This is a genomic window from Stenotrophomonas sp. LST15-1-1.1, from assembly GCF_040815575.1.
Lineage (GTDB): Bacteria > Pseudomonadota > Gammaproteobacteria > Xanthomonadales > Xanthomonadaceae > Stenotrophomonas > Stenotrophomonas lactitubi_B.
This window is the reverse complement of sequence record NZ_JBFPNJ010000023.1, coordinates 334,258-391,128: the sequence shown is the minus strand read 5'-3', so window position 1 is coordinate 391,128 and position 56,871 is coordinate 334,258. Positions and strand designations below refer to the sequence as shown.

Below are 56,871 nucleotides of genomic sequence, written 5' to 3'. Positions count from 1 at the left end.
TGGACGGGCCATCGACGGTCTTCTGGGTGGCGGTGGCCGCATGCACGGTGGTCATCAGGCCGCGCTTGATGCCCCACTTGTCATTGATGACCTTGGCCAGCGGCGCCAGGCAGTTGGTGGTGCACGAGGCGTTGGAGATGATCGCCTGGCCAGCGTAGGTCTTGTCGTTCACGCCGAACACGAACATCGGCGTGTCGTCCTTGGACGGTGCCGACAGGATGACCTTCTTGGCGCCGGCATCGATGTGCTTCTGCGCGCTGACCTTGTCCAGGAACAGGCCGGTGGCTTCGAGCACGACGTCAACGCCGACTTCGTCCCACTTCAGGTTGGACGGATCGCGTTCCTGGGTCAGGCGGATCTTCTTGCCGTTGACCAGCAGATCCTTGCCATCGACGGCTACGTCGGCCTTGAAACGGCCGTGCACGGAGTCGTACTTGAGCATGTAGGCCAGGTAATCCGGCTCCAGCAGATCGTTGATGGCCACGATTTCGATGTCGTCGCCGAAGTTCAGCACCGCCGAGCGCAGGACGTTACGCCCGATGCGACCGAAACCGTTGATACCAACCTTGATTGCCATGTTCTCAAGCTCCTGCAGCCGCGACAGGTGCGGCGGGGTGGATAGGGCCCACAAGTCTAGCAGGCCGGCCTTGACCACCGCCGGCCAAGGCCGCCGCCCGGACGGGGGCCGGACAGGATTTGATCCGGATCAAAGCGTTAGCGCGGCGTGAGGCCGAGACTGGCCACATCCACCCAGCAACGAGATCCCCCCCATGCGCAAGACCTCCCCCCTGATCGTGGCCAGCCTGGCCGCCGCCCTGTCGCTGGCCGCTGCCCCGGCCATGGCCCAGTCCAAGGGCGACTGGACCATTTCCGCCGGCGTGCACCAGGTCGCCCCGAAGTCGAACAACGGCTGGCTGGCCGGTGGCACCCTGAAGGTCGACGTCGACAACGACGTCAAGCCGACCATCACCGGTGAGTATTTCATCGCCGACAACCTCGGCATCGAAGTGCTGGCGGCGCTGCCGTTCAAGCACGACATCAACATCAACGGCCTGGGCCGCGTGGGCAGCACCAAGCAGCTGCCGCCGGTGGTCACCCTGCAGTACCACTTCAACAGCAAGGGCAAGGTGTCGCCGTTCGTCGGCGCCGGCCTGAACTACACCACCTTCTTCAGCGAAGACACCACCGGTGCGCTGGCAGGCAGCAAGCTGAAGCTGCAGGATTCGTGGGGCCTGGCCGCCCATGCGGGCATCGACTTCGCGATTGGCGAGAAGGGCGCCCTGCGCGTGGACATGCGCTGGATCGACATCGACAGCAAGGTGAAGCTGGACGGCGAGAAGATCGGCACGGTCAACATCGATCCGCTGGTCTACGGCGCGTCCTACGTCTTCAAGTTCTAAGGGGTTGTTTGGCGGGGGCTTCGCCCCCGCTCCCCCGCTACAGGCAAAACCCTCGCAGCATGTTGCCCCGGTATGTGTGTGCCGGGGCTTTTTTTGTTGCAGAGCGTGGAGCTGCGTTTGGGCGGGGCAGGTGAATTGCTCAGGACACGCCGTAAATACGTCCCTGTAGGCTCGATCGCCGCATCCATGCGGCGAACGGTCCTGAGCAATTCACCTGCCCCGCCCCACTCATTTCCGCGCGCGCGCCAGCGCAAGCAGAAGCCGGCATCCGCATTGCACAGTTGCCATTGGCTGGACGCGATTGCAGGCAGGAGGATGTACTGCATCTGATTCTGTTCTTGACGTTTGCATCCGCCAACGCGGCCATGTTGGATGGTGGCTGCAGGGGCAGGCGCTGCGGGACCGTCCGCGGCATGGATGCCGCGGCCGAGCCTACAGGGACGTACTTGCGGCGTGTCCCGCAGCGCCTGTCCCTGCAGCCATCCGCCCAGAGAACAGGAACGCGCCGCTTTCCATCAACCACCCATCTCCCCCGCTGGCTAGAATGAGCGGATGAAAGCACTGCACTCCCTGTTCCTCGCCGCCGCCCTCGCGCCGGCCCTGCTGACCCTGTCCGCACCCGCCCATGCCTGGGGCGCGCAAGGCCACCGCCTGGTCGCCGAAGTGGCCGACAGCCGCCTCAACCCGACCGCGCGCGCCGAAGTCGACCGCCTGCTGGCCACCGAACCCGGTGCCACGCTGGCCAGCATCGCGCCCTGGGCCGACCAGCTGCGCGCCAAGGACGCCGGCCTGGGCCGTCGCTCGGCCGGCTGGCACTACGTCAACATCGCCGAAGATGGCTGCCATTACGAGGCGCCGAAGCACTGCAAGGGCGGCAACTGCATCGTCGAAGCGCTGAAGGCGCAGAGCGCGATCCTCGGCGACCGCAGCCTGACCGATGGCGAGCGCCTGCAGGCGCTGAAGTTCGTCGTGCACCTGGTCGGCGACATCCATCAGCCGATGCACGCCGGCTACGGCCACGACAAGGGCGGCAACGATTTCCAGCTGCAGTTCGGCAACCGCGGTACCAACCTGCACTCGCTGTGGGACAGCGGCATGCTCAATACCCGCAAGGTCGACGATGCTGGTTACCTACCGGTGCTGCGCGCGCTGCCGGCGCCGAAGCTCGCACGCCAGTCCAGCCCGCAGCGTGATCCGGTCAGCTGGGCCGAAGCCAGCTGCCGCATTTCCGTGCAACCTGGCGTTTACCCTGCCTCGCGTAAGATCGGCGACGACTACACCACGCGCTACCGGCCGGTGGCCGAAGCGCAGCTGCGACTGGCCGGCGAAAACCTGGCGCAGTTGCTGAACCGCGTGCTCGCCACACGCTGAGGAGTATCCGATGTCGGTCCAGGTGCAATCGTTCTTCCACCGTGACAGCAATACCTTCAGCTACCTGGTCAGCGACCCGGCCAGCAGGGAGGCCGCGCTGATCGATCCGGTACTGGATTACGACCCGGACACCGACGCCAGCAGCGAATCGCCGGTGCGCGCAATGCTCGATGCCATCGCGCAGCAGCGGCTGCACGTGCGCTGGCTGCTGGAAACCCACGCCCACGCCGACCACGTGTCGGCGGGGCGCCGGCTCAAGCAGCGATTCCCGCAGGCGACGTTGGCCATCGGCGAAGGCATCCGCGCGGTGCAGGCCACGTTCGCACCGCGCTATGGCCTGCAGCTGCCCGATGAACATGCGGTCTTCGATCATCTGTTCGCCGATGGCGAGACCTTCGCACTGGGTGAGTTGCAGGGGCGCATCATCGCCGTGCCCGGCCACACCAGCGACAGCATCGCCTATCTGATCGGCGATGCTGTCTTCACCGGCGATTCGCTGTTCATGCCCGATGGCGGCACCGCGCGCTGCGATTTCCCCGGCGGCGACGCTGCGCAGCTGTACCGCTCGATCCAGCGTCTGCTTGCCCTGCCCGATGCCACCCGTGTGTTCGTCTGCCACGACTATGGCCCGGGCGGCCGCGATTTCGCCAATGAAACCACCATCGGCGAACAGCGCGCGCACAACATCCACGTGCATGACGGCGTGGCCGAAGCCGAGTTCGTCAGCGTTCGTCAGGCGCGTGATGCGACGCTGGCAGAGCCAACGCTGATGCAGCCGGCGGTGAAGGCGAACATCCAGGGCGGGGCGTAGGGCCCGATCGGTCGCTTCATCGCGCCAGCAATGGCACTCTGTCATTTGCCCTGCGTGCGCACCACATGCTGGCCCTTCACGATCTCGAAGGTGAAGGCATACAGCAGGCTCACCGGCACCGGTTCGACGCGCTCGGCGCCTTCGCAGTCGCCACGGTCATTCGGCACCTTACCCGGTGCGAAGTGGCAGACGGCGGCGGGTGAATACTTCCACATCGCCACCGCCTCCTGCGCCGCCTGCAGCAGAGGCGCATTCTCGCTTGCCGCGCCTGCAGCGCATTCGCTACGGTCGACCAGCGCCAGGCTTCGCTCGACAGCGCCTTCGGCATCGATCACCAGCTGCAGGCAGATGGTGGTCGGCGCCAGCTCGGTGCGCGGGTCACGATCACCGATCTGCGGATCCGGCGCCACATACAGCTGCGGCATCCGATAGCCTTCGGTTGCACCCAGCGTGTACGCCTGCACCTGGCCGCTGCCGCCTTTTCCTTCCGCATGCAGACGTTGATGGCCAACGCTTTCATTGCGGGTGTCGACGGTGCTCAGCCGTTCCTTGGTGGCGCAGCCCACCAGCATCCCCGCTGCCATCAGCAGTGCGAAGCGCATCACCTGGTGGTCTCCGTCACATCGTCGTTCTCATCCATGGCGAAGGTGATCGGAATGCGCACGGCGCCCGCCACCGGCTTGCCGTTCTTCAGCGCCGGGCGATAGGTCCAGCTTCGCGCTGCTGCAATCGACACCGCTTCGAACACGCCCGGATTGGTGGCGCTCACTACACGCACATCGCTGACAGCACCGTGCGCATCGACGTCGACGCGGAGCACCACCACGCCTGTCTGGCTCTGCTCAAATGCGCTTTTCGGGTAGCTCGGCGGCGGCATCTTGTCGACCCGGATCTCCCGATCCATGACGGCTACCGCTGGGCCGACCGCCATTGCGCCACTCTGGCTGGCCCACGCCACCGCCCCCATGCCCAGGCACAACCCGACCACCAGCACCTGCCCCGACATCCACGGCAATGCCTTCCGCTTGGACTGCTTCAACATGGCGATACGCTCCTTCAACACGGGTTGGCTGCGCCAGTGGCAGACCGCCGGCGCAACCGGGTGGACCAGCTGCGCCTTCAGCAGCGTGCTGGCGTACAGGCCGCGCAGCGCGGGCTGCGGGGCAATGGTGCGGGCATCGCAGGCCAGTTCCTGGTCACGCAGGAAACGACGTGCGGCCCATGGCTGCAACGGGTGGAACCAGAACATCGCGCGCATCAGCAGCAGCACGCCGTTGGCCCAGTGATCGCCGTTGCGACGATGGCTGAGCTCGTGCTGCAGGATCAGGCGCTGCTCCTGCGCGGTGAACTGCTGGTCGAAGTCGGGGCCGACCACGATGCGCGGCCGCCACAGGCCCACCAGCGCGGGTAGCCCGGGATCGCCACTGGCCTGCCAGCTGCCATCGGCGCGTGCCCGCAGGCCGCCCATGCCACGTTCGAAGCGACGCTGTGCGCGCAGGTCGCGCAGCAGGCAGAGGCCTGCACCCAGTGTCCACACCGGCAACAGCAGCCAGGGCCATTGCAGAGATGACGTAGGCAGTCCCTCCACTGCTTCGGGCACCACCTTCAGCGGCAGCGTTGGCACATGCTGCAACAGCGCGACCTGCGGCAGGGGAAGCAACAGCGCCGCGAGCAGGAGCGGCAGCAGCCACCAGCTGCGATACACCAGTCCAGCACCGCCCAGCCGCACCAGCAGCGGCCGCACGGTCGCCAGCAGGATCACGCCCCCCGCCAGCCACAGGCTGGCCTGCCACAGTCCGTCGAGCAGCTCATTCATGGTCCAGCTCCTGGATCAGCTTCTTCAGTTCGGCGATGTCCTGTGCGCTGAGCTGGCCGCGTTCGCTGAAATGCGCCACCAGCGGTGCCACCCGGCCCTCAAACACACGCCCGATGAAGTCCTGGCTCTGCGCCTGCACCCATGCCTGGCGCTGCAGCAGCGGCCGGTACAGATAGCGCCGGCCATCGCGCTCGGCGGCGATCGCGCCCTTGGTCAGCAGGCGGTTGAGCAGGGTCTTGATGGTCGGCTCGGCCCAGTTGCGGTGGGCCAGTGCCGCCACGACCTCATCGGCGGTGCGCGGTGCCTGCTGCCACAGCACCTCCATCACTACGGCCTCGGCTTCGCTGATCGGGGTCATGGTTTACATCCGTAATCGACAATTCGATTACGCGCGTAATCGATTCGACTGTCAACCCCCTCGACCGGTAATTCATCGCGCCTGCGCCAGCATGGGGGTCTCCATTGCAGGTACCGGCATGAAGCCCTTGCGCAAACGTGACTTCCCCGTCGAGCAGGCCCGACGCTTCCTCGAACCCGGCCCCATCGTGCTGGTCAGCACCGCCTGGCGTGGCCAGCGCAACCTGATGACGATGGGCTGGCACATGGTGATGGGCTTTTCGCCATCGCTGGTGGCCACCTACCTGTGGAACGAGAACCACAGCTTCGGCCTGGCCCGTGGCAGCGGCGAGTGCGTGATCAACGTGCCCGGGGTCGAACTGCTGGACACCGTGGTCGACATCGGCAACTGCAGTGGTCGCGACGTGGACAAGTTCGAACGGTTCGGCCTGGATGCGGTGCCGGCGCGGGAGGTGGGGGCACCCTTGGTGGGCCAGTGCCATTCCAGTTTCGAGTGCCGTCTGCACGACGACAGCCAGGTCGAATCGAGCAATCTCTTCATCTGGGAAATCGTGCGCGCGCACGTGGCGCCGCGCCCAAAGCTGCCGCGCACGGTGCATTACCGCGGCGACGGCCGGTTCATGGTTGCCGGCGCCGAAGTCTCGCGTCGACGGCGGTTCAAGCCCGACATGCTGTAATGCCAGCACTCCCCCAAGCAGGACCGCCCCGGATGACCGAACACCTCACCGACCTCGACGCCGCCGTTGACTGGCTGTTCGCGCGCGTGGATGGGCCGCTGCGGATCGGTGCACCGCTGGCGCTGGGCAAACCCCACCGCCTGCTCAACGCCCTGTATGCGCGTGTCGAACAGGACCCGTCGCGGCCGCTGCAGCTGTATACCGCGCTGTCACTGAACCCGCCGCGGGCAAAGGGAGACGGCCTGGAGGCGCGCTTCATGGCACCGTTCGCGGCGCGCCATTTCGGTGAAGACTTTCCGCGCCTGGCCTACGCCGATGCAATCGCGCGCGACGCATTGCCAGCGCATGTGCAGGTGGAAGAGTTCTACATGCAGTCCGGTGCCCTGCTCGGTTCGCGGCAGGCGCAGTCCAGCTACACCAGCCTCAACTACACCCACGCTGCCGACGCCGTGGCCCAGCGCGCGCCGCAGGTGATCGTGCAGAAAGTGGCGATGCGGCCGGACGACCGGCGCCTGTCGCTGTCCTGCAACAACGACATCACCCAGGACACACTGGACGCGATGACCGCGCGCGGCCTGCCGCGCCCGCTGCTGGTCGCCGAGATCGATCCGCAGCTGCCGTATCTGGGTGGCACGGCCACGGTCGACGTGTCCTTCTTCGATCTGGTCATCACCCCGCCGCCACCGTATCCGGCGTTGTTCGGGCTGCCACGGCAGCCGGTGGCCGACGCCGACTACGCCATCGGCCTGTATGCCAGCACCCTGGTGCGCGACGGCGGAACATTGCAGATCGGCATCGGCACGCTGGCCGATGCGCTCAGCCATGCACTGGTGCTGCGCCACACCGACAACGCGCGCTACCGACGCGTACTGGATGCACTGGACCCGCAACTGGCCAGCCATCCGCTGGTACAGGAGATCGGCGGACTGGATCCGTTCGAGATCGGCCTGTACGGCTGCAGCGAAATGCTCAACGAGGGCTTCCGCCGACTGGTGCAGACCGGCGTGATCAAGCGCAAGGTGCATGATGACCTGGCGTTGATGCAACGCATCGAGAACGGCAGCACGCTGTCCATCGACCACGCCACGCTGGAGGCGGAGGGCGAATACCTGCACGGCGCGTTCTACCTGGGCTCATCCGAATTCTACGAATGGCTGCGCACCCTGCCCGACGACGAATGCCGGGCGATCGGCATGCGCCGCATCAGCGAGATCAACCAGCTGTACGGCGGCAACGAGACGCTGGAACGCCTGCAGCGTCGGCACGCCCGCTTTTTCAATTCCTGCATGATGGCTACCGCACTGGGCGCAGCGGTGTCCGATGCACTGGAAGACGGCCGCGTGGTCTCCGGCGTGGGCGGCCAGTACAACTTCGTAGCGATGGCGCATGCACTGCCGGAAGCGCGCAGCGTGTTGATGTTCCGCGCCGCCCGTGATGATCGGGGCCAGCGCGAATCCAATGTGCGCTGGAATTATGGGCACACAACCATTCCGCGCCACCTGCGTGACATCTATCTCAACGAGTACGGCATCGCCGATGTGCGCGGCCTGACCGACGACGACTGCGTACACGCGATGGCGGCGATTACCGAAGCGCCGTTCCAGGACGCGCTGCTGCAGCAGGCTTTCGCGGCGCGCAAGCTGGCAGCAACGGCACAACCCGATGCGCAGCGCCAGCAGCGCAACACACCGCAGGCACTGGCGGCGGCGCTGGCGCCGTTCCGCAGCGATGGCACCCTGCCCGACTACCCGTTGGGCAGCGACTTCACCGAGATCGAACAGGTGCTGGTGAAGGCACTGGGCTGGCTGAAGGCCAACACGCAGACGCGCGGCAGCAAGCTGCGCACCGTGTGGGCCGCACTGTGGCAGCCTGCAGGTGATGGCGACGCGGTGTACCTGCAGCGGATGGAACTGCAGTCGCCCAAGGACTTCGGCGAACGGCTCAATGCACGCTTGTTGAGGCTGGCCCTGGCACGCACCGCATAATCGCGCGGATGGTAGCGCCGGGCCATGCCCGGCGGATAACGATCAGTGCCAACCAGGGTTGGCACCTACCGCAGTGGCGCGGCACGCTATCCTGTACGGATGAACAACGATTCCCGTTTCCTGCATGACCTGCAACGCCGCCAAGCCGATGGCGAGCACCTGCGTTATCTCTGCTTCTGGGGCCACCAACCGCCGCGCACCGGCGTGGCGGCGTCGTGTTTCAGCCAGTGGTACGACGCAGGCTTCAAGATCGATGGTGTGCACTACCCCACTGCCGAGCACTTCATGATGGCTGGCAAAGCGCGTCTGTTTGGTGCCACCGACATCCTCGAACAGGTTCTCGCCAGCCGCACGCCTGACAAAGTGAAAGCGCTGGGCCGGAAGATCGAGGGCTTCGACGAGGCGCTCTGGGCGCAGGCGCGCTACGCCCTGGTGGTCGAAGGCAATCGGGCCAAGTTCTCGCAGAATGCGGCGCTGGGCGATTTCCTGCGCGCTACGGCAGATCAGGTCCTGGTGGAAGCCAGTCCGGTGGATTTCGTCTGGGGGATCGGCCTGGCCAAGGATCACGCCGATGCGCACAACCCGGCGCAGTGGCGCGGATTGAATCTTTTGGGCTTTGCGTTGATGGAAGTGCGGGACGCGATGTAACGCCCATCCACGCATGGCGTGGATCCACTGCCGCGGCGGACGATTCGTTCCGTCCGACAAACGAGAAAGGCCGGCTTGCGCCGGCCTCCCCGTATTCCATTGCAGCGCGGCTTACAGCGCCTTGGCTGCTTCCACCACGTGCGCGGTGGTGATGCCGAAGTGCTGGTACAGCTTGTCGGCCGGGGCCGACGCACCGAAGGTATCGATGCCGATCACTGCGCCGTCCAGGCCGACGAACTGGCGCCAGAAGCCGGTGACGCCGGCTTCGATGGCCACGCGCTTGCGCACGGCGTTCGGCAGCACCGATTCGCGGTAGGCCGCATCCTGGCGCAGGAACACATCGGTGGACGGCATCGAGACCACGCGGGTCTTCAGGCCGGCCGCATCCAGCTGCGCCTTCGCTTCGGTCGCCAGCGAGACTTCCGAACCGGTCGCGATCAGGATCACGTCCGGGGTGCCGGCAGCATCGGCCAGCACATAGCCGCCACGCTCGATCTGTGCGATCTGCTCAGCATCGCGCGGCTGGTGCGGCAGGTTCTGGCGGCTGAACACCAGGCAGCTCGGGCCGTCCTGGCGGGTGATCGCAGCCTTCCAGCTCACGGCCGACTCGACCGCATCGCACGGGCGCCACACGTCGTTGTTCGGGATGTAGCGCAGCGAGGCCAGGTGCTCCACCGGCTGGTGGGTCGGGCCGTCTTCGCCCAGGCCGATCGAGTCGTGGGTGTAGACGTGGATGGCGTGGGCCGGGATCAGCGCGCTCATGCGCACGGCATTGCGGGCGTAATCGCTGAACACCAGGAAGGTGGCGTCGAACGGAATGAAACCGCCGTGCAGGGCCAGGCCGTTGGCGATCGCGGTCATGCCGAACTCGCGCACACCGTAGTACACGTAGTTGGCATTGGCATCGTCGGTGGCGACGGACGTGCTGCCCTTCCACAGGGTCAGGTTCGAGTGCGCCAGGTCAGCCGAACCGCCCACGATTTCCGGCAGCAGCGGTGCGAACGCCTCGATGGCCAGCTGCGATGCCTTGCGCGAAGCAATGGTCTGGCCTTCGGCGGCAACCTGGGCGATGTAGGCGTCGGCCTTGGCAACGAAGTCGGCCGGCAGATCGCCATGCGAGCGACGGGTCAGTTCAGCGGCTTCAGCCGGGTACTGCGCAGCGTACTTGTCGAACTGCTGCTCCCACTCGGCCTGGCGCAGGGTGCCGGTACCGCCGGCACGCCAGCCGGCGTAGATCTCTTCCGGAATCTCGAACGGGCCGTAATTCCAGTCCAGCGCCTTGCGGGTGGCTTCCAGTTCGTCCTTGCCCAGCGGTGCACCGTGGCTGGATTCCTTGCCGGCCTTGTTCGGCGAACCAAAACCGATCGTGGTGCGGCAGCAGATCAGGGTCGGCTTGGCGTCCTGCGACAGGGCCGCTTCGATACCGGCCTTGATGCTGTCCGGATCGTGGCCATCGACGCCGCGCACCACGTTCCAGCCATAGGCCTCGAAACGCTCCGGGGTGTTGTCGGTGAACCAGCCTTCGGTGTTGCCGTCGATGGAGATGTGGTTGTCATCCCAGAAGCAGACCAGCTTGTGCAGGCCCCAGGTGCCGGCCAGCGAGGCGGCTTCGTGGGAAATGCCTTCCATCAGGCAGCCATCGCCCATGAATACCCAGGTACGGTGGTCGACGATTTCCAGCTCCGGGCGGTTGAAGCGCTGTGCCAGCAGCTTCTCGGCCAAGGCAAAACCCACGGCATTGGCGAAACCCTGGCCCAGCGGACCGGTGGTGGTCTCCACGCCCGGAGTCTCATGACGCTCCGGATGGCCAGCGGTGTGGCTGCCCAGCTGGCGGAAGGCCTTCAACTGCTCGATCGGCAGGTCATAGCCGCTCAGGTGCAGCAGCGCGTACTGCAGCATCGAGCCGTGGCCATTGGACAGCACGAAGCGGTCGCGGTTGAACCACTGCGGGTTGTTCGGGTTGTGGCGGTGGTAGTCGTTCCAGAGGACTTCGGCGATGTCGGCCATGCCCATGGGCATGCCGGGGTGGCCGGACTTTGCGGTTTCAACCGCATCGGCGGCAAGGAAGCGGATGGCGTTGGCCAACTGGCGACGGGTAGGCTGCGTCATGGTTCTGTCGGAATCGGGAGGCGGCCGCGGAACTGCGGGCGGCCTATTGTCCCACAGACGCCGGGTGGGGTCAGGCCAACAAGGCGGTCGTGCCGGCCGCTGGCCGGCAACTTCATGATTTCCGCTGGATTCCGCCTATGAAAAGGGGTCGGAGCCCTTCCCTGCGGAAAGGGCTCCGACCCCGATCAGGTATTGCCTGAATCAGTTGTCCAGACGGGCCGCGGCGGCAGCGGCCTCGGCCGGAGTGTCCGGCGCTTCGCCCTTGGCCACTAGGGTGGTCAGGGCCAGATCGCCGGTCACGTTCAGCGCGGTGCGGCACATGTCCAGGAAGTGGTTCACGCCCAGGATCAGGCCGATGCCCAGCGGATTGACGCCGACCATCGCACAGATCATCGCCACCACCGGCAGCGAGCCGGACGGCACACCGGCCGTGCCGATGCCACCGAGGATGCAGACCGCCATCACCATGACCTGCTGGCCGATGCTCAGGTCCACACCGAAGAACTGGGCCAGGAAGATCACCGTCACGCCCTCGAACAGCGCGGTGCCGTTCTGGTTGGCGGTGGCGCCCACGGTCAGTACGAAGCGCGACACGCGCTGCGGCAGGCCCATCTGGTCGGCCACGCGCAGCGCGGTCGGCAGGGTGGCGTTGCTGGAGGCAGTGGAGAAGGCCATCACCGTGGCCTCCTGGGTCTGCCGGAAGAACGCCAGCGGCGAACGCCCCGACAGCCATACCGCGGTGCCGTAGGTCACCACCATGTGCAGGCCCAACGCCAGCACCACCACGCCCACGTAGGCACCCAGGCGGATGATCAGGTCGAAGCCGAACAGCGCGGCCAGGTTGAACATGAAGCAGGCCACGGCATACGGCGCCAGGCGGATGACCAGGTTGATCAGGGTCATCGAGATTTCGAATACGCCTTCGATGGCGCGACGCAGCGGGGCCACCTTGGCCTCGTCGGTCAGCACCATGCCGATGCCGAACATCAGCGCAAAGAACATCAGCGACAGGATCGCGCCATTGTCCGAAGCGGCCTGCAGCACGTTGCTCGGCACGATCGACAGCAGCATGTCCATGCCCTTCGGCGTGCCATGGATGCCAGCCACGATTTCCTTGCTGCGCTCGGCGTTCTCCGACAGCATCAGCGCGGCCACCTGCGGGTCGACGCCGGCACCGGGCTTGAGCAGGTTGACCAGCACCAGGCCGATGCCCACGGCGATGCCGGACAGCAGCACGGTGTAGGCCAACGTCTTCCAGCCGATGCGGCCAAGGGCGCGGATGTCGCCCATCTCCGACACGCCCATGATCAGCGCCGAGAAGATCAGCGGCACGATCAGCATGAAGATCAGGTTGAGGAACAGGCCCGAAGCCGGGGTGGTGATGTAGTCCATTACCCACTTGGCACCGGTCTGCAGGCCTTCGACGCTGCCGCCCAGGGCATGCACGATCAGTCCCAGGACCAGGCCGATCGCAAAGCCGATGCCCATCTTCCAATGCAGGGGCAACTTCTTCTTGTCGGCAGCAGCTGCTGTCATGCGCGGGATTCCTCGAAAAATGAATCTACTCTAACAAAGCGCGCAAGCCGCGCCGGTTCAGGGTTGCCGCGGTGGATACAGCGGCGGCAGCCCAGTGTCGACGGCGCTGGTGGCGGCCGACCAGTGCGGTCCGTCACGGAAGCTTTCGCGCAGGCGGGACCGCAGCGCGGTGACATCGCCCACCCCGCCCCAGCGCGCCTGCTGCAACGCCTGCAGGGTCTGCCGCTGGGCCGGGTCGGCCAGGCGCTCGATCACCTGTTCCAGGCGCTCCACGCCCGCCATCGAACACAGCAGCGCCTCCACCTGGTCGAAGCCCTCGCCATCGATGGCCCGGCGCAGCTCGGCCACACTGGCACGCGACGACGGCGCAGGTGCAGTAGCCCCAGTGCGGAGAACCGGGCGGGCATGGGCGACCGCATGGCGCCCACGGCGCCATCCCCATGCCAGGGTCAACAGCCACAGCAGGGCCAGACCCGCGGCGGCGGCCATCCACGGCCACGGCCGGGTACCTGGTGCGGTCGGTGCAAGAGAGGATGCAACGGCAGGTGGGGCGTCTTCCGGCAGCGCGGCATCGGTATCGATGGATTGCGCAACGGGCGCGCCGGCCCGGCCCGCCACCACGGCCAGCTGCAGATCCGGCAGGCCGGCCTGCTGGGCACTGCCGCTGTCCACGTTCCACCACGCCACGCGCGGCCCCGGCACACGCAGCGATCCAACCTGCCGCGGCACGATCGAATAGCGTCGGGTGATCTTCAGGCGTGGCGTACTGCCGTTGAAGGTCTCCTCGTACTGGGCCGGTTCGGCGAACACCTGAGCGGCATCGCCGAGGTCGGGCACGGGCAGATCGGTGAACTGGGCCCGGGTAGCGCCGTTGGCGATCGCTTCGACCATCACGGTGGCCGCTTCGCCCGTGCGCGCAGTGCTGGGGGCGGCGGTGTAGCGCAGCTGCAGGCTGTGCAGGGGCAGCCACGGCTGCACGGCCTGCGCCGGTTGCGCCTGCACCTGCAGCGTGCGTTCGGCACCGACGGCATTCATGCGGCCATCGCCACCGTTGCCGAAGAAGTCATCGAAGAAGCCACCTGCACTGCGGCCGGTGAAACGCGCGCCGGGCAGGCGCAACGTACCGCTGCGCTCGGGGATCAGCAGGAAGCGACGCTCGACCACGTTGTAGCGACGGCCGTTGACCTGGCGCACGTCACTGCGATCCTCGCCCACCCGTTGCAGCGACGCGCCACTGGGGGTGTCGAGCACCAGTTCGCCCGACGCCAGCTGCGAAGCGAAGTACAACCTGACCACCACGCCCACGCTTTGCTGCACGTAGGGCGTCGGGTCATCCACCTCGGTTTCGATGAAGGCGGTGGCATTGCTCTGCGGGGTCGCCACCACGGCATCACTTACCTGCAGCACCAAGGGCACCGTGCGTGCACTGCCGACCTGCAACGAGGGCACCTGCAGCGTACCGGTGCGGCGCGGCGTCAACGCAACCGTATAGAGGTTGCGCTGCTGGACGCCGCCGTTGCTCCACTGCACCTGGCGATTGCTGCTCTGCGCGCTGATCGCGAAATCGGCATTCAACGGTGCATAGTCCGGTGCACCTTCGTCGGTCTCGATGTGCAGGGTGACCGCATCACCGGCGGCGATGCTGTCCTGTTCCAGCCAGGCGCGCGTCTGCGCCATGGCCACCATCGGCAGCCACAGCAGCAGCATCGCCAGCACAGGCAGAGGCCACCGGAATTGCCTGCTTGCCATGCCTGTCATCGCCCTTCCCTCTTTCTACGTTCGTTTTCCAACTGGAACTTGGCCCGCAGCAATGCCCCCGGATCATCCGGTACGCGCCGCATCCAGGCCTCCACGGCCTGCTGTTCCTCGCGCTGTTGCGGCGTGCCGCCATCGCCGCGCACTGCCGTCTTGCCAGCCTCACCGGCGCGCGCCTGCTGCAGGGCCTGCTGCATGCGCTGACGCTGCTGGGCGTCGGCCTGCGCCTGGGCCTGCGCGTCGGACGCCTGCGGCGGCTCCTGCTTCGCACCCTGCTGGCCGGAACCTGCAGACGCCGGATTCTGCTGGCCCTTCTGTTCCTGCGGTTGCTGCTGACCTTGCTGGCCCTGTTGCGGATTCTGCTGGCCCTTCTGTTCCTGCTGACCCTGTTGCGGATTCTGCTGGCCCTGCTGGCCTTGCTGACCTTGCTGGCCCGGTTGATTCTGCGGCTGGCCCTGCTGCGGCTTCTGCCGCCCCTTGCCCTGCCCCTGGCTGTTGTTCGACGGCGGTTTGCGCTTGCGCGCAGCGTCGACCACGGCGCGGTTGGCGATGGCATCGGACATCTGCGGGTGCCGCGCCAAGGCCTTGTCGTAGGCGGCAATGGCGCCGTCGTAGTCACCCTGGCGGGCAAGCACGTTGCCGAGGTTGTACCAGCCAGCGTCGCTGTCGATGCCTTCGAACTGCTTGCGGGCAGTAGCGAAATCACCTTGGCGGTAGGCCTGGACGCCCGCAGCCAGGCGCGCATGCTCACGCTGGTCGGCACGCTCCCACAGCGTGCCCGCTGCAGGTGACGGCGCAGCTGTCGGCGCGCGCGGCTGCGCCTGCAGCTGCCCGCTCAAGGGCAGAAGACCCACGGCCAGCACTGCCGCCAGCACCGCGCGGCGGCGGAACGCCAGTAGTGCCAACAGCATCACCGGCGGCAACAACCAATAGCCTTCGTCCTGCCATTGCCGGGCCTGTCCGGGCCGCTGCAGTGCGCCGCCATCGCTGGCATCCAGCACGCCCAATGCCTGCAGGTCGCGATCATCGCTGGCGATGCGCTGGTAACGCCCGCCGCCAGCAGTGGCGACGGCACGCAGGCTGGTTTCATCCAGGGCGGCCTGAGCGATCTGGCCTTGACCATCGCGATAGGCGGCGCCGGACGGCGTGCCCAGGCCCAGCACAGACACCTGCAGGCCGAGACCACGCGCCTGCGTTGCCGCAAGCATCGCTTCGCTGTCGGCCTGGTCGCTGACCAGGAGAATCCGGCCACGCAGAGCACCGGTCTGCCGCAGCAACCGCACCGCCCAGTCGATGCCACGATCAGCGCGCTGGCCATCGCGCGGCATCACCTCCGGCGCCAGCGCGTCCAGGTACAGCGCCACGTTGGCCGCGTCGTCGGTCAACGGCGCCACGGTATAGGCGTCTTCGGCATACACCACCAGACCCACCTGCCCGCCTTGGCGGGCGCGCAGCAACGCACCGATCTTCGCCCGCGCCTGCAGCAGGCGCGAGGGAGGAAGGTCGGTTGCGGTAATGCGGCTGGAGAGATCCAGCACCACCACCAGCGGTGCGCTGGCCTGATAGACCGGCTGCGCCTGCTGCCGCCAGCTGGGTCCAGCCATCGCCAGTGCAGCCAGGGTCCAGCCCAGCAGCAACGCCCAGGGCAGGCGCGCGCGTCGCTTCCCCTCAGCGGTCAGCAGATGGGACAGCAGGTGGGCGTCGACTGCCTGTCGCCAAGCATCGCTGCGCCGGTGCCGGTATACAGCCACCGCCACGATCAGCGGCAGTGCTGCCAGCATCCACAACATGTCCGGGCGCAGGAAATGCAGCGCGCTCCAATCGAACGCGCTCCAGTCGGGCATTTTCAGCAAGGTGGCGCTCATCGGCGGCGCTCCGGCCATACCCACGCCAACGCGCCCAGCAGCAACGCGACAGCCAACGGCCATGCATAGCGCTCGTCGCGCGGACGCAGTGTCGGCCCCTTCGCGGCGATCGGCTCCAGCCTGTCCAGTTCGGCATAGATGCCGGCCAGCTGGTCGGTGTCACGCGCACGGAAGAAGCGACCACCGGTCATCTCGGCGATCCTGCGCAGCGTTGCCTCGTCCACCGGGTCGCGGTCGGCGGCCACGGGAATGCCGAAGAACCGCGCGCTACCGTCGCTGCCAAAGGCCACGGTGTGCACGCGCACGCCTTCGGCACGCGCCAACTCGGCCGCGCGCAGCGGTTCCAGCACACCGGCGTTGCTGACGCCGTCGGTCAGCAGGATCAGTACACGCTGCCCTTCGGGCTGGTTGCGCAGGCGTTTGACCGCCAGCGCGATGGCATCACCAATGGCCGTCTCGCGTCCGGCAAGACCGACCACGCTGTCGCGCAGTTGATCGCGCACGCTGGACAGATCCGCGGTCAACGGCGTGAGTGTGTAGGCACGATCGCCGAACACCAGCAGGCCGACGCGATCGCCGGCACGACGGTCGAGGAAATCAGCCAGCACCGCCTTGGCAGCGGTCAGACGCTCGACCGGCTGTGCGCCAAGCACCATGTCCGGCTCGCTCATGCTGCCGGATACGTCCATCGCCAGCATCATCTGCCGGCCTTCCTGTGGCGGGGTGATCGCCTCACCCAGCTGCTGCGGGCGCGCCATCGCCACGCACAGCGCCAGCCAGCCCAACCACAGCAAACCGCTGCGCAACCAGGAAACCCCGATGCGCCCGCCACCGGCCAGTGCTTCCAGTTCGGCAGCGGCGTACGGCACGCGCAGCGCCGCGCCCGGTTCGGCACGCCGTTTCCACGCATACATCAGGATCGGCAACGGCAGTGCCAGCAGTGCCAGCGGCCACGCCAGCTGCAGATCCGGCCAGGGCCAGTAAGCTGCCAGCGCGCTCATCGACGGCGCTCCTGCAGCAACACCAGATAACGCGCCCGCGCCCACGCGCGCACGTCGGCCACAGCAGCGGCATCCACGTGAGGACGATAGGCACCCTCGGCCAGCAGAGTGCGCTGCGCAGGCGGAAGAGTGTCCTTGGGATCGACATGCTGCCACCACGCGTCATCGCGTAGTGCTTCGCTGCCGGGGCGTGCCTGACGCGCCGCACGCCGCAGCAGGCTGGCGATGGCTGCCAGTTCCGACGGCGCGCCGTTCACGGCCGCAATCTCCTGATCGAACACACGCATCCACTGTTGGTGTCGGCGACGACGACGCCATGCCAGCACAGCAAAAATTGCCAGCAGCAGCAGAACCAGTGCGATCAGCATCAGCCAGCCAGGTGCGGGTGGCCACCACGCTGGCGAGGTCGGCAACTGCACATCACGCAGCGGCAGGGAGGCACTCATGCCGGCACCTCGGTCGGTGCCGGTGCCAGCCAGGCGTCGCTGGCCGCATTGGTGGAAAGCACCTGCACATCGACACGGCGCGCGGCAAGCTGGCTGCGCAGCTGCTGCAGGGGCTCGACGAAATGCGCTTGCCAGTGCGCCTGCACATCGCTGCGGCGCAGATCCAGGCCGATGCGCTGCTGAGCGGCAAGAAACTGCAAGGGGGCCGCCGGCGGTTGCAGCTCCAGCGGATCGACCAGCAGCAGCAGGCTGAGGTCATGGTGCTGCGCAAGTGCGCTCCAGCGTGCTGGCGGAATGCGGATCGCCTGCTGCGGATCAGCCAGCACCAACATCCGTGCGCCAGGCCGCAGCACCCTCCCGGCATGGTCCAGCGCGCGCTCCAGGCCGAGGTCATCGGCGGGTGGCTGCGCGTACCAGCGCGTGAGTGCGTCGAGTACGCGCAGTACCCCACGGGCACCACCGGCCGGGGCGATCGGTGCTTCACGATCACTGCCGCGCAATGCACCGATGCGGTCGCCGCGACGCTGTGCGGACCATGCCGCAACGGCACCCGCGCGCGCGGCCTGCACCGACTTGAAGCGCACACGGGTACCGAAGTACAGCGCAGGCGACGTATCGGCAACGATCAGGGTGACCCGCTCGCGTTCCGCCTGGAACAGCTTGGTATGCGTGCGACCAGTGCGCGCGGTGACGCGCCAGTCGATGTGGCGCGCGTCGTCGCCCGCCACGTATTCGCGCGATTCTGCATATTCCATGCCGCGTCCGCGCAGCGGCGAAGGTGCCTGGCCTGCGCTGCCCGCGCGCCCTCGACGAGGCGGCGGCGGACGCTGTGCCAGGCGGCGCAATGCCACCAGCTCGGCCAGCTGCGGTCGCAGACCATCGCCTTCGCTGGTTCCCGGAGCAGGTCCGTTGGTCGTGCCGGTCATGCGCGCACTCAGGGTGCCGGTACCCGGGCCAGCAGCTCCTGCACCAGGCGCTCACCATCCCACCCTTCGGCAACGGCTTCATAGCTGGGCAGGACCCGGTGGCGCAGCACGTCGGCGGCCACGGCACGCACGTCGTCGGGGGTGACGAAATCACGCCCAGCCAACCACGCCCGTGCCCGTGCGCACCGTTCCAGTGCGATGGAGCCACGGGGGCTGGCGCCCCAAGCGATGCGGCGCGCCAGCGAGGCGTCGTAGCGCGAAGGATCGCGCGAGGCCAGCACCAGCTCGATCAGATAGCGCTCCAGCGCGGGGGCCATGTGCAGTTCCAGCACTTCGCGGCGCGCATCGAAGACATCCTGCATCGGCAGCTTTTCCGGCGCCGCTGCGGCCTCGCCAAGCGCGCCCCGGGCGCGCTCGCGGGCCAGCCGCAGGATCTCCGACTCGGCCGTCTGGTCTGGATAACCAATGCGCACGTGCATCAGGAATCGATCCAGCTGCGCTTCCGGCAGCGGGAACGTGCCTTCCTGCTCGATCGGGTTCTGCGTGGCCATCACCAGGAACAGCGACGGCAGCGCGTAGGTGTGGCGGCCAACGGTGACCTGGCGTTCACCCATCGCTTCCAGCAGCGCGGACTGCACTTTGGCCGGCGCGCGGTTGATTTCATCGGCCAGCAGGATCGGATGGAAGATCGGCCCCGGCACGAACTCGAAACGGCCTTCCTGCGGGCGCCAGATCTCGGTGCCGGTCAGATCGGAAGGCAGCAGGTCCGGAGTGAACTGCACCCGTGCGAAGTCTGCTTCCAGCCGCGCCGCCAAGGCCCGGATGGCCGTGGTCTTGGCCAGGCCCGGCGCGCCTTCCACCAGCAGGTGGCCATCGGCCAGCAAGGCGATCAGCAGGCGTTCAACCAGCGCCGCCTGGCCAACGATCTCGGCCGACAGTGCATCGCGCAGGTTGCTGAAGGCCGCATGCAGGCGCGAGATGACGGGGGCAGGCGGCGGAGAAATGGATTCGGGCATCGGCGGAGGCAGGTTCATGGGGGCCTTTGACCGGCGCAGGATGGCTCGGGTTCCCCACATCATCGCAGGCCGTCCGGCTGCTGGCATCAAGAACGGCTGAACAGCCTCCACGCATGGCGTGGATCTACTCGCCCATCCATGCATGGGGTGGATCTACTGGCACAAACGACGCGGGGCCGCACGTGGCGGCCCCGGTCGGATGCAACAGGTGCAACGTCTCAGTTCTGGCGGGCCACGCGCAGGACCTTCGGGGTCACGAACACCAGCAGTTCGGCCTTGTCCTTGTTGCGACCACGCTTCTTGAACAGGTTGCCGAGGAAGGGCACATCACCCAGGAACGGCACCTTGCTGACACTGTTGCGATCGGTGAACTCATACACGCCACCGATCACCACGGTCTGCCCATCTTCCACCAGCACGGCGGTATTGACCTCGCGGCGGTTGATGTTGGGCACCTGGCCGTAGCCTTCCAGCACGATGTAGCTTTCGACCTCATCCTTCTTCACCGCCATGTTGAGGAACACGCGGTTGTCGTTGGTGATGGTCGGGGTGACCTTCAGTTCCAGCACCACTTCCTTGAACTGCACGTTCGGGGTGGCAACACCACCGGAACCGCTGGCGCTGATGGTGACGTAGCCGATTTCCTTACCCTGCTTGATCAACGCTTCACGCTGGTTGGTGGTGACCACGCGCGGGTTGGAGATCACTTCGCCACGCGACTCTTCCTGCATGGCCGACAGCTCGACATCCAGCAGATAGCCCGCGTTGAGGATCGACAGTGCAAGCGAGCCCGGGTTGCTGGTCGCAGCCACCGGCAGGTTCCAGTTCAGGCCGCGGGTGATCGCCGAACCGACCGACACCGGCGGCGGGCCTACGCGACCACCGGCTTCCCAGTCACGCTCCGCCTTCCTGTTGGCGTTGTCGGTATCCACCTGCGACTGGCGGGTCTTGGCGTTGGCGTCCAGGTTACCGCTGAAGTACACGTTGTCGCGGCTGCCGCTGATGCCGAACTTGGCACCCAGTTCGCGGGCAAACGTATCGGTGGCGATGACGATGCGGCTCTCGATCAGCACCTGGTCGACCGGGCGGTCGATCACGTTGATCAGCTCGCGCATCCGCGCGATCTTCTTCGGGATGTCGCTGATCATCAGCGTGTTGGTGCGTTCATCCGCGACGATGCGGCCGCGCGAGGACAGGAAGCCGCTGTCTTCCTGCGACATCGAGCCACTGCCACCCTGACCACCACCACCGGCGTTGTTGCCACCGATGCCTTTGGCCTCGGTCAGCGCTTTGAAGATCTGCGTGGCGCTGTGGTAGTTGATCTGGACGTAGTCGGTCACCAGGTCTTCGCGATTCTCGATCGCGATGCGCGCGTCTTCCTTCTCTTGCTCGAACTTGGCCAGTTCGGACTGCGGCGCAACCCACACCACGCTGCCGTCACGGCGTTTGTCCAGGCCCTTGGCACGCAGCACGATATCCAGTGCCTGGTCCCACGGCACGTTGACCAGACGCAGGGTCACATTGCCCTGCACCGAGTCGGAAGCCACGACGTTCAGATTCGACTCTTCGGCAATCAGCTGCAGGACAGTGCGCACGGGCACATCCTGGAAGTTGAAGGTCACCGGCTTGCCGGCGTAGCCGCGCTGCGGCACGCCCTTGGCGGCCTGGGTCACGCTGCCGGCAGTGACTGCGCCAACGGCAGCCTGGGCCTGGCGCGGGCTGATCTCCACCACATACTCGTTGCCACTCTGGTAGGCCAGCGACTCGACCGGACCGCCCGTGCTCAGCACCAGCTGGGTGCCGGCCCCGGACGGCTTGGCGTCGATGCGCTGCACCGGAGTGGCGAAGTCGGTGACGTTCATCGGCTTCTGCAGGTTGGCCGGCAGGCGTGCGTTGCCGACATCGACAACCACGCTGTTGCCCTGGCTGCGCAGGTCGGGCATGGCGCCCTGGCCGTCGAACTGCAGGATCAGGCGGCCCGCGCCGTCATCGCCACGCTTGAAATCGATGCGTGCAACCGACAGGCCTGCCGGCGCAGCGGCCGGCGTGGCTGCCAGCGCCGTGCCGGTCGGCTTTTCCGACGGTGCGGCGGCCAGCGCCGGAGCGCAGGCCAGCATCAACGCGACTCCCAGCGCGCTGATGCGGTTCAAGGTAGAGCGCCGGATGGGACGCAGCCCCTTGGCTTGGTGAAAGGTCATCGTGCTATCCCCAGTAAACGATCATTGATCTTCCAGCGCGAGCGTTGCTGGACGTTCCAGCCAGCCACCCGCGCCATCCGGCACCAGTTCGATCAGCTCCACGCGGTCTTCGAAGACCGCGGTGACCCGCCCGTCGCTCTGCCCCAGGTAACCGCCGGGACGCACCCGGTAAGTCACCTTGTCCGGCCCCATCACCAGCGCCACGGTGCCGGCGCCTGTTCCGATGGTGCCGACCATGTCCAGCGCGTCCAGCGGGAAGCCTTCCATCGGCTCCTTGCGCCGGTTCGGGTCTGGCCGCAGTCCCCCATTCCCCTGCTGCGGGTTGGTCCAGGCATCGGTAAACGGATCGCGCATGCCCTGCGCGGAATACTCGAAGGTCTCGAACTGCTGCATCACCGGCAGCGGCTCCAGCGGCTGTGCCGGTCGCGCACGCTCGCTCTCGACCCACTTTTCCAGGTTGGGTGCATCACCCGGCGTGCTGGTCACGCCGCGACCACAGGCGGCCAGCAGCAGCACCGTCAACGCCATCCCACCACGTGCAATGAAGGAACGGATCACTTCTTTTCCTCCTTGCCCGCTTCAGCCTTCTGCTGTTCCTCGACCTCGGTCTCGTCCAGGTAGCGGTAGGTCTTGACCGTACCGGACAACTCCAGCGCACCGGCACGGATGTTGCCGCCGGTCTTGTCCTTCGGCTTGAGGTTGATGTCGTGCATGGTCAGGATCACGACCCGCGGCAACGAGGCCACGCCGCTGACGAAGGCACCGAACTGGTGGTAACTGCCCACCATCCGCAGCTTGATCGGCTTCTCGGCGTAGAACTCCTTGATCTGCTCCTGTTCGGGCTCAAACAGCTCGTTGGACAGGCCGCTGGACAGCGCGGTCTGCGAGATGTCGATGATCAGGTCCGGCATTTCGGTCTTGCTGGGCAGCTGCCGCAGCATCTGCTGCAGGACCTGCTCCATCTGTGCCAGCTGCTGCTTCAACGGTTCCAGGTTGACCGCACGCTGCTGTTCCTTGGTGAACTCCTCGCGCAGGGTGGTCTCCTGCGACTCCAACCCGGCCAGTTCCTCGCGCTTGCCACTGATCAGCAGCATCCACGCCACGAACATGATCACCACCGCCAGCAACGCGCAGAAGACGATCTTGGCCTGCTGCGGCCAGTTGCCGATGTCGTTGAAATCGAGGTTCTTGATGTCGACTTTCTTGCTCATGCGCGATCCCCCTGCAGCGGGGCGTGGAAGGCCTGCGGCGGCTGCGCCAGGCGGCTGCCCTCAGGCTTGGTTGCCGGTGCGGCGGGCGCAGGCTTGGCCGGCGCAGGTGTTGCCGCTGGTGCCGGGGCCTGTGCCGGAGCCGTTGCAGGCGTGGCTGCCGGTGCCGGCGTCGATCCCGGCTGCGGTGCGGCAGCGGCAGGTGCCGCGGCGTCGGGGCCGGCGCTTAGCGGTGCGACCGTCGGTGCCACCGGCGCGGTGCCGGCCACGCTGCCATCAGGGTTCAGGCCCGGAGTGGTCGCTGCTTCCTCGCTCTGCGCGGGCAGCTTGACCTTGACCTTGAACACGTACGGCAATGCCTTGATGTCAGCCACCGGACCGGTCGCGCGTCCTTCCTTGTCCTTGTCCGGCTCACGCGCCTCGATGATCGCCAGCTCCGGATTGGTCATCCAGCCAGAGACTTCGAGGTTGCGCATGTAGGCCGAGACACGGGCGTTGGACTGGGTGCGGCCTTCCAGCGTCAGCACGTCGCCTTCCTGCTGCAGGGCGGTGAGCACCACGCCATCAGGGATGGTGCGGACCAGCGCATCGAACAGGTGGACCATCTGCGAGCGCTTGGCCTGCAGCTGCTCGATCACGGCCTTGCGGGCCAGCAATCGATTCTTCTGCTCGTCGAGGCGGTCGATTTCCTTGTTCTGCTCCTTGACCTTGTCGATCTCGGTCTGCAGGTAGGCGTTGCGATCGCTCTGCCCGCTGACCTGCATGTCGTAGTAGAACCAGATCAACAGCGACAGCAGCAGGCCACCCAGGGCGGCCATGCCCAACATGATGCCGAACTCACGCTGGCGTTGCTTGCGCCGTTCGGCGCGCCAGGGCAATAGATTGATGCGTGCCATCAGTCAAAGCTCCTCAGCGCCAGACCGGTCGCGATCATCAGCGCGGGGGCGTCCTGGGCCAGCGCGTGCGCCTGCACCTTCGGCCCCAGGGTCATCTGTGCCAGCGGGTTGGCGACCACGGTCGGCACGCCCAGCTGTTCCTCGACCATCTCCGGCAGGCCTGCAAGGGCAGCACAGCCGCCGGCCAGCACGATGTGGTCGACCCGGTTGAATTCGCTGCCGGCGTAGAAGAACTGCAGCAGACGGCTGATCTGCTGCACCGTGGCTTCCTTGAACGGCTCCAGCACTTCCATCTCGTAGCTTTCCGGCAGCCCGCCCTGGCGCTTGGCCAGACCGGCTTCCTCGTAGCTCAGGCCATAGCGGCGCATGATCTCGTCGGTCAGCTGCTTGCCACCGAACACCTGTTCGCGGCTGTACAGGCTGCGGCCACCGCGCAGTACGTTGAGGGTGGTCATGGTGGCGCCGATATCGACCAAAGCAACCACGCCCTCGGCCGACACCGGCAGCTCGCTGGCCACCAGGGCGAAGGCGTTCTCGACCGCGAAGGCCTCCACGTCCATCACCTTGGCCTGCAGGCCCCCCAGTTCCAGTGCGGATTGGCGCAGTTCAACGTTTTCCGAACGCGAGGCTGCCAGCAGCACCTGGACCATTTCCGGGTTGTTCGGGATCGCCCCGATCACCTCGAAGTCCAGGTTCACTTCCTCGATCGGATACGGAATGTAGTTGACCGCTTCCAGCTCGATCTGGGCTTCCATGTCGTTCTCGTCCAGGTCGGCCGGCATCGGGATCACCTTGGTGATCACCGCCGAACCGGCCACGGCCGCAGCGGCCAGCTTGGCCTTGCTGCCGGAACGGTTCATCGCCCGGCGGATGGCCTCTCCCACGGCCTCCACTTCGACGATGTTCTTCTCCACCACCGCGTTCGGCGGCAGCGGTTCCACGGCATAATGTTCCACACGGAAACGGTTGCCGCTACGGGAAAGCTGCAACAGCTTTACCGCAGTCGAACTGATGTCGACGCCAATGAGTGGCGACTGACTTTTTGGGATGAGCCCCACGGTTTCTCCCCTGCCGACGGGCACTTGGACGCAAGAGCTGCGTCCGCGCATTAATAACGTATTCTTAGCAAATGGCAACCGCCCTGCTGTGACATCCCTCACAGGATGAACACGCAGCCCCTGGCGTCCCCTTGCACTCCCCAGTGCCGGCCCCAGCCGCCACCTTGCGTAATCTATACTCTGCGACCACGAAATTCGCAATCGGAATCTGACACCGATGACCCGTCTCCGCCGCTGGCTGCGCTGGATCTTTCTTGTTGTCCTGGTCTTGGCGCTGGTCGGAGCGGCCGCCGTTGGCGGCCTGTACTACGCCGTTTCTTCCAAGCTTCCCGACGTGCAGACCCTGCGCGACGTGGAAATGCAGGAGCCGATGTACGTCTACGCTGCCGATGGCAAGCTGATGGCGGTGTTCGGTGAGACCCGGCGTACCCCCATCACCATGAAGGACGTGCCGGAGAAGCTGAAGCAGGCGTTCCTGGCGACCGAGGATGCCCGCTTCTACGAGCACGGCGGCGTGGACTACAAGGGCATCGGCCGCGCGGTATGGCTGCTGGCCACCACCAACGACAAGCGCGTGCCCGGTGGCTCCACCATCACCCAGCAGGTGGCCCGCCAGTTCTTCCTCAGCTCCGAGTACAGCTACACCCGCAAGCTGGCCGAGATCCTGCTGGCGCGCAAGATCGAGTCCGAGCTGAGCAAGGACGAGATCTTCGAGCTGTACCTGAACAAGAGTTTCTTCGGCAACCGCGCCTACGGCGTGGCGGCCGCTGCCGAGTTCTACTACGGCAAGAAGCTGGGCGAACTGGACCTGGACGAGATGGCCTCGCTGGCCGGCATCCCCAAGTTCCCGTCCTCGGGCAACCCGATCTCCAACCCGGAGCGCGCCCGCCAGCGCCGTGACAACTATGTGCTGCAGCGCATGGCCGACCTGAAGTTCGTCAGCCAGGCCGAGGCCGACGCGGCCAAGGCCGTGCCGATGCATGCCACCGCGCATGAGCCGCCGGTGCAGGTCGATGCCCCATATGTGGCCGAACTGGTGCGCCAGGAGATGATCGCCCGCTTCGGCGGCGACGTGGTCAACAAGGGCTACCACGTCACCACCACGATCGATTCCACCCTGCAGACCGCCGCCAACCTGTCGGTGCGTGACGGCCTGCTGCTGTACGACCATCGCCACGGCTGGCACGGCGTGGAAAAGCAGGTACAGCTGGGCGCCGGCGATGATGCCGCTGCACTGGCAGAGCACCTGCGCGGCATGTTCGGCCAGGCAGGCCTGCTGCCGGCGATCGTCGCCAGCACCGGTGCCGACGGCAGTGCCACCGTGGTCCTGGCCAATCGCAGCGAGATCGTGCTGCCGGCTGGTGCGGCCAAGTGGGCCAACAAGAGCCCGGCCAAGCTGGTGCAGCGTGGCGACATCGTGCGCGTGCGCGCCGGTGCCAAGGAGGGCGAGTGGCTGCTCGACCAGCTGCCGCGCGGCCAGTCCGCGCTGGTCTCGCTGGACGCCCACAGCGGCGCACTGAAGGCCCTGGTCGGTGGCTTCAGCTTCTCCGGCAACAAGTTCAACCGTGCCACCCAGGCCCGTCGCCAGCCGGGTTCGAGCTTCAAGCCGTTCGTCTATGCGGCCGCCTTCGACAAGGGTTACAACCCGGCCTCGATCGTGCTCGACGCCCCGGTCGTGTTCCGCGACCGCCGCGGCAAGACCTGGGCGCCGCAGAACGACGGTGGTGGCTTCCGTGGCCCGATGCGCCTGCGTGAGGCGCTGGTGCAGTCGCGCAACCTGGTCTCGGTGCGCCTGCTTGATGGCATGGGCGTGGACTACGCGCGCAAGTACATCAGCCAGTTCGGCTTTGCCGAATCCGAGTTGCCGCCGAACCTGTCGATGTCGCTGGGCACCGCCTCGCTGACGCCGCTGTCGGTCGCTCGCGGCTATGCCGTGTTCGCCAATGGCGGCTCGCGCGTGGACACCTGGCTGATCGACCAGGTCAACGACCGCGATGGCAACCTGGTGTTCAAGGAAAACCCGGCGATGGCCTGCCGCGACTGCGCGGGCAGCAGCGACCAGCCGGTGAACCAGGTGGTGGACGGCTTCAACTTCGGCGCCCCGGCCCCGAAGGTTGACGCCACCGCCGCCGCCAAGCCGGAAGCCAAGTCCGAAACGCCGGCCGCACCGGTCAACCCGGACGCGCGTACCGCACCGCGTGCGATCGACGCCCGTACTGCCTACCAGCTGGTGTCGATGATGCGCGACGTGGTCCAGCGCGGTACCGGCGCGCAGGCCAAGGTGCTCGGCCGCGAGGACGTGGGCGGCAAGACCGGCTCGACCAACGACCACCGCGATGCCTGGTTCTCCGGCTTCGGCGGCCCGTACGTGACAACCGTGTGGGTGGGCCGCGACGACTTCCGCTCGCTGGGCTACCGCGAATACGGTGGCAAGGCGGCCCTGCCGATCTGGATCGACTACATGCGCACCGCGCTGAAGGACACCCCGATCGCCCAGAACGAACCGCCGAGCGGCATGGTCCAGGCCACCCTCAACGGCGCGGTGGAGTGGGTGAAGGTGGAAGACATGGACCGCCTGACCGACTACGACCTCAACCTGCAGAGCACCCCGCAGGCCGACGCGGCCGCGTTCGATATCTTCTAAAGGCGCAGGTTCGGTGGGTGCCAACCGTTGGTTGGCACTGCCCTTTGTAGAGCCGAGCCCATGCTCGGCTCCGGGGGTCCGCGGTAGAGCAGCCGAGCATAGGCTCGGCTCTACAGCATCAACGGCACCCTCTTGCTCGGGTGAACGCCAACCCTCGTTGGCACCTCCGTTAAATACCCACGCAGATGTCACATGCCTGCGCTAGTCTGTAGCCAGGTCGCAACAGGGAGTCATCGCATGCACCGCGCTCACCAGCATGCTGCCAGCCAGACCCGCGAACGGCGTCATCGCCTCGCCCACGAAGCCGCCCGGCTGATGGCCGAAGGCGGAATCCGCGACTTCCACCAGGCCAAACTCAAGGCCGCCAGCCGCCTCGGCATCCACGACGATGCCTCGCTGCCCCGCAACGTCGAGATAGAACAGGCCCTGCGCGAGTACCAGAGGCTGTTTTCCGGCCCACAACACGGCAACGAACTGCAGCGGCGGCGCGAGTCCGCGTTGCGCGCGCTGGAGTTCCTGCACGGCTTCTCGCCGCGCCTGGCCGGACCCGTGCTTGACGGCACTGCCGATGCCAACAGCCCCGTGCAGCTGCACCTGCACAGCGACGACCCGGAGGCCGTGCATCGCTTCCTGGACGAACATCGCATCCCCGCCGAATCGCGTACGCGGCGCCTGCGGCTGGACCGCGAGCGCAACCTGGACGTACCGGTGTGGGTGTTCAGCGCCGAAGAACTGACCTTCGATCTGGCGGTACTGCCCTACGACGCCCTGCGCCAGGCGCCGCTGTCGCCGGTGGATGAGAAGCCCATGCGCCGGGCGTCGGCCACGCAGTTGCGGCAGTTGCTGGCCGAGACGGAGATCACCGCCTACATCGGCGGCTGACGGACGTAGAGCCGAGCCCATGCTCGGCTCGGGGCTGCCGCGATCTGCGCGGAGGACAGCCGAGCATGGCTCGGCGCTACGGGAAGATCAGCTGTTCCTCGGACGGGGTTGCCAATCGTGCCAGCCACGGCACCGCGGCACGGTACGGGTACTCGGCCATCATGCGCGCATGCATCTTCTGCAGGTCATGCAGGTTCCAGGCGTGCGAGTACACGTCCTGGAAATCATCCGCCCAGCCACTGCGCACGCGCATGCGTTCGCCATCAAGATTCGGTACCAGATACCACGGCACCTGCAGGATCTCGGCCAGGGCCTTGTTGCGTACAGCACTCTCGTGCCCCGACCGCTGCAGCTGTTCGATGCGGAAACTCACGCGGCGGCAGGGAAAAGGCATGCAGGCACCGGTAGCGTTGATGTAGTCGGCGATGTCCGCGTACATGTCCGCCTGCAGCTTCATCGGTACCGGGTCCTGCAGCGTCTGCCGCACCCGCAACGTGCGCTGGGTGCTGCCGCGGATCTCCGCGGCACTGTAGAAAGGATGACCCGGCGTCGTGCCGCCGTGGCGTACCAGCACGATGCGATGGATCGCTTCGTCGGTCAGCACTTCCACCCGCACGGCGGCGGCTTCCGGATGGATGCGCGGCTGCGGCACGTTCACCACGCGCCAGAACCCCCACACCATCAGCCCCATGCAGATCATCAACACCAGGCACGCCAGCGTCCACGTATCCATGTCGTGGGTGACGTAGCGGATGCGGGCGCGCCAGACGTAGTAGCGCCGGTAGGTCATGAAGCGGCTCATGAAGTTGTACATTGCAATCTCCTCTGCAATGGCCCCGGCGCGGCGGGGCTCGTTACGCGCACCACGCCGGGGCGCCATGGCTTACCAGCCGATGCCCACACCCACGCCCATGCTGCGTTCACCGCTGTTGGTGAACGCACCATTGAGGCTGAAGGTGGCTGAGCCCTTGTCGTTGAGTACGCGCTGGTAACCCACCGCCATTGCCGACTCGCCCTCGGCGTAGCCCACGCCCGCGCCGAGGCGGTTGTAGGTGGCCAGGCCGGCGGTGTTCATGGCCATGGCCGTCTGCGCACTGCTCATCGCGGCCATGCGGTTGAAGCGCTTGTCCATCTTGTCCAGGCGACGTTCGAAGTTGCTGATGGCGCCATCGGTGTACTCGTTGGCGCGGGCCAGCATCTTTTCCAGATCGGCGGTATCGACCTGCGGGGTGGGCGATTCGGCCTTGGGACTGTTGGCCTGCGGGGCCACCGGCGGTGCAGCGCCGGTGTCGGCCACGGGGGTATCTGCCACGGGCGGCGTGACCGACTCATCGGCTACCGGCGAGTGTGCTGGCGTAGCCGACGGCGCTTCCACCGAGGCCACGCTGAGTGCGCGCGACTGTGGCTGACCGTCGATGCGTTGCTCCAGCCCGTCTACACGGCCGTTGAGCTGCTGCTGCAGGGAATGCAGTTGACCGCCATTGACCGCGTCGCGGCTGCCGGCGGCGATCGCACCGTTGGCGACGTTGGAGAGCACCATGCCGTTAGCGCCGGCGAAGGTGAGCTGGTTCAGGCCGTCGGAGCGGAGGGTGGAGCTGTCCTGGAAGACCGAGCGTAGTTGGGACTCGACGCGGTCTACGCGGGACGCGCTGGTGATGACAGCTGAGTCGAGCGTCTCCAGAGCATCGTTGAGCGTGCCCTGAGTGCGGCCCTGGAGGCTGAAGGTTGGGCCGACGATATTGCCGTTCGCGTCTATTCGAGCACCACCACCAAGAGTGGCGAGAGAGTCATTGAGCTGATCTACGGAGACCGCATTGTGGCCGTCGATACCGCGCGAGATGTTCGTCAGGCGTCGCTTGAGTGCAGAGCTCCCAATGGAAACCGTATTGCTCTCGTCTGCAATCGACTGAAGCCCCAGCGCAACGCTGCCGGTTGCCAGAGCCTGACTCTGGGCACCCAACGCAACTCCACCATAAGCCTTCACGTGGGACCTGCCACCCAGGGCAAAGCCGTCTTCCGCGCCCTCATGCACATATGCGGCCCGACCAAGGGCAACTGAATTCTTGCCGCGAGCGGTTGCGTATGCACCGACCGCAGTCGCGCCCTCGCTACTTAATGACGCCTCTGCGCCATCGCCCACAGCTACCCCAAGGAGACCAGCCCGAGCCGGGACACTGAGACCATCGCTCCCAACAACAAAGAATCGACTCTGCTCCTGAACGGCGTCAATCCGCTGATTCGTCACGAACAACTGCCCGCCGTTCACGGCATCACGGCTCTGGCTTGAAACCGCACCATCGGCAACCCCCGTCAACCGCGCGCCGCCGAAGTCGATCACGCCCCCCTGCTCTGCCGACAGCAGCCCACGCGACGAGAGTCCATCGCGCTCGCCACGCAGCTCATCCAGATCACCACGATTGCGTGCGATCTCCTGCTTGGCGTCAAACAACTGGTTACCCGTCACCGCATCGCGACTTCCAGCCGCGATCCGCCCATCGGCCAGGTTCGACAGCACCATGCCGTTCGCACCGGCAAGGGTGAGCTGGTTCAGGCCATCGGAACGAACCGAAGGACCTTCCTGGAACACAGAGCGCAGCTGTTCTTCTACCTGACTCGCGCGTTTCGCTCCGGTGGTGACAGCGCCGTCCAGCGCAAGCAGCGCATCTTCGACGTTGTTCTGTACTCCACCTTGGAGGTTGTAGGTGGGTACGACGATGTTGCCAATGGAGTCAAGGCCTGCACCGCCACCCAACGCTGCGAGGGATTCAGTCATCTGGTCTACAGAGACCGCATTGTGGCCGTCGGTACCACGCGCGATGTTCGTCAGCCGTCGCTTGAGCGCAGCGTTTCCGATAGAAACCGTATTGCTTTCGTCCGCAATCGACTGAAGTCCGAGCGCAACGCCACCGGCTGCCAGAACCTGGCTCTCGGCACCCAACGCAACGCCACCATAGGCCTTCACTTGGGACCGCCCCCCCAAGGCAAAGCCGTCTTCCGCACCTTCTTGCACGTGTGCGGCCCGACCAAGCGCAACTGAATTCTTGCCCCTTGCGGCAGCGAATGCCCCCACGGCAGTGGCACCTTCTTCATTCAAAGACGCCTCCGCACCATCACCGATAGCAACCCCAAGAAGACCAGCCCTCGCCTCCTCACTCAGCGAGTCACTGCCAACTACGAAGAATCGACTCTGCTCCTCGATGTTCGAAACCCGTGAGTTGGTGGCAAACAACTGCCCACCATTAACAGCCTCGGTACTCGTCGCTGAGCTGATATCCCCCGCCGCAACGCCGCGAACCTTTCCGCCATTCAAGTCGATTGCACCGTCGACCTCAAACCTCACCACGCCTTCCAGATCCGGATCGAAGTCGTCGAACTCACTGCGCAGCGCATCCAGATCACTCCGGTTACCGGCAATCAGGCCCGATTGATCCGACAGCGCCAACGAATGCGCGGCCAGCGTCTGGCGCTGGGTCTCCACGTTCGTGTTGGTCGTGTGCAGTTGCTGTCCGGTCACCGCATCAGTACTGCCCGCGCTGAGCACACCATTGGCAATGTTGTAGATGCGGCGCTTGCCGCCGGACTTGTTGGCTACGTCCAGAATGGTGCCGGTGTTGTCGGCACCCAGCCTCAGGTTGCCATTTGTCGAGACCTGGCCCACCAGACCACTCAGAACGGTGGCCCTGCCCAGCGCATCATCCGCAGTGGTCTTTGCCCCGACGGCCGTGTTCTGCGCGGTGGTGACCAGCGTATTGGTTGCATGCAGCTGGCGACCTGTCACTGCCTCGGTGCTGGCGGCGCTCAACGCGGCGTCGGCTACGCCACTGATGGTGCGATTGGCGTTGGCTTTGTTGCGTACGTCCAGCACATTGCCAGTGTTCTCGGCGCCCAGCCGCACGCTGCCGTTGGCGGCTGTCTGGCGAACCAGGCCATCGAGCGCGATTGTCCTGGCCAGCGCATTGTCAGCCACGGTTCTGGCACCGGTCGCTGCGGTCTGTGCGGCGGTGGCGGTGTTCTGCGCAGTGGTCACCTGGGTATTGGTCGCATGTAGCTGGCGGCCGGTCACCGCCTCGGTGCTGGTGCTGGTTAGGCCTGCATCCGCCACGCCGCTGATGGTGCGGTTGGCGTTGGACTTGTTTCGAACATCCAATGCAGTGCCCGTATTCTCGGCACCAAGCCGGACGTTGCCGTTGGCCGCTACCTGCCCCACCAGACCGCCCAGCTGGTCGGCCTTGGCCAGCGCGGTATCGGCGCCGCTCTTGGCTGCCGCTGCGGACGTCTGCGCCGCGGTGGCCGTGCTTTGGGCTGCGGCTACGTTCTGATTGGTGGCAAACAGCTGGCTGCCCGTCACTGCGTCGGTGCTTCCGGCGCTGAGGCCACCATCGGCAACATACTGGATCTTGCGTTTGGTGGTGGCGTTGCCCACCGACACCGAGTTGTTGGAATACGTGACCGAACCGGCACCCAATGCAATGCTGTTGGTGTGCGTCGCTTTCGCACCACTCCCCATGGCACTGCTATGGGCACCGCTGGCCAGGGAATTCACACCGACGGCAAAGGCGCGTTCGCCACTGGCATTGCTGTTGTGCCCGGTAGCGGTGGCGTACTGCCCCGCTGCGCTGGCACCGGAGCCCACTGCCAGCGTCGTTGCGCTGAGGCGTGTGCTGATGGCGTCGGCAGTTGACTGCGCTTTGGTGACGCCCAGGTTGGTGGCATGCAGCTGCTGTCCCGTCACAGCATCGGTGCTACCGGTGCTAAGCACGCCATTTTCGATGTTCTGAATACGGCGCTTGGCGCCGCTCTTGTTGCTTACATCGATGACAGTACCGGTGTTGTTTGCGCCCAATCGCACCTGGCCATTTGCGGCCGTCTGGCTGATCAGATCGGTGGCTTGGTTCGCCTTGGCCAGCGCACTGTCGGCGGTGGTTTTAGCGGTGTTAGCCGTGGTGCGCGCGGTATTGGCGGTGCTGGTTGCAGTGGCGACATTCTGATTGGTCGCATGCAACTGTTTACCCGTCACCGCATCGGTACTGGTGGTACTCAGACGCGCATCAGCGAGGTTGACGATGCGACGCTTTGTCGAGGCATTTCCAACCGAAACCGAATTGGCCTCATTGGCTAGCGAACCCCTTCCCAGTGCCACCGCGCCGGTGGTGGTGGTAGCTGCCTGGTAGCCCAGAGCGACGCTGTCGTGGGTGGCGCTGGCGTTTCCACCGATCGCCATCGCACCTGTCCAGCCACCGGTTCCGGCGCGCGCATCGCCGCCGATGGCGATCTTAGAGACGCCTGCGCCATTGTCGGTGGAGGATCCGCTACCGACGGCAATGGAATTGTTGGTGTAGGCTTTTGCGTTGCTGCCAAACGCGGTCGCACCGACACCATCGGCCAGCGCGCTCCCACCTACCGCCGTGCTGTAGCCCTGTCTGACTTTCACACCGAAGCCTACTGCAACGTTGTGATCGCCGCGGGATTCAATCAGATTCCCATATCCGACCGAGGTACTGCCCACGAGGCTGGAACGCGATCCCAGCACAACCAGGTGGTCACCATCCACCGTAGAGTCTCGATACCCATAGTCGGTTGTCAGTGAGACCTGGCGAACCGGCGCGGGACCGGCTTTGATGGTGGATAGCAATCCCATTGGCAGACCGAATGCCCATTTCAGCGCATGATCTGTCTCCAGGGCATCCACGGTCTCTTCGCTTGGCGCCGATTGGGCCTGCACCAGTGCCGGCACCAACAGCAGCGAAACAATCAGCGCCGGACAGCGACCACCTCGCGTCGCTTTTGCCCGTGAACAGGCAAGTTCGCTCGCTACAATCCAGCACTGCCGGGTACGGCTCCAAAGACGTCGATAGATTCTGTTCATGCGTTCACTCCTTAACTTTGGGAACAGCGGAACCCCTGTTTGCACAGGGGCGTTGGGTCAAATGTCGGATGGCGTGACCGTCTGTACGTGCTCGCGATAGCCATCATTGGTGAGCCGGTAGCGCAACTGCACGGTGTGCCCGGGGGAGGCGGTGAACGGCAGTTGCAGCGAGCTGCCGGGATACAGGCTTCGGGAGACGTCATGGGCGGTACAGCGATTGCCCACGCAATCGGCGATGCTGGTGATGCCCAACCGCAGCGTGCCGTCATTGCGCAGGGTGCTGCCGTGCACTGCAGGCAACACCGTTCCATCTCGTGGCAATACGTTTACCAGCGCTCCCCATACAAGGTTCACGCCGACATTGGCTTGCGCACTGTCCTCCGCCACAGGCGTTTCCTCAGGTCCACGCACGCCTTCGAAGTACACGCGATAGGCGGTTTCCTGCAGCACCGGCTGGAGCGGAATGACACGGATCAGGCGGTTGCCACCGCCTGCGAGGGCGAACTTGCCCGGGGTGATAGCGATGGCCGCTTCACTAGGCTCGATATCCACTTCGCTCTCTTCCGCGCCTGCCGGGTCGACAATCCGCCGCAGCGTTGCCTGGATGTACTGCGGCTGGGTGGACTGGGAATAGATGCGGATCTGGGTGGCTCGCTTGCCATCCACGGAGGCGCGCATCGGATGGATGGTGAGGTTGGCCTGCGCGGGCGCGGCCAGCAGCAGCGCAAGAGGAATCAGGGAGATGGTGGTGAACTTCATGGAGGCTCCCGGGGGTTCAGGGGGTTGTGGTGGGCACACGGAGCTCGACCTTCAGGTCGCCCCAGTAGATGCCCGAACGTTTTGTGGAAACGGGGACACGAGGGATCTCCAGCGTCATCGGCGTGGGCACGCAGAACACCGGTTGACTCATGCCAGGCAGCATCACCATCCGCAGCTGTGCGGCATCGATGCCGTGCAGCTGCTCTTCCACACCGTTGGTCAGCGGCACCGTGGTGCCGTTGTGGTCGAGCGTGACGGTGTAGTCCAGGCGTTGGCTGTCGTCGTTGCCGGCGGTGTCATGCCACAGGGAAAACCCGCTCGGCCCGGGTGGCCGCGTGCCGGTATCGCGTACGGTTACACCGAGGTACTGCGCTTGTGAGCCCAGACCGTCGTAGAGACACATGTCCAATACGGTGCGGCCGCCGATGGTCCGGCTGATCGGGTCATACCCGGCATTGAGCGCTACGAGGGGGGAGACGTTGGGGAAAGCGGGGAAGTAGATGGAGACCGCGTTGTGGTCGGTGATCGTGAGGTCGAAGGTGAACTCGTACGATGCGACAACGGGACCCAGTGATGCCGTCCGCAGATCAAGGATCAGCTCCGCAGCCCAATGTCCGGCCACCAGCTTGCCCAACTCTTCCGCAGGTACAGAGAGCAGGACACCTGTTCCACTCGCACCTGTGTCAACGCACTGTGGCGAAGAAGAACTGGATATCAGATAGTCGTTGGGGTTCCAGGAGTCGAGATAGCACGTCCTCCCACCATAAGCTCTCTGCAGCGCGCCACGCACCATCACGTCGGTCTGCAGTCCACTCCTGGCCTCAGTGAAACGCAATGCAATCTTTGTGACGCCAGACGCGGGAGGCAATCCCGTGTCTTCTTGCGGGCAAGCACCATTGGCCGAGTTGGTATTTGATCGGCAGGTGAGGTGAATCAGTCCAAAGCCTCTGCTGACATCCGTGCTGTAGCCGAGCACTGTCTTTCGCGGCAATAGTTCAATATCACCAGGCAATGAAGATCTATCGTAGGAAAGCACATGGCTCTGGCGCGACACGCCGCCAGGCACCGTCTCAGGCGGCCTTTGCGCCCACGCACTCGGCATCACCACCATCAACACCCACATCCAACGCCAGCTCATGGCGCCCCCCCCACCGCAGCGGTCTGTGGCGTAGCGGCGATCAACGCCTGCTCCTGCAACAACCGGCTCACACGCGCCTGCTGGCGGATGTCAGGCGGCAGCTGCGCCACGGCCATCGGTTCGCACTGCACCTGGCCTACCAGCATCACGACGCTGCGGCGCTCGCGCACCTGCAAGGGGCAGTGCAGCAGCTGGTTCTGCTGCAGCAGGTAGAGCACGCGTTCGCGTCGCGGGAAATCGGCAACGAAGCCCCCATTGCTGCCGGTACCCGGCACCGGGGCATTGAGAATCCGCGCACCGCTGAGTGGCACGCCGGCAATATCGCGGGCACTGCCGATGAAGGTGTACGTCACCTCGATCGGTACCGGCATCTGCACCAGCCGGCCCGGCGCCAGGAATAGCGGGCGGGCGCCACCCACGCCGGTCACACGGATGGCGGCATCGCTGTTCAACGCACTGGCGTCCTGCACTTCGGCGCGGTGCGATTGGTAGGCCGACAGCGGCAGCAGGCGACGTTCGCCCAGCGCCAGACGCTGCCGGCGCAGGCCACCCACCTGCAGCTCGGCGGCCACGCCGGTGAGCTCCAGATCATCGGTATCGTCCACCTGCACCGCCAACCCAGCTTCGGCGCCCAGCCCACCACCCCAGTACAGGCCGCGGCGGCCCAGTGCCAGCCCCGAGCTGTGAGTGGCGCTGTAGGCCATTTCGTTATTGCCACGTTGCTGGTAGCGCGCCACGGTGATGCTGGTATGGCCGATGCTGTTCTGCACCTGACCACTGAGCGAGGCGCTGTAGCGGTCACTGTTGTTGCCGCGCAGGTCCACCGTGGCTTCGCGGTACTGCGCGTCTACTTCCTGACGCACGGTCTGCCCGGCGCTGTAGCTGACATCCGGCCGGGCGTGTTGCGGTTGGCGGATGTCCAGGCTGTAGCGGCGCTGCGCACTACCGCCCTCGTTCCGTTGCAGGCGGGTCAGCGACAGGTTCACGTAGATGCCCCGGTCGCGACCGTCAATCAGGCTGCTGCGGCTGCTCTGCTGCCACACGCCCACGCGGGCGGACACACTGAACTCCTGCCAGCGCTGTACGCGGCTGTAGCTGGCCTGCCAGGTACGGGTGAGCTGCAGCTCGCGATTGAACCGGGGTTCCCACGGTGGCAACAAGGGATCCAGTCCCACCATCGGATCGTCAAGTTCGCCCGGCAGCAACGTGCCGCGTCGCCAGGTCTGTCGCCGTGTATACGCCACGTAAGCGCTGCCGCCTGCTACCGGTACCGCCATCGAGGCGCTGAGCGAATCGGCGCAGCCAAGCCGGTCACGCGCGTCGTCTTCGAACTGGCAGGCGTTGCCGCGCAGCCGCTGGTGGTACACGTTCCAAGACGCGTGGCGACGATAGGACAGCTGGTTCTGCTGGCCACTGCTGCCATCGCTGCCACGCAGGCCGCTGAAGGACGCGCGGATTTCCTGGGTGGCAAACAATCGGCGGAAGTCCACGCGCAATTCGCCATAGCTGAAACCACCGAGGTCGGCGGCTCCGGCCGTCACTGCCAGGTCGCGCCCGAACGGCACGCGCAGGCCGGCCATGGCCGCCCTCTCGCCATCGAAGCGGTCACTGCGACGCTCGTTGCGGCGGCCGCCCTGCATGAACCACTGCACGCTGCTGTTGCTCCAGTCGCCCCCCTTGTCGAAAGGTGCGTCTTCGTTGCGCACCAGCACGCCGTCTTCGTAGATGCGCAGTGACACGGTGTAGTTGCCGAACGGGAAGCGACGGGTGTCCAGATCGTTGATGCCCGCCTGCAGGTAGAAGGTCTGCAGCAGGCGTTCGCCATCAAACGCGTCCACGCGCGCGTCACGGGCCAGCAGCACGGTCAGCGGCGAGGCCTGTACGGCCGAATCGGTGTCCACGTACGCTTGGGTAGTGCCCACACGCAGCCCGGCGAAGCGATCCATTGGCAGCATGCTGAAACTGAAGGTGCCGCCCTGCGGGCTGCTCAGGTTGCGGCGATCCATGCGCCCGGCCTGCAGGTAGTGCTGCTGGCCCAGGTCATGCCGGTAATAGGCGTTGTCGAACTGGAACTGCTGGCGGCGCGTGCTGCGCCGGTACTGCTGGCTGCTGAAGTTCCAGTCCACGGCCAGGTGGCCACGCTGGAACAGGCCCAGGGCACCGGCCCCCTGGGCAGTTAGCACCTGGTAATCGCGACCGCCACTGAGGTTGACGGTCTGCTGGTGCAGGAACGCATTCTCGGCGTTGCTGCTGATCTGGTGGAAACGATCGGTCGCTGGCTCGGCGTCGATCCACTGGCGGGCGACGAACAGGCGCACCGCACCTTCGCCTTCGTCGTAGAGGGCACGCACGGTGTTGGGATCCTCGGGTGGGTCGAGATAGCCGCAGCCAGCACTGCCGCCGCCGTAGCGGCAGGCGAGATGGCTGTTGCGCGGCATCGGCAGGGAAAGCGCGGGCAGCAGTGCTGCCTGCGCCTCGGTGGAAAGGTCCAACGCCTGCAGAACGCGCGCGGGGTCTTCCAGCTGCACGTATTCCAAAGTCACGCGTACCGGCGAAAGCCCGGCCGAGCGAGCGAACAGGCGCACATCGAGTTGTTCGATCTGGCCTTCAACCAGATCCTCGAAGCCGGGCGGAACGCCGCGTGCCGCGACCAGGGGCATGGCCAACGACAAGGCGAGCGCGACCGCCAGCCGAGTGACGGCCGGTACAGGAACTTTCATGGGTGTCATGCCTGAAGCGGCCGGCCCGTTGCCGGGCCGGCGCGGGGTGTTACGGCGAAGCGGTCTTCTGCTTCATGGCGATGCTGACGATGCCCTCGTAGGCACCGGCAACGGTCAGCGGAGCCTTGGTGGCTTGGGCGATATCGAGGTCCATGATGTACGACGCGCCGGGCATCGCGCCGTCAAAGATGTTCGCGGCCAGGAAGTCCTTCGGCGCAACGGTCAGCGGCGTCTTGTTGAGGCTGACGCTCAACGGCACCGTCGGTGCGGTACCGCTCTTGATGACAAGCACAGGGTCGTGCATCACATTGACTTCAATGTCCTTGGTCTCGTCGTTGGTGAAAACGCGAACGCGCTCGGTGATGGTGCGCAGGCCATCACCCGGGATGTGGGTCATTTCCATCATGTCCGGCAGCGGGCTGCCATCGGCCTTCAGCAGCGCCAGCGACAAGTCGACGTTGGTGTAGACCTTGATATGGGATTCGGCAGCATTCGCCGACAGCGAAACGGTAGCCAGCGCTGCAGCGAGCGTGGCCTTCTTCAGAATGGCGTGCATGGTTGTCTCTCTCGGACAGGGGGATATGAAAGCTTCCCTCCCCAAGGAGAAAGGGAGGGAAGCGCCGTCCGCAGAGGTGGGTGCGGCCGACGAGAGAATGGTAGGTATGCCTACCCTGCGCCGGCCATTCAAGCATTCCTAAATAGCTGAACGTTAAGGAGATTCCTTGAAGTCGTTCAATGTTTGAGGGTTATGCAAACTTCCTCATCCGGTCTTTGCAACAACCCTCATTGCGAGACACGCACTCTTGTTCAGTCGGGCTACGCTCGACGCACGGGTGCACCACCGTCGCCTCAACGCGTGCTGACGATCCGCACATGATCCACGTCGATGTCGGTGGGCTTGAAGCGATGCGTATCCACTTCACCGTGCAGCTCCACCACGGTGGTCGCGCTGACGGCCTGGTGGCTGGGCAGATCCTTGTCGTCGATTTCCACATCAATCTCGCCGGTGGCGTCCTTGAACCGGTAGCGCTCGTGGCCGATCTTGGCCACCAGCGTGCCCTGCAGCACCACCGGCTGGTCGTCACGCTGGTCGCGCGCCTCGGCAACCGTGGTGACGGCGCTGGTGGCGCCCGGGCCGGTGTACTGGGCAAAGGCCCCAGCGCTGAGCAGGCTCAAGGAGGTGGCGAGGAGCGCAAGAGTGAGTCGTCGGTTCATGGTGTTCTCCATGCAGGGATAAGTACCCTCAGGTTCTATCGCCTCGAATGTGATGCCCATGCAATAACTCCGAAAAGATGTGAAAACGACATCCAATGTCAGAAACCATTCATCCCGGACCCGACGCCTCTTTCAGGAACGATTCCATGGCCGCCACCAGGGCCAGCGGCGTCTCGTTCATCGGGTAATGCCCGGCATCCTGCAGGACCTCCATCGTGGCCTGCCGGTAGCGGCGCAGATACGTGCGCTCCATCAGTGCACGGTTGAAGGTGGGATCGTGCCCACCCACCAGCACCTTCAACCGATGAGTGCCGACGATCTCATTGCTGAAATCGGTATCCGCCCACGCTGGAAGATAGGCAGCAAATGCTGCAGGTGAAGCATGTGCCGCCGAATACGCGGCCTTCCAGTCGAGCCATTGTGCCGGCAGCCGTCCGCCAGTACTGCGATCGATGATGGTCCGACGGATGCCGACGTCCCCGGCTGCCGCTTCAAGCAGGCCTCGCGTCGCGGCGTCGTAGGCAATGCCGCCGCAAGGCACCGGCGCAATGGCCACCATGCCGCGTATCCGTTCCGGCGCAAGCACCGCCATGCGTTCAATGGCCATGCCGCCCATCGAATGACCTGCCACGCTGAAGCGTTCGTGGCCGAGGGACGTCATCAGGTCCAGCGCATCGGAGGCGATCTCGTCGATGGTGTACGCGCCGGGCGCATCGCGCATGCCGCCGTAGCCGCGGCAGTCCATGAAGAGGTAGCTGAAGTCGTCGCGCGACAGCCATGGCTCGATGGGCTCGAACGCGTGCGCGTCGCCGAACCAGCCGTGCAGGACCAGGACAGGGTGCGATCCGTGCCCCACGCGATGAAAGGTATTGGCCATGGGATTCCAGTGCAGTTGGGGGAATCCCCGATGCTAGGCATCGCACGTCAGTCGCACCGTCGATGGCGGGTCAATCGCTATAGAATCCGGGCCATGCGCAACTCGCTGCTTGACCCCTACGAAGACCTGCCACGCGATGTCGTGGTCACCTCGAACGACTACGCAGCCGAGTCCACGTTTCCCCGTCATGCCCATCGGCGTGGGCAGTTCGCGTTCGCTGCGCGCGGCACCATCAGTGTGGCCACGCCGCAGGGGCGTTGGCTGGTTCCGCCACGGCGCGCCTGCTGGGTGCCTGCAGGCCTGGCGCATGAGATGACCATGCGGGGGCCGGTGACGATGCTCAACGCCTTTCTCTCCGCCGAGGCGGCCGACGCAGTGGCGCTGCCCGAGCACTGCCGGGTGTACGCGGTCTCTGCGCTGTTGCAGCAGCTGCTGGAGGCGGCGGTGGACCTGCCTCCGCTGTACGACGAGGACGGGCGAGCAGGCAAACTGATGCAGTTGCTGGTGGCGGAAATCGCATCGATGCCGGTGCTTTCCCTGCATGCACCGCTGCCTGCCGATGCACGCCTTGCACGTGTCTGTCGTGCCCTGTTCGATGATCCCTCGCTGGCAGCCCGCCTCGATGACGTTGCGGCCGAGGCAGGCATGAGCCGGCGCACGTTCACGCGCCTGTTCCGCGCCGATACCGGGGTAGGTTTTGCCGAGTGGCGGCAACAGGTGTGCCTGCTGGTAGCCATCGAGCGGCTGGGACAGGGCCAGGCGGTGACGCGTGTGGCATTGGACCTTGGCTATGCAAGCCCGAGTGCATTTTCTGCTGCCTTCCGGCGTGTGCTGGGATGTTCGCCGAGCCGGTACGCAGAGGCGTAGCACCGGGCCGGCGTCTGGCTGCCGTGATTTGCTTTTGTAGAGTCGAGCCATGCTCGACCGCTGTTCGCGCTGCGCGCATGGGTCGAGCATGGCTCGACGCTACACATGCTCACGCACAACCGGATGGCATCAGGCCGCCTTGCGGCGGCCTGATGGGTCTCACTCAACAACACGCTCTCAGAAGAAGATCGCGTACAGGATCAGCAGCGGAATCGGTACGCCCAGGAACCAGAGCAGAAGTGTCTTCATGGCAGGTCTCCTTGCATCAGATGCGGATTACAGGTCACGGCGACGGCCGCCCCAGGTGGCGCTGAGGCTGGCGAAGAACGCGCCGATCAGCAGGGTGATGAACAGCCACAGCGCGGCATAGGCCGTGGCCTTGCGGGCATCGTCGGCAGCCTGCTTGGCGGTGGTCTTGGCCTTTTCCAGTGCAGCACGCATGCGGGTCTGCACGTCAGTCACACGGGCCTGCGCTTCGGCCGGGCTCATGCCCGTCTCGCGCGCGATCAGCTGCGACAGGTACTGGGTATCGGCCGGGTCCAGGCCATCCCCCTGCAGACTGTTGACGATGATGCGGTTCACTTCGGCACGGACTTCGCGGCGGTCACCCATCGGGCCATTGCCCGGCATCGGGCGCGGCGGCGGCGGGGCCGTGCGCGCGTCACGTGGGCCAACGCTGGCGGCAGGCGGCGGCGGTGCGGCAGGGTCCATCGGGCCGTTGCCCGCTGCTGCGCCCGCTGCCGGCGGAGCCGGAGGTGCACCGGCGGCGTCCGGGCCCTGCGTGGTGGCGTTGCGGAACAGCGAATCCACCCAGTAGTTGAGGTCGCCTTCCTGACCGCCGGCAGCCGCCGTGCCGACACCGGCAGCAGCAACGCCTGCGGTGGAGACCGCAGCACCTGCGGTGGCACCGGCCACCTTTGCGCCGGCGCCCAGCACGCCACCGATGGCCGAGGTCAGCAGACCGGCAGTGAGCAGCGTGGCCACGGCCCACGACACGAAGCCGTGCGCGGTATCGCGGAAGTAGGTCTCATCGCCGTGGATCTGCGTCCACTTGGTGCGCAGGCGGCCTGCCAGATAGCCGCCCTGACCGGAAGCGGCCAGCGCGGTGAAGGTGAGCCACGCGACGCTGGTCCAGCCGAAGGTTTCCTTGGAAACGCCTTCGAACGACCACGGCGATACCGAGGACAGGCCGAGGCCAACACCCAGGATAAGCAGGATCAGCGACAGTGCGGCGGCCGCAGCGGCGCCGGCGAAAATGGCGCCCCATGACACCGCGCTTTCGCTGGTGGGTGGCACGATGGGAGTGGTGACGACAGTGGCGACGTCGGGACCAAGCGGGCCGCGCTCGGGTGGGTCGAATCGGGTACTCATGGGGTCGAACGCTCCGTATCAGGTGCTGCGGGTGCAGTTGGTGTCCTGAGGCTGCGCGAGCGCTTGTGAAGCTGGTGAGACCCTTGAATCACGCGCTCTTGGCGCGCCGAGCGTCGTGCCAACAGCCGGGGTGCAGTAGATCCACGCCATGCGTGGATGATGTTTCGCGGGCGCCGACATCGTGCCAACCAAGGTTGGCATCTACCAGAAGCAAAAAAAAACGCCCCGCAATCGCGGGGCGTCTTCAGCACAAACTACGCAGAGCGATCAGCCCTGGTAGTCGCGCACGTCGTGGCCGGTGTAGACCTGGCGCGGACGGCCGATCTTCATTTCCGGGTCGACCTGCTGTTCCAGCCAATGCGAGACCCAGCCGGAGGTGCGGCCCAGGGCGAACATGACGGTGAACATCTCGGTCGGGATCTGCAGCGCCTTGTAGATGATGCCGCTGTAGAAATCGACGTTCGGGTACAGCTTGCGGGCGACGAAGTACTCGTCCTGCAGCGCAGCCTGTTCCAGCTTCACGGCCACGTCCAGCAGCGGATCCTGCACGCCCAGCTGCTTGAGCACCTTGCCGGTCATCTCGCCGATGACCTTCGCGCGCGGGTCGAAGTTCTTGTACACGCGGTGGCCGAAGCCCATCAGGCGGAAGCCGGAGGTCTTGTCCTTGGCCTTGAGCACGGCCGATTCGACGTTGTCGGCCGAACCGATCTCTTCCAGCATCTTCAGCACGGCTTCGTTGGCACCGCCGTGGGCCGGACCCCACAGCGCGGTGACGCCAGCGGCGACCGACGCGTACGGGTTGGCACCGGTCGAACCGACCAGACGCACGGTCGAGGTCGACGCGTTCTGCTCGTGGTCGGCGTGCAGGATGAACAGCAGATCCAGCGCCTTGACCACGTCCTGGTTCAGTTCGTACTTGCCATCGGCCGACTCGAAGGTCTGCTTCAGGAAGCGGCTGACGTAGTCCAGCGAGGTGTCCGGCTTGTTGGCCGGCAGGCCCTTGCCGTGGCGGTAGATCAGCGCCGACAGGGTCGGCACCTTGGCGATCAGGCGCACGGCGGCCTGGCGGCGCTGTTCGGCGTCGGACAGGTCCAGCGAGGCATGGTAGATGCCCGACAGCTGCGCGATGGCGGCGGTCAGGATGGCCATCGGATGGGCATCCTTGGCGAAGCTGCCGATCAGGGTGTTGATCGACGCATCGACGTTGGCTTCGGCAGCCAGCTCGTCGGTGAAGGCCTTCAGCTGCTCGGCGCTCGGGCGCTCGCCGTTGATCAGCAGGTAGGCCACTTCGACGTAGCTCGACTTCTCCGACAGCTGCTCGATCGGGTAGCCGCGATACAGCAGCACGCCCTTGTCGCCGTCGATGTAGGTGATGGCAGACTTGCAGCTGGCCGTCGCGGTGAAACCGGAATCGTAGGTGAAATACCCCGTTTCCTTGGTCAGCTTCGCGATGTCGACGCAGTCGTTGCCGAGGGTGGGTTTGATGACGGGCAGAACGACCGACTTATCGCCGGCGTTGAGCGTGACCTGATCAAGATCGGACACTGTGTGCGCTCCTTCATGGGAAGGCGCCTGCCCAAGCGCATTGGTCAGGCACGTGAATGACGTCCTCGGCCTGTGCCGGGGATCAGGTCATTATCGCACAGCAGCATTTGCCGGGCGCTAGACAGAAGTCGTAGACGACAGGCAGCCGACACCCTGCCAGCGAGCGGCCGGAATCGGCAAACGCGTTGTCACAAGGACGCAGTGTTCCGTCCATCCAAACGCCCGTTGGGCAGGCGTGGGACAAAAACAAACGGCCGCGCAGAGCGCGGCCGTCGGTTCGAACCGGGTACGACGTATCAGCGCGCGTAGCGCTTCTGGAACTTGTCGATACGGCCCGAGGTGTCGATGACCTTGTGCTTGCCCGTGTAGAACGGATGCGAAGCCGAGGAAATTTCAACCTTCACCAGCGGGTAGTCGTTGCCGTCTTCCCACTTGATGGTTTCCTTCGTCGCCATGGTCGAGCGGGTCAGGATCTTGAAATCGGAGGTGACGTCATGGAAGACGACGTCGCGGTAGTTCGGATGGATATCGGCCTTCATGGGCTCACACCGTAAATGGGCTGGTGGTCAAGAGCGGCATTATAAGCACTGGTTGCCGCCCGGGGCAACCAGTGCGGGGGGCGGATCTCAGTCCGCACCCAGGGCCTGGCGCACCAGGGCCTCGAAACGCCCCTGGTCGTAGGCCATCAGCAGATCGCAGTTGTCGGGCTGGCCGGTCTGGCGGTTCCAGTCGACGATGGTGGCGCCACGGCTGAACGTTCCGTTCAGCTCCACATTCAGCGGCCGCGACTCGACCTGCAACTGCCCTTCCGGGTTCAACGCCCAGGCCATGGCCAGCGCATCGGCGGTGTACCAGCGCCCGCCCTTGCTGTCTTCGGACAGGCCACGGGTCTTGCGCGAGATCAGCTCGTAGAAGCGGGCGCGATCGGAATCGGCGCCCAGCCACTGTTCGGCCTCGGTCAGCGGCAGGCCGTGGGCAACGGTGGCTTCCCAGTCCGACACCAGCAGGTGCGGGAACGCGGTGAACACCACGTGCGCGGCTTCCGGATCGAAGGCGATGTTGAATTCGGCGGCGGGGGTGATGTTGCCGTGGCAGGTGACTGCGCCGCCCATCACCACGATGCGCTTGATGCGCTGGGGCAGCGTCGGGTCGAGCTTCAGCGCCAGCGCCAGATTGGTCAGCGGGCCGAGCATCACCAGCATCAGTTCGCCGGCATGTTCGTGCGACAAACGCAGGATCGCCAGCGCGGCGTGCTCGGCGTCGGCCTGGCGGCTCGGCGGCGGCAGATCCACGTCGCCATAGCCGTCACGGCCATGCACGTGGGCGGCGTCAACGGACGGATGCAGCAGCGGATCGGGGCTGCCGGCGAACACCGGCACGTCGGTGCGGCCGACGATGTCGCAGAGCTTGAGGGCGTTGCGGACGGTGTACTGCAGGCCTACGTTGCCGGCGGCGATGGTCAGGGCGACCACGTCATGCCGTTCATCGGCGAAGGCCATCAGCAGGGCCAGTGCGTCGTCGACACCGGGGTCGGTATCGATCAACAGCGGGATCTTCTTGGTCATCGTTGCCGTCTTCAGATCGGCAACGAAGTGTGGACCGGGATGATGACCGTTGCAAGTATGGGGGTTCGGGTTCGGCAGGGCGGCGCCCTGCACCCGCAGAGGCCGGAGCAACGGCAACGGCAAAAGCTGGCATTCCGTGGGATGGCGGGGTGGGTCCGGTGGCGGGGGACGCCGTGAATACCTCCATGTAGGCTCGGTCGCGCCATCCATGGCGCTCACGCCCCCGCCACCGGACCCACCCCGCCTTCGACAGTTCTCCGTGATCTGTCGGTATGGCATGGCCTGCTGTTGGTGGGTGTCGACCCTGCAGCTGTTGGTAGGTGTCGACCTTGGTCGACACGGTAGATCCACGCCATGCGTGGATGGATGTCGGAGGGATCGGGAAAGATGACGTAATCGGCCTACGCTTGCAGGGCCTCGCTGCAATTGCAGCGTTTTCGACTTTTCCAATGATTCTCATTGAAGCGACGAGGGCTGTCGTGGACATCATGAGGGGCCATCGACAACGGATGGCACGGGCTTGCAATCCCGTTTGACTGCCTTGTTGTTTACGCTTGCCTGCCGGCGTTGCGCGCGTGTTCCTGCGTGGCGTCCGGCAGGCAATCCGTCCGTGCGTTCTATGGCGGGCGGTGCGTGGGGGCTTCGCGCCCGCCGGCGTTCTTGAGGTAGTCACCGGTATTGCAACCACTCACCGCCCGCCACCCTCGCCTTCGAGTGGGTGGCCCCTTGCCTTGCGCACAAGGACTGCCGACATGACCGCATCCCGCTATCCCTTCCTGTTCGCCACTCTGGGCGACGCCGCCACCAGCATCCCCGATGAGCTGGCGCTGGCACTGGAAACCACCCTCGCCGCCCCCGCGACCGGGCCGACGGACGACGGCTTCACCCTGCTGGGTTGCCTCAAGCGCATCCGCCAGGGCGAAGGCGCCGATGGTCAGCCGTGGCCGAGCCGCTGGCATACGCCGGGCCAACGTGTGGCGCTGGCCCGCATCGACCGCGCCAATGCCGGGCTGATCCTGCTGCTGGAGGTGCTGCACGCCAGTGAGCGCGTGCGCGTGGACGGCGAAGAAGTGCAGCAGATAGGCGATGACATCCGCGAAGGACTGCTGCTGGCCTGCCGTGGTTTGTCCGAATACATGGGTACGCAGTTGCCGGCCGTCTAGCAAATGCCAGTAGATCCACGCCATGCATGGATAGGCTTTTGGCTTTTGTAGAGTCGAGCCATGCTCGGCTCACGCGCGCAGCGCGAACAGCAGCCGAGCATGGGCTCGGCTCTACCAGTCCGCGGCGGACGTCCTGGCCCTTGCGGGGTCAGTGCCCTTTGCTCGGCAAAGGGATCCGACCCCAACCGGCCAGTCAGGCCGAGGCGTAACGCACGGCGGTGCCGATCCAGCGCTGCACCACGCGATCTGCAAGCGCCGGCTGCTGCGCAAGCAGGCGTTCGGCCAGCTCATGCACACCCGGCAGTAGGCCCGCGTCGCGGGCCAGATCGGCGATGCGGAAACCGGCCAGGCCGGTCTGCCGGGTGCCCAGCAGTTCGCCGGGACCGCGCAGTTCCAGATCCTTCTCGGCGATGACGAAACCGTCGTTGGTTTCGCGCATGGTCTGCAGCCGTTCGCGCGCCATCTGCGAGAGCGGCGCCTGATACAGCAGCACGCAACGTGACACCGCCGAACCACGACCAACACGGCCGCGCAGCTGGTGCAGCTGCGCCAGGCCCAGGCGCTCGGCATTCTCGATCACCATCAGCGAGGCGTTGGGCACGTCCACGCCGACTTCGATCACGGTGGTGGCCACCAGCAGGTCGATGTCGCCGGCCTTGAACGCGACCATCGTCGCCAGCTTCTCGGCCGCTTTCAGGCGGCCATGCACCAGCCCCACGCGCACGCCGGGCAGCAGCGCCTGCAGCGATTCGTAGGTGGCCTGCGCGGGCGTGGCATCCAGCTCTTCGCTCTCCTCGATGAGCGTGCATACCCAATAGACCTGCCGCCCTTCCTGGCAGGCCAGGGCGATGCGCTCGATCAGCTCGGGGCGACGATCGTTGTTGAGTGCAACGGTCTGCACCGGCGTGCGGCCCGGTGGCAGTTCATCGATGGCCGATACATCCAGGTCGGCGTATTCGGACATCGCCAGCGTGCGCGGAATCGGCGTGGCGGTCATCACCAGCTGATGCAGCACGTTGTTGCCGCCCTTTCCCTTGTCGCGCAGCGCAAGCCGCTGGTGCACGCCGAAGCGGTGCTGCTCATCGACGATGGCCAGGGCCAGATCCTGAAAGACCACAGCTTCCTGCATCAGCGCGTGGGTACCCACCACCACCTGCGCTTCGCCGTTGGCGACCTGTTCCATCACCTTCGCGCGCGCCTTGCCGGTGACCTTGCCGGCCAACCAGGCAATGCGTACGCCCAGCGGCTCCAGCCAGCCGCGCAGGTTGTTGAGATGTTGTTCGGCCAGCAGTTCGGTGGGGGCAGCCAGTGCGACCTGCTTGCCCTGCTCCACCGCCAGCATCGCCGCCAACGCGGCCACCACGGTCTTGCCCGAGCCGACATCGCCCTGCACCAGCCGCAGCATCGGGCTGGGGCGCGCGAGGTCTTCGCGGATCTGCTTGAACACGCGTGCCTGCGCACCGGTCAACGCGAATGGCAGTTGCTTGAGCAGCGCCTTGGCCAGCTTGCCGGGACCGGCCAGCGGTGGCGCGTGGTGCGCCTGCAGCGCAATGCGCTGGCGACGCAGGCTGAGGTGGTGCGCCAGCAGTTCTTCCATCGCCAGCCGGCGCTGCGCTGGGTGGGTGCCGGCAGCGAGTGCGGCCAGGTCGGCATCCGGCGGCGGCTGATGAACGGTCAGCAGCGCACTGCGCAGTGATGGCAGGCCGAGGCCATCGAGCCAGCCTGTCGGCAGCAGTTCCAGCGTGCTTTCTTCCGGCAGGCGATCAAGCGCCTGTCCGATCAGCTTGCGCATCGTCATCGGGCCGACGCCTTCGACGGTGGGATACACCGGGTCGAGGCGGTCGCCGAGATCGGGATCGTCATTGCGCCCCAGCACCTGGTAACTGGGATGGACGATCTCCAACCCCAGGTGCCCGGGCTTGGGCGTACCGAAGCAGCGCAGCCGGTTGCCGACCGCGAACTGGCCGACCTGCTGCTGGCGGAAATGGAAGAAGCGCAGCACCAGGGTGCCCTGCCCTTCGTCCTCCACCGCCACCTTCAGCATCGGCCGGTAGCGCATGCCGCGCTCGACAGCGACCACCCGCACTTCCACCTGCGCCGGAATGCCGTTGCGCAGGTCTTCGATGCGGGTCAGCCGGGTGCGGTCTTCATAGCGCAGCGGCAGGTGCAGCCAGAGATCCTGCAGGGTGGCCAGGCCACGCGCCTGCAGCTTGGCGGCCACGGCCGGACCGACGCCGGCGAGCATCGCAAGCGATGCTTCACCGGACGGTGCCAGTGCCGGGGTGACCGCCGCCTTGCGTGCCACGTGGCGGTCAGTCGATGACCATCACCGCGTCGACCTCGAAGTTGGCGCCCTTCGGCAGGCCGGAGACTTCGATGGTGGAACGGGCCGGGAACGGGGCCTGGAAGTAGTCCTGCATCACCGCGTTGACCTTGGCGAATTCGGCCAGGTCGGTCAGGTACAGGCCCAGGCGCACGACCTTGTCCAGCGAACCGCCCGCGGCTTCGGCCACGGCCTTGAGGTTGTCGAAGGCACGACGGGCCTGTGCTTCGACGTCACCCACGCCGACGATGTCGCCGGTGGCCGGGTCGAGCGGAATCTGGCCGGAGAAATACACGGTGTTGCCGGCGCGCACGGCCTGCGAGTACGGGCCGATGGCGGCCGGGGCCTTTTCGGTGTTGATGATCTGGCGGGACATGGGTCGCTCCGGTGCGTTGGGGGAAAACAGAGCGGTGATTGTACCGGGTGGGGGCAATGTAGGCGGGGTCGGATCCGTTTCCCATCGGGAAACGGCTCTGACCCCGTGCATGTAATCGGATCACGCGATGGGGTCAGAGCCCTCTCCGTTGGAGAGGGATCCGACCCCGGATTCGAAGCAGGGTTATTGCCGGCGCACCGCCTGCACGACCGACAGGCGGCGCAGGCGACGCATCACTTCGGCCAGGTGGTTGCGGTCGCGTACCTGGATGTTGAACGCCAGCACTGCGGCGTTGAAATCGCGGTCCAGGTAATCCACGCGCTCGATGTTGGAATGGCTCTGCGCGATCGCCGCGGCCAGCTGCGCGAGCACGCCGGTACCGTTCTCCACTTCCACCACCAGCGAGGTGTCGTAGTCGCCGGATACGGTGGTATCCCAGCCGATCAGCACCCAGCGCTCGGGCGACTTGCGCAGTTCGGCCAGGTTCGGGCAATCCATGCGATGCACCACGATGCCCTTGCCGGCGGTGTGGTAGCCCATGATGTCGTCGCCCGGAATCGGCTGGCAGCAGCCGGCGAAGGTGACCACGCCGCGCTCGCTGCCGTTGATCAGGATCTTTTCCTGCGAGCTGTGGCGCGAATGCGGCCCGCCGCGCAGTTCGGCGTAGGCCATCAGCGCCTGCGCGGCCTGGGTCGGCATCCAGTTGCCCAGCGCGACTTCGGCCAGCAGGGCCTCCAGGCGCGGGAACCGGTGCTCTGCAAGGAAGGCATCCAGACGGCCCTTCGGCAGACGCTCCAGCGAGCTGTCCATCGCCTCCAGCGCGCGGTCGAGCATGCGGTGGCCCAGCTGCACGGCATCTTCGTGCTCCAGCTGCTTGAGCTGGTGGCGGATGGCGGTGCGTGCCTTGCTGGTGACCACGAACTCCAGCCACTGCGGCTTGGGCGTGGCCGAGCGCGCGGTGATGATCTCCACCGACTGCCCCGACACCAGCTTGGTGCGCAGCGGCACCAGTTTCTTGTCCACGCGCGAGGCCACGGCCATGTTGCCGACATCGGTATGCACGGCATAGGCGAAGTCGAGCGCGGTGGAATTGCGCGGCAGGGCCAGGATCTTGCCCTTCGGCGTGAACAGGTAGACCTCGTCCGGGAACAGGTCGACCTTGACGTTGTCGAGGAACTCCAGCGAGGAACCGGCGGCACGCTGCGAATCGATCAGTTCGACAATCCAGGCATGCGCGCGGCTCTGCGCGCTGTTGGGCGAGTCACCGCCGAACTTGTAGGTCCAGTGCGCCGCCACGCCGCGCTCGGCGATCAGGTCCATCTCTTCGGTGCGGATCTGCACTTCGATCGGCGAACCATACGGGCCGAACAGCACGGTATGCAGCGACTGGTAACCGTTTGCCTTGGGGATCGCGATGAAATCGCGGAAGCGCCCGTCCAGCGGCTTGAACGCAGCATGCACTGCGCCCAGCGAGTGGTAGCACTGCGGCACGCCGCGCACGACCAGGCGGAAGCCGAACACGTCCATCACCTGGTCGAAGGATTTGTTCTCGTCGCGCATCTTGTTGTAGATGCTCCACGGGGTCTTGATGCGGCTGACCAGGCGGTGCTCGATGCCCTCCTTGGCCAGGCGCTGCGACAGCTGCACTTCCACCTGCGCCAGCGCCTCGCGGCGCACCACCGGCTGGCTGCGGATGTGCTTTTCCAGGATCGCATGGCGCCACGGGTACAGCGCCTTGAAGCCGAGGTTCTGCAGTTCGCTCTTGACCAGGCTCATGCCCAGCCGCTGCGCGATCGGGGCGTAGATCTCCAGCGTCTCGCGGGCGATGCGACCCCGCGCTTCGCGGCTCTGCGCGCCCAGCGTGCGCATGTTGTGCAGGCGGTCGGCCAGCTTGATCATGATCACGCGCAGGTCGCGCGACATCGCCAGCAGCATCTTGCGGAAGCTCTCGGCGGCCGCTTCCTGGCGGTCGCGGAACTTCAGCTTGTCCAGCTTGGTGACGCCGTCCACCAGCTCGGCCACGGCTTCACCGAACTCGGCCGACAGCGCCTCGCGGGTCAGCGGGGTGTCTTCGATGGTGTCGTGCAGGATCGCGGCGATCAGCGCTTCCACGTCCAGGCCGAGCTCGGCCAGCACCTGGGCCACGGCCACCGGATGGGTGATGTAGGGCTCACCCGACTTGCGCGTCTGCCCAGCGTGCGCGGAGGCGCCGACTTCCCACGCACGGCGCAGCAGCGGCAGCTGCTCGGGCGGCAGGTAGTGGGCGGCGCGTTCGAGCTGGAGGACGTAATCGGGTACGGCGGCAGCGGGGACTGCGGCGACCTTGGCAGTGGGGCCTGGGTTCATGGCCAAAGCCTATGCCAGCGCGACGTTTACGGCAAACCCTGAATGCGAAACAGCCCGCACGGGGCGGGCTGTTCGGCGTATCCAGCGATGACGTTGATCGATGCGATCAATCGTCGTTCTTGGACATGTCTTCGTCGGCGACCACTTCAGCGGCGGCCCACTCCAGCGCTTCGCGCTCGGCGCGCTCACGCTCGGCCTTCTCGACTTCGTCGATCAGCGCGTTGTCGATCTTGCGGGCAGCGATCTCGCGCAGCGCCAGCACGGTCGGCTTGTCCTCGGTCTCGCTGTTGTCCAGCGTGGCCTGCACGCCATTGGCGAGCTGACGGGCGCGCTTGGAGGCCATCATCACCAGCTCGAAACGGTTGTTAACGACTTCCAGGCAATCTTCTACGGTAATGCGGGCCATACGGGCTCCCGGCGACCGGTCGGCCGCTCAGTCGAATGAGGGAAAGGGGACGGAGTGTACTGGCAGGGGCTGGACAAAATCAAGCCAACCCCCACCGGACCCTTTAGGAATCAATCAGTTGAACTCGCATCCGGGGTCAACAGGGCCTGGATCAGGCCGGCGTGCCGGACCTTCTGGGCCTCCCGGCGCAGGCGGCTGGCGGTGAAGATCGCGCACAGCTCGTCCACGGCGGTGTCGAACACTTCATTGACGATGACGTAGTCGAACTCATTGAAGTGCAGCATTTCATCGCGGGCGGCACCCAGGCGCTGGGCGATGACCGCCTCGCTGTCCTGGCCGCGCTTGCGCATGCGGTCCTGCAGGGCCTGCTTGGACGGCGGCAGGATGAACACCGTCACCGTGCCCGGCACCAGCTGGCGCACCTGCTGCGCGCCCTGCCAGTCGATCTCCAGCAGCACGTCCTGGCCGGCGTTCAGCTGCGGCTCCACCGATTGGCGGGCGGTGCCCTTCCAGTCGCCGTGCACCCAGGCATGTTCGAAGAAGTCGCCGGCGGCGATCATCTCCTCGAACTTCTCCGCGCTGACGAAGTGGTAGTGCTGGCCGTTCACTTCACCCGGGCGCATGGCCCGCGAGGTGAACGAGATCGACAGCGCGATCTGCGGGTCGCGCGCCAGGGTGGCGTTGACGATGCTGCTCTTGCCGGCGCCGGAGGGGGCGGCAACGATGTACAGCGTGCCGCGTGCGATCGCGGCCGGGGGCGTGGAAATGCTCATTCGATGTTCTGCACCTGCTCGCGGATCTGGTCGATCAGCACCTTCAGCTCGACGGCGGCATTGGACGTGCGGCTGTCCACCGACTTCGAGCCGAGCGTGTTGGCCTCACGGTTGAACTCCTGCAGCAGGAAGTCCAGGCGGCGGCCGACCGGCTCGCGCTGCTTGAGCACGCGGCGGATCTCGACGATGTGGCTGGACAGGCGGTCCAGCTCCTCGTCCACGTCCAGCTTCTGCAGCCACATGACCAGTTCCTGCTCGGCACGGCCGGGATCGACCGGATGCGGCAGGTCGGCCAGGCGGGCAGCGAGCTTGGCGCGCTGGCCGTCGCGAATGGCCGGAATCAGCGTGCGGACCTCGGCGGCGATGCGCTCGATGGCATCCACGCGCTCGGCAATCGCAGTGGCCAGCGTACTGCCTTCACGCTCGCGGGCGGCGACGAAGCCGTCCAGCACCTGGTCCAGCAGCGCCAGGGCTTCAACCTGTAGGGCCGCGGCATCGGTGGCCTCGCCCTGGGTGACGCCCGGCAGCTGCAGCAGGTCGGTGAAGCTGACCTGCAGATTGGGAAAGTCGGAGGTCAGCCGGTGCGCCAGCTGGCCCAGCTGGCCCAGCAGCACCTCGTTGACCTGCAGGCTGGCAGCCGATTCCGGCGCGCGCAGGCGCATCACCAGATCCAGCTTGCCACGGCTCAGGCGCGCGGAAATGCGCTCGCGCAGCTGCGGTTCCAGTGCGCGCAGTTCCTCCGGCAGGCGGGTGCCCACTTCCAGGAAGCGGTGGTTGACCGAGCGCAGCTCGCAGCCCAGCGTGCCCCACGTGGTGGAACGCTCGCCGCCAGCATAGGCCGTCATGCTTCGAATCATGGATGTTTCCGGTGCTTGCAAAGGGGGAATGGTACCCTAGCGGTCTCTTTTGAGCCCCTTTCCTCGCCCCGTGAAGGCCGCGGGGATGGTGGCGTACTCCCTTTCCCTACGGAACCTGCCCCATGTCCGATTTCCGCCCCAGTGGCCGCCAGCCCGATCAGCTGCGCCCGGTCGTCATCCAGCGCGGTTTCACCCGCCACGCCGAAGGTTCGGTGCTGGTCTGCTTCGGTGAAACCCGCGTGCTGTGCACGGCCAGCATCGAGAACCGGGTGCCGGGCTTCCTGCGTGGCAAGGGCGAAGGCTGGGTGACCGCCGAGTACGGGATGCTGCCGCGCGCCACCCATACCCGTAGCGACCGCGAAGCCGCACGTGGCAAGCAGGGCGGCCGCACGCTGGAAATCCAGCGCCTGATCGGCCGCAGCCTGCGTGCCTGCGTGGACCGCAACGCACTGGGCGAACGCACCATCACCCTGGACTGCGACGTGCTGCAGGCCGACGGCGGCACCCGTACCGCTGCGATCACCGGCGCCTATGTGGCCTTGGTCGATGCGGTGAACGTGCTGATGAAGCGCGGCGACATCAAGCGCAACCCGATCCTTGGCGCGGTGGCGGCGGTGTCGGTCGGTGTCTACCGCGGCACCCCGGTGCTGGACCTGGACTACGCCGAAGACAGCGACTGCGACACCGACATGAACGTGGTGATGAACGACGGCGGCGGTTTCATCGAGCTGCAGGGCACCGCCGAAGGCCATGCCTTCCGCCGTGACGAACTGGATGCGCTGCTGGGCCTGGCCGAGAAGGGCGTGACCGAGCTGCTGGCCGCGCAGCAGGCAGCGCTGTCGGCATGAACCGGCGCATTGCCCTGACCACCCTGGTGGTGGCCGACTACGACGAAGCCATTGCCTGGTACACCGGCAAGCTCGGCTTCCAGCTGCTGGAGGACATCGACCAGGGCAGCAAACGCTGGGTCGTGGTTGGGCCGACCGACGGCAGCGCCGCCGCCCTGCTGCTGGCCCGCGCCAGCGACGACGAGCAGCGCAGCCGCATCGGCAACCAGACCGGTGGCCGCGTCGGCTTCTTCCTCAACACCGACGACTTCCGCCGCGACCACGCGGCGATGCTGGCCGCCGGTGTCGAATTCCTGGAAGAACCGCGCGAAGAACCCTACGCCACGGTCGCGGTGTTCCGCGACCTGTACGGCAACACCTGGGACCTGTTGGAGCCCCGCTGATGAAGAAGCTTGTCCTGGCCAGCCACAACGCTGGCAAGCTGGTGGAAATGCAGGAAATCCTCGCCGACCTGCCACTGCAGATCACCTCGGCCGCCGAACTGGGCCTGGGCGATGTGGAAGAGACCGGCCTGACCTTCGTCGAGAACGCGCTGCTGAAGGCCCGCGCCGCCTGCGAAGCGACCGGCCTGCCGGCGCTGGCCGATGATTCGGGCCTGATCGTCGATGCCCTCGGCGGTGCGCCGGGTCTGTACAGCGCGCGCTACGCGGGTCATCCGACCAACGCGGCGGCCAACAATGCCAAGCTGCTGGACGCGATGGCCGACATCGCCGATGGCCAGCGCAGCGCCCGCTTCTATGCGGTGATCGTGCTGTTGCGCCATGCCACCGACCCGCAGCCGCTGATCTGCGAAGGCCGCTGGGAAGGGCAGATCATCCGCGAACTGCGCGGTACGAATGGATTCGGCTACAACCCGGTGTTCCTCGATACCGCCCGCGGCCTGACCGCTGCGGAGATGGAACCGGCGTTGAAGAATGCCATCAGCCATCGTGCCATCGCCCTGCAGCAGCTCAAGCAGCAGCTCGCGGCCTGGCTCTGACACCCCACCCGAACAACACAGGGAAGCCGGCCCGCGGCCGGCACTACCGATGACCGCCATGCCGCACGACCACGACCACGATCACTGCAACCACCTGCCCGGCGAGTCCTGCGAGCACGACACCCCGCCGCGCCTGGTACCGCCGCCGCTGGCGCTGTACGTGCATCTGCCGTGGTGCGTGCGCAAGTGCCCGTACTGCGATTTCAACTCGCACCAGGCCAAGGGCGAACTGCCCTTCGATGCCTACATCGATGCGCTGGTGCGCGACCTCG

At 65.9% G+C, this 56,871-nt stretch carries 49 protein-coding genes (2 of these 49 cut by a window edge); 14 read left to right on the top strand and 35 right to left on the bottom strand.

Annotated features, from left to right (window positions below):
* Positions 1-577, bottom strand: the 5' portion of a protein-coding gene (gene gap, locus MRBLST15_RS12070; protein ID WP_025874252.1) for a type I glyceraldehyde-3-phosphate dehydrogenase. It extends 428 nt beyond the left edge of the window; only the first 577 of its 1,005 coding nucleotides appear in the window; its start codon is at positions 575-577; the stop codon falls past the left edge of the window.
* Positions 578-770: 193 nt separating this feature from the next.
* Between gap and MRBLST15_RS12065 the strand changes: the two genes are divergently transcribed.
* The 3 genes from MRBLST15_RS12065 to MRBLST15_RS12055 all read left to right on the top strand — a co-directional run bounded on the left by MRBLST15_RS12065 (position 771) and on the right by MRBLST15_RS12055 (position 3,582).
* Positions 771-1,400, top strand: a complete 630-nt coding sequence (locus MRBLST15_RS12065) for an OmpW/AlkL family protein (RefSeq protein ID WP_099820845.1) — start codon at positions 771-773, stop codon at positions 1,398-1,400.
* A 552-nt stretch (positions 1,401-1,952) separates the two neighbouring features.
* The gene (locus MRBLST15_RS12060) at positions 1,953-2,771 is read left to right on the top strand and encodes a S1/P1 nuclease (RefSeq protein WP_367786003.1); all 819 of its coding nucleotides are present in this window, start codon (positions 1,953-1,955) and stop codon (positions 2,769-2,771) included.
* A 10-nt stretch (positions 2,772-2,781) separates the two neighbouring features.
* Positions 2,782-3,582 (top strand): MBL fold metallo-hydrolase, encoded by an 801-nt coding sequence (locus MRBLST15_RS12055; protein WP_089236637.1) that lies wholly within the window; start codon positions 2,782-2,784, stop codon positions 3,580-3,582.
* Between the two features lie 41 nt (positions 3,583-3,623).
* Here the strand turns inward: MRBLST15_RS12055 and MRBLST15_RS12050 are convergent, their stop codons facing one another.
* From MRBLST15_RS12050 to MRBLST15_RS12040, 3 genes are read right to left on the bottom strand one after another with little or no spacing between them, the layout of a single operon-like run.
* Positions 3,624-4,184, bottom strand: coding sequence for a hypothetical protein (locus MRBLST15_RS12050; RefSeq protein ID WP_367786002.1), 561 nt, complete (start codon positions 4,182-4,184; stop codon positions 3,624-3,626).
* The gene (locus MRBLST15_RS12045; RefSeq protein WP_367786001.1) at positions 4,184-5,398 is read right to left on the bottom strand and encodes a M56 family metallopeptidase; all 1,215 of its coding nucleotides are present in this window, start codon (positions 5,396-5,398) and stop codon (positions 4,184-4,186) included. Before MRBLST15_RS12045 ends, MRBLST15_RS12050 begins: the two co-directional genes overlap by 1 nt.
* A complete protein-coding gene (locus tag MRBLST15_RS12040) occupies positions 5,391-5,756 on the bottom strand; it encodes a BlaI/MecI/CopY family transcriptional regulator (RefSeq protein ID WP_367786000.1) in 366 nt (121 codons plus the stop codon). Before MRBLST15_RS12040 ends, MRBLST15_RS12045 begins: the two co-directional genes overlap by 8 nt.
* A gap of 118 nt (positions 5,757-5,874) precedes the next feature.
* Here MRBLST15_RS12040 and MRBLST15_RS12035 point away from each other — a divergent pair, with 118 nt between their 5' ends.
* The 3 genes from MRBLST15_RS12035 to MRBLST15_RS12025 all read left to right on the top strand — a co-directional run bounded on the left by MRBLST15_RS12035 (position 5,875) and on the right by MRBLST15_RS12025 (position 9,065).
* Positions 5,875-6,432: a flavin reductase family protein gene (locus MRBLST15_RS12035; RefSeq protein WP_165377968.1), complete on the top strand. Its 558-nt coding sequence runs from the start codon at positions 5,875-5,877 to the stop codon at positions 6,430-6,432.
* A 32-nt stretch (positions 6,433-6,464) separates the two neighbouring features.
* Positions 6,465-8,417 (top strand): acetyl-CoA hydrolase/transferase C-terminal domain-containing protein, encoded by a 1,953-nt coding sequence (locus MRBLST15_RS12030; RefSeq protein ID WP_312705525.1) that lies wholly within the window; start codon positions 6,465-6,467, stop codon positions 8,415-8,417.
* A 99-nt stretch (positions 8,418-8,516) separates the two neighbouring features.
* A complete protein-coding gene (locus MRBLST15_RS12025) occupies positions 8,517-9,065 on the top strand; it encodes an NADAR family protein (RefSeq protein WP_265953686.1) in 549 nt (182 codons plus the stop codon).
* 111 nt (positions 9,066-9,176) lie between these two features.
* Here the strand turns inward: MRBLST15_RS12025 and tkt are convergent, their stop codons facing one another.
* From tkt to MRBLST15_RS11960, 13 genes are all read right to left on the bottom strand, one after another.
* Complete coding sequence (gene tkt, locus MRBLST15_RS12020) at positions 9,177-11,174, bottom strand: transketolase (RefSeq protein WP_265953684.1); 1,998 nt, start codon at positions 11,172-11,174, stop codon at positions 9,177-9,179.
* A gap of 201 nt (positions 11,175-11,375) precedes the next feature.
* Complete coding sequence (locus tag MRBLST15_RS12015; protein ID WP_236512711.1) at positions 11,376-12,710, bottom strand: dicarboxylate/amino acid:cation symporter; 1,335 nt, start codon at positions 12,708-12,710, stop codon at positions 11,376-11,378.
* Positions 12,711-12,767: 57 nt separating this feature from the next.
* Positions 12,768-14,468: a BatD family protein gene (locus tag MRBLST15_RS12010; RefSeq protein ID WP_367785999.1), complete on the bottom strand. Its 1,701-nt coding sequence runs from the start codon at positions 14,466-14,468 to the stop codon at positions 12,768-12,770.
* A complete protein-coding gene (locus MRBLST15_RS12005; RefSeq protein WP_367785998.1) occupies positions 14,465-16,330 on the bottom strand; it encodes a VWA domain-containing protein in 1,866 nt (621 codons plus the stop codon). Before MRBLST15_RS12005 ends, MRBLST15_RS12010 begins: the two co-directional genes overlap by 4 nt.
* On the bottom strand, positions 16,327-17,331 hold the full coding sequence (locus MRBLST15_RS12000) for a vWA domain-containing protein (protein WP_367785997.1): 1,005 nt from the start codon (positions 17,329-17,331) through the stop codon (positions 16,327-16,329). The genes MRBLST15_RS12005 and MRBLST15_RS12000 overlap by 4 nt, the downstream gene beginning before the upstream one ends.
* Positions 17,328-17,777: a DUF4381 domain-containing protein gene (locus tag MRBLST15_RS11995; RefSeq protein ID WP_367785996.1), complete on the bottom strand. Its 450-nt coding sequence runs from the start codon at positions 17,775-17,777 to the stop codon at positions 17,328-17,330. Before MRBLST15_RS11995 ends, MRBLST15_RS12000 begins: the two co-directional genes overlap by 4 nt.
* Positions 17,774-18,703 carry a DUF58 domain-containing protein gene (locus tag MRBLST15_RS11990; protein WP_367785995.1) on the bottom strand — a complete coding sequence of 310 codons (930 nt, stop codon included), beginning with the start codon at positions 18,701-18,703 and terminating at the stop codon, positions 17,774-17,776. The genes MRBLST15_RS11995 and MRBLST15_RS11990 overlap by 4 nt, the downstream gene beginning before the upstream one ends.
* Before the next feature lie 8 nt (positions 18,704-18,711).
* The gene (locus MRBLST15_RS11985) at positions 18,712-19,737 is read right to left on the bottom strand and encodes an AAA family ATPase (RefSeq protein WP_367785994.1); all 1,026 of its coding nucleotides are present in this window, start codon (positions 19,735-19,737) and stop codon (positions 18,712-18,714) included.
* Between the two features lie 200 nt (positions 19,738-19,937).
* Positions 19,938-21,917 (bottom strand): type IV pilus secretin PilQ, encoded by a 1,980-nt coding sequence (locus tag MRBLST15_RS11980; protein ID WP_265952049.1) that lies wholly within the window; start codon positions 21,915-21,917, stop codon positions 19,938-19,940.
* A gap of 21 nt (positions 21,918-21,938) precedes the next feature.
* The gene (locus tag MRBLST15_RS11975) at positions 21,939-22,445 is read right to left on the bottom strand and encodes a pilus assembly protein PilP (RefSeq protein WP_080150643.1); all 507 of its coding nucleotides are present in this window, start codon (positions 22,443-22,445) and stop codon (positions 21,939-21,941) included.
* Between the two features lie 26 nt (positions 22,446-22,471).
* Positions 22,472-23,128, bottom strand: coding sequence for a type 4a pilus biogenesis protein PilO (locus MRBLST15_RS11970; RefSeq protein WP_265952048.1), 657 nt, complete (start codon positions 23,126-23,128; stop codon positions 22,472-22,474).
* On the bottom strand, positions 23,125-24,021 hold the full coding sequence (locus MRBLST15_RS11965; protein WP_367785993.1) for a PilN domain-containing protein: 897 nt from the start codon (positions 24,019-24,021) through the stop codon (positions 23,125-23,127). The genes MRBLST15_RS11970 and MRBLST15_RS11965 overlap by 4 nt, the downstream gene beginning before the upstream one ends.
* On the bottom strand, positions 24,021-25,079 hold the full coding sequence (locus MRBLST15_RS11960) for a pilus assembly protein PilM (protein WP_032951624.1): 1,059 nt from the start codon (positions 25,077-25,079) through the stop codon (positions 24,021-24,023). Before MRBLST15_RS11960 ends, MRBLST15_RS11965 begins: the two co-directional genes overlap by 1 nt.
* Before the next feature lie 217 nt (positions 25,080-25,296).
* Between MRBLST15_RS11960 and MRBLST15_RS11955 the strand changes: the two genes are divergently transcribed.
* The gene (locus MRBLST15_RS11955) at positions 25,297-27,723 is read left to right on the top strand and encodes a penicillin-binding protein 1A (RefSeq protein WP_205406299.1); all 2,427 of its coding nucleotides are present in this window, start codon (positions 25,297-25,299) and stop codon (positions 27,721-27,723) included.
* 237 nt (positions 27,724-27,960) lie between these two features.
* Positions 27,961-28,605: a hypothetical protein gene (locus MRBLST15_RS11950; protein ID WP_089236654.1), complete on the top strand. Its 645-nt coding sequence runs from the start codon at positions 27,961-27,963 to the stop codon at positions 28,603-28,605.
* Between the two features lie 76 nt (positions 28,606-28,681).
* Here the strand turns inward: MRBLST15_RS11950 and MRBLST15_RS11945 are convergent, their stop codons facing one another.
* From MRBLST15_RS11945 to MRBLST15_RS11910, 8 genes are all read right to left on the bottom strand, one after another.
* Positions 28,682-29,419 (bottom strand): hypothetical protein, encoded by a 738-nt coding sequence (locus MRBLST15_RS11945; RefSeq protein WP_265952046.1) that lies wholly within the window; start codon positions 29,417-29,419, stop codon positions 28,682-28,684.
* A 69-nt stretch (positions 29,420-29,488) separates the two neighbouring features.
* On the bottom strand, positions 29,489-34,471 hold the full coding sequence (locus MRBLST15_RS11940) for an ESPR-type extended signal peptide-containing protein (protein ID WP_367785992.1): 4,983 nt from the start codon (positions 34,469-34,471) through the stop codon (positions 29,489-29,491).
* 57 nt (positions 34,472-34,528) lie between these two features.
* The gene (locus MRBLST15_RS11935) at positions 34,529-35,230 is read right to left on the bottom strand and encodes a pilus assembly protein (protein ID WP_367785991.1); all 702 of its coding nucleotides are present in this window, start codon (positions 35,228-35,230) and stop codon (positions 34,529-34,531) included.
* Positions 35,231-35,246: 16 nt separating this feature from the next.
* Complete coding sequence (locus MRBLST15_RS11930; protein ID WP_367785990.1) at positions 35,247-36,368, bottom strand: CfaE/CblD family pilus tip adhesin; 1,122 nt, start codon at positions 36,366-36,368, stop codon at positions 35,247-35,249.
* A complete protein-coding gene (locus MRBLST15_RS11925) occupies positions 36,365-39,088 on the bottom strand; it encodes a TcfC E-set like domain-containing protein (protein ID WP_367785989.1) in 2,724 nt (907 codons plus the stop codon). Before MRBLST15_RS11925 ends, MRBLST15_RS11930 begins: the two co-directional genes overlap by 4 nt.
* Before the next feature lie 49 nt (positions 39,089-39,137).
* Positions 39,138-39,644 (bottom strand): CS1 type fimbrial major subunit, encoded by a 507-nt coding sequence (locus MRBLST15_RS11920; protein ID WP_367785988.1) that lies wholly within the window; start codon positions 39,642-39,644, stop codon positions 39,138-39,140.
* A gap of 293 nt (positions 39,645-39,937) precedes the next feature.
* Complete coding sequence (locus MRBLST15_RS11915; RefSeq protein ID WP_100553448.1) at positions 39,938-40,303, bottom strand: NirD/YgiW/YdeI family stress tolerance protein; 366 nt, start codon at positions 40,301-40,303, stop codon at positions 39,938-39,940.
* Positions 40,304-40,412: 109 nt separating this feature from the next.
* Positions 40,413-41,180 carry an alpha/beta fold hydrolase gene (locus tag MRBLST15_RS11910; RefSeq protein WP_367785987.1) on the bottom strand — a complete coding sequence of 256 codons (768 nt, stop codon included), beginning with the start codon at positions 41,178-41,180 and terminating at the stop codon, positions 40,413-40,415.
* A gap of 93 nt (positions 41,181-41,273) precedes the next feature.
* Here MRBLST15_RS11910 and MRBLST15_RS11905 point away from each other — a divergent pair, with 93 nt between their 5' ends.
* Complete coding sequence (locus tag MRBLST15_RS11905; RefSeq protein WP_367785986.1) at positions 41,274-42,047, top strand: AraC family transcriptional regulator; 774 nt, start codon at positions 41,274-41,276, stop codon at positions 42,045-42,047.
* 276 nt (positions 42,048-42,323) lie between these two features.
* Here the strand turns inward: MRBLST15_RS11905 and MRBLST15_RS11900 are convergent, their stop codons facing one another.
* From MRBLST15_RS11900 to MRBLST15_RS11885, 4 genes are all read right to left on the bottom strand, one after another.
* Positions 42,324-43,418 (bottom strand): hypothetical protein, encoded by a 1,095-nt coding sequence (locus MRBLST15_RS11900; RefSeq protein WP_367785985.1) that lies wholly within the window; start codon positions 43,416-43,418, stop codon positions 42,324-42,326.
* Between the two features lie 267 nt (positions 43,419-43,685).
* Entirely contained in the window at positions 43,686-44,963 is a 1,278-nt protein-coding gene (locus MRBLST15_RS11895; protein WP_033831906.1) for a citrate synthase, read from the bottom strand.
* A gap of 296 nt (positions 44,964-45,259) precedes the next feature.
* Positions 45,260-45,502, bottom strand: coding sequence for a type B 50S ribosomal protein L31 (locus MRBLST15_RS11890; RefSeq protein ID WP_010484049.1), 243 nt, complete (start codon positions 45,500-45,502; stop codon positions 45,260-45,262).
* 87 nt (positions 45,503-45,589) lie between these two features.
* Positions 45,590-46,528 carry a nucleoside hydrolase gene (locus tag MRBLST15_RS11885; RefSeq protein ID WP_205405173.1) on the bottom strand — a complete coding sequence of 313 codons (939 nt, stop codon included), beginning with the start codon at positions 46,526-46,528 and terminating at the stop codon, positions 45,590-45,592.
* A gap of 752 nt (positions 46,529-47,280) precedes the next feature.
* Between MRBLST15_RS11885 and MRBLST15_RS11880 the strand changes: the two genes are divergently transcribed.
* Complete coding sequence (locus MRBLST15_RS11880) at positions 47,281-47,691, top strand: hypothetical protein (RefSeq protein ID WP_367785984.1); 411 nt, start codon at positions 47,281-47,283, stop codon at positions 47,689-47,691.
* Positions 47,692-47,884: 193 nt separating this feature from the next.
* Here MRBLST15_RS11880 and recG read toward each other — a convergent pair whose 3' ends face one another.
* The 6 genes from recG to MRBLST15_RS11850 form a co-directional block, all read right to left on the bottom strand.
* Positions 47,885-49,996 carry an ATP-dependent DNA helicase RecG gene (recG, locus tag MRBLST15_RS11875; protein WP_367785983.1) on the bottom strand — a complete coding sequence of 704 codons (2,112 nt, stop codon included), beginning with the start codon at positions 49,994-49,996 and terminating at the stop codon, positions 47,885-47,887.
* 7 nt (positions 49,997-50,003) lie between these two features.
* Positions 50,004-50,390 carry a RidA family protein gene (locus tag MRBLST15_RS11870; protein ID WP_025874214.1) on the bottom strand — a complete coding sequence of 129 codons (387 nt, stop codon included), beginning with the start codon at positions 50,388-50,390 and terminating at the stop codon, positions 50,004-50,006.
* Between the two features lie 183 nt (positions 50,391-50,573).
* Entirely contained in the window at positions 50,574-52,736 is a 2,163-nt protein-coding gene (locus MRBLST15_RS11865) for a RelA/SpoT family protein (RefSeq protein ID WP_165377991.1), read from the bottom strand.
* A gap of 106 nt (positions 52,737-52,842) precedes the next feature.
* On the bottom strand, positions 52,843-53,142 hold the full coding sequence (gene rpoZ / locus MRBLST15_RS11860; RefSeq protein WP_005410877.1) for a DNA-directed RNA polymerase subunit omega: 300 nt from the start codon (positions 53,140-53,142) through the stop codon (positions 52,843-52,845).
* 110 nt (positions 53,143-53,252) lie between these two features.
* Entirely contained in the window at positions 53,253-53,915 is a 663-nt protein-coding gene (gene gmk / locus MRBLST15_RS11855) for a guanylate kinase (protein ID WP_089236668.1), read from the bottom strand.
* A complete protein-coding gene (locus MRBLST15_RS11850) occupies positions 53,912-54,772 on the bottom strand; it encodes a YicC/YloC family endoribonuclease (protein ID WP_251476800.1) in 861 nt (286 codons plus the stop codon). The genes gmk and MRBLST15_RS11850 overlap by 4 nt, the downstream gene beginning before the upstream one ends.
* Before the next feature lie 122 nt (positions 54,773-54,894).
* On the opposite strand from MRBLST15_RS11850, the gene rph reads away from it, so the two are divergent.
* The 4 genes in view from rph to hemW are tightly spaced (at most 58 nt apart) and all read left to right on the top strand, a layout consistent with a single transcriptional unit that may run on beyond the window.
* Complete coding sequence (gene rph, locus MRBLST15_RS11845; protein ID WP_025874210.1) at positions 54,895-55,620, top strand: ribonuclease PH; 726 nt, start codon at positions 54,895-54,897, stop codon at positions 55,618-55,620.
* Positions 55,617-56,003, top strand: coding sequence for a VOC family protein (locus tag MRBLST15_RS11840; protein ID WP_265952021.1), 387 nt, complete (start codon positions 55,617-55,619; stop codon positions 56,001-56,003). Before rph ends, MRBLST15_RS11840 begins: the two co-directional genes overlap by 4 nt.
* Positions 56,003-56,599: an RdgB/HAM1 family non-canonical purine NTP pyrophosphatase gene (rdgB, locus tag MRBLST15_RS11835; protein WP_367785982.1), complete on the top strand. Its 597-nt coding sequence runs from the start codon at positions 56,003-56,005 to the stop codon at positions 56,597-56,599. Before MRBLST15_RS11840 ends, rdgB begins: the two co-directional genes overlap by 1 nt.
* A gap of 58 nt (positions 56,600-56,657) precedes the next feature.
* A protein-coding gene (gene hemW, locus MRBLST15_RS11830; protein WP_265952020.1) for a radical SAM family heme chaperone HemW crosses the window boundary here: on the top strand, positions 56,658-56,871 show its start. 1,013 nt of this gene lie beyond the right edge of the window; the window shows 214 of its 1,227 coding nt (coding positions 1-214); its start codon is at positions 56,658-56,660; the stop codon falls past the right edge of the window.

Bases quoted from the DNA above. Each gene is read 5' to 3' on its own strand.
- MRBLST15_RS12065 (WP_099820845.1), top strand. From the start codon at position 771: ATGCGCAAGACCTCCCCCCTGATCGTGGCCAGCCTGGCCGCCGCCCTG.
- MRBLST15_RS12060 (WP_367786003.1), top strand. From the start codon at position 1,953: ATGAAAGCACTGCACTCCCTGTTCCTCGCCGCCGCCCTCGCGCCGGCC.
- MRBLST15_RS12055 (WP_089236637.1), top strand. From the start codon at position 2,782: ATGTCGGTCCAGGTGCAATCGTTCTTCCACCGTGACAGCAATACCTTC.
- MRBLST15_RS12050 (WP_367786002.1), bottom strand. From the start codon at position 4,184: ATGCGCTTCGCACTGCTGATGGCAGCGGGGATGCTGGTGGGCTGCGCC.
- MRBLST15_RS12045 (WP_367786001.1), bottom strand. From the start codon at position 5,398: ATGAATGAGCTGCTCGACGGACTGTGGCAGGCCAGCCTGTGGCTGGCG.
- MRBLST15_RS12040 (WP_367786000.1), bottom strand. From the start codon at position 5,756: ATGACCCCGATCAGCGAAGCCGAGGCCGTAGTGATGGAGGTGCTGTGG.
- MRBLST15_RS12035 (WP_165377968.1), top strand. From the start codon at position 5,875: ATGAAGCCCTTGCGCAAACGTGACTTCCCCGTCGAGCAGGCCCGACGC.
- MRBLST15_RS12030 (WP_312705525.1), top strand. From the start codon at position 6,465: ATGACCGAACACCTCACCGACCTCGACGCCGCCGTTGACTGGCTGTTC.
- MRBLST15_RS12025 (WP_265953686.1), top strand. From the start codon at position 8,517: ATGAACAACGATTCCCGTTTCCTGCATGACCTGCAACGCCGCCAAGCC.
- tkt (WP_265953684.1), bottom strand. From the start codon at position 11,174: ATGACGCAGCCTACCCGTCGCCAGTTGGCCAACGCCATCCGCTTCCTT.
- MRBLST15_RS12015 (WP_236512711.1), bottom strand. From the start codon at position 12,710: ATGACAGCAGCTGCTGCCGACAAGAAGAAGTTGCCCCTGCATTGGAAG.
- MRBLST15_RS12010 (WP_367785999.1), bottom strand. From the start codon at position 14,468: ATGACAGGCATGGCAAGCAGGCAATTCCGGTGGCCTCTGCCTGTGCTG.
- MRBLST15_RS12005 (WP_367785998.1), bottom strand. From the start codon at position 16,330: ATGAGCGCCACCTTGCTGAAAATGCCCGACTGGAGCGCGTTCGATTGG.
- MRBLST15_RS12000 (WP_367785997.1), bottom strand. From the start codon at position 17,331: ATGAGCGCGCTGGCAGCTTACTGGCCCTGGCCGGATCTGCAGCTGGCG.
- MRBLST15_RS11995 (WP_367785996.1), bottom strand. From the start codon at position 17,777: ATGAGTGCCTCCCTGCCGCTGCGTGATGTGCAGTTGCCGACCTCGCCA.
- MRBLST15_RS11990 (WP_367785995.1), bottom strand. From the start codon at position 18,703: ATGACCGGCACGACCAACGGACCTGCTCCGGGAACCAGCGAAGGCGAT.
- MRBLST15_RS11985 (WP_367785994.1), bottom strand. From the start codon at position 19,737: ATGAACCTGCCTCCGCCGATGCCCGAATCCATTTCTCCGCCGCCTGCC.
- MRBLST15_RS11980 (WP_265952049.1), bottom strand. From the start codon at position 21,917: ATGACCTTTCACCAAGCCAAGGGGCTGCGTCCCATCCGGCGCTCTACC.
- MRBLST15_RS11975 (WP_080150643.1), bottom strand. From the start codon at position 22,445: ATGGCGTTGACGGTGCTGCTGCTGGCCGCCTGTGGTCGCGGCGTGACC.
- MRBLST15_RS11970 (WP_265952048.1), bottom strand. From the start codon at position 23,128: ATGAGCAAGAAAGTCGACATCAAGAACCTCGATTTCAACGACATCGGC.
- MRBLST15_RS11965 (WP_367785993.1), bottom strand. From the start codon at position 24,021: ATGGCACGCATCAATCTATTGCCCTGGCGCGCCGAACGGCGCAAGCAA.
- MRBLST15_RS11955 (WP_205406299.1), top strand. From the start codon at position 25,297: ATGACCCGTCTCCGCCGCTGGCTGCGCTGGATCTTTCTTGTTGTCCTG.
- MRBLST15_RS11950 (WP_089236654.1), top strand. From the start codon at position 27,961: ATGCACCGCGCTCACCAGCATGCTGCCAGCCAGACCCGCGAACGGCGT.
- MRBLST15_RS11945 (WP_265952046.1), bottom strand. From the start codon at position 29,419: ATGTACAACTTCATGAGCCGCTTCATGACCTACCGGCGCTACTACGTC.
- MRBLST15_RS11940 (WP_367785992.1), bottom strand. From the start codon at position 34,471: ATGAACAGAATCTATCGACGTCTTTGGAGCCGTACCCGGCAGTGCTGG.
- MRBLST15_RS11935 (WP_367785991.1), bottom strand. From the start codon at position 35,230: ATGAAGTTCACCACCATCTCCCTGATTCCTCTTGCGCTGCTGCTGGCC.
- MRBLST15_RS11930 (WP_367785990.1), bottom strand. From the start codon at position 36,368: ATGAGCTGGCGTTGGATGTGGGTGTTGATGGTGGTGATGCCGAGTGCG.
- MRBLST15_RS11925 (WP_367785989.1), bottom strand. From the start codon at position 39,088: ATGAAAGTTCCTGTACCGGCCGTCACTCGGCTGGCGGTCGCGCTCGCC.
- MRBLST15_RS11920 (WP_367785988.1), bottom strand. From the start codon at position 39,644: ATGCACGCCATTCTGAAGAAGGCCACGCTCGCTGCAGCGCTGGCTACC.
- MRBLST15_RS11915 (WP_100553448.1), bottom strand. From the start codon at position 40,303: ATGAACCGACGACTCACTCTTGCGCTCCTCGCCACCTCCTTGAGCCTG.
- MRBLST15_RS11910 (WP_367785987.1), bottom strand. From the start codon at position 41,180: ATGGCCAATACCTTTCATCGCGTGGGGCACGGATCGCACCCTGTCCTG.
- MRBLST15_RS11905 (WP_367785986.1), top strand. From the start codon at position 41,274: ATGCGCAACTCGCTGCTTGACCCCTACGAAGACCTGCCACGCGATGTC.
- MRBLST15_RS11900 (WP_367785985.1), bottom strand. From the start codon at position 43,418: ATGAGTACCCGATTCGACCCACCCGAGCGCGGCCCGCTTGGTCCCGAC.
- MRBLST15_RS11890 (WP_010484049.1), bottom strand. From the start codon at position 45,502: ATGAAGGCCGATATCCATCCGAACTACCGCGACGTCGTCTTCCATGAC.
- MRBLST15_RS11885 (WP_205405173.1), bottom strand. From the start codon at position 46,528: ATGACCAAGAAGATCCCGCTGTTGATCGATACCGACCCCGGTGTCGAC.
- MRBLST15_RS11880 (WP_367785984.1), top strand. From the start codon at position 47,281: ATGACCGCATCCCGCTATCCCTTCCTGTTCGCCACTCTGGGCGACGCC.
- MRBLST15_RS11870 (WP_025874214.1), bottom strand. From the start codon at position 50,390: ATGTCCCGCCAGATCATCAACACCGAAAAGGCCCCGGCCGCCATCGGC.
- MRBLST15_RS11865 (WP_165377991.1), bottom strand. From the start codon at position 52,736: ATGAACCCAGGCCCCACTGCCAAGGTCGCCGCAGTCCCCGCTGCCGCC.
- rpoZ (WP_005410877.1), bottom strand. From the start codon at position 53,142: ATGGCCCGCATTACCGTAGAAGATTGCCTGGAAGTCGTTAACAACCGT.
- gmk (WP_089236668.1), bottom strand. From the start codon at position 53,915: ATGAGCATTTCCACGCCCCCGGCCGCGATCGCACGCGGCACGCTGTAC.
- MRBLST15_RS11850 (WP_251476800.1), bottom strand. From the start codon at position 54,772: ATGATTCGAAGCATGACGGCCTATGCTGGCGGCGAGCGTTCCACCACG.
- rph (WP_025874210.1), top strand. From the start codon at position 54,895: ATGTCCGATTTCCGCCCCAGTGGCCGCCAGCCCGATCAGCTGCGCCCG.
- MRBLST15_RS11840 (WP_265952021.1), top strand. From the start codon at position 55,617: ATGAACCGGCGCATTGCCCTGACCACCCTGGTGGTGGCCGACTACGAC.
- rdgB (WP_367785982.1), top strand. From the start codon at position 56,003: ATGAAGAAGCTTGTCCTGGCCAGCCACAACGCTGGCAAGCTGGTGGAA.